This is a genomic window from Algoriphagus aquatilis (genome assembly GCF_042657405.1).
Classification (GTDB): Bacteria; Bacteroidota; Bacteroidia; order Cytophagales; family Cyclobacteriaceae; genus Algoriphagus; species Algoriphagus aquatilis.
Window position 1 is genome coordinate 115,344 of record NZ_JBHSKS010000010.1, and the last position, 57,671, is coordinate 173,014.

Genomic DNA, 57,671 nt, shown 5'->3' on the forward strand with positions numbered 1-57,671 from the left:
AACTTATGGAGAAAAGACTTGAATCCACCGACGCTTTTCCACTCCTCCGGAAAACGAGCCTGAATCCGGTAGTTGAGTAGCGTAGTATAAGCCTCCACATAGGTATCGGTCGGGACAAAAATCTTGATGAACAGTTTTTCCTCTGGATTGATTGCAAGGTAAAACTCATTGAGCTGCTGGATTCCGTCACCATTGTCATCCCGCCAAGTATGCGTTCCATCACCATTTGGGGCAGGTAAAAAGATAAACTCCCGCTGCAGCTCTCGACCATTGCCCAAAGCATAGCTGATCTCATTTCGAAGGAGATTTTTTCCCAAAGAACCCGAATAATCCACTTTGCCCAGCACGGTCAATTCTCGAGGAAGATCTCTTTGGAGATATTCCAGTTCCCGATAGGTAAAAGTGCTACTGAGGTTATGGTTGGACCATTGCTTTCGGAAGGTGAAGTTGGAAGTAAAGGCCTCCGTGTCATCTAGCAGCTTTCCACCTAATGGCAACCGATCTTGCCTCCATGCTGCGTCGGCCGAAAAGGCATAATTCAACGTATCATTACTTTTCAAAAAGACAAGATGCTCTTTGAAATTCATGGCTGTACTAAGCACCGAGTCTTGCGCTGCCAATCGGAGTGCGTTTTGGTCCAAAGAAAACTGGTAACCGGGAACAAGGATTTTGGATCGATAGCTCACATTTCCCAAATACCTAACCCAATCGGATTGGAGGGAATCTTTGTCCGAATTCAGTCTAAAAAATTCCTGTTTGACTCCGATTCTCTTTCCCAACTCGGTATTCCAAGTAGCCGCATGCTGAGATCCATTCAGTTTATCAGCACGATTTCTCAGGTGGATTTTGTAGAGAAAGTTGTTTTTGGCGTCTTTGTCCAAGGCCAACTGAGTCCAAAACAACCGCTCTGCCCCTGCCTGCTGCATGTCAAGAGGATCCAATCCCCAATCCCGGTCAAACTCGATGTATCGGAAACGGTCAATGAACGCGAAATTGGTGGAATTGTACTCAAGTTCAGTTTGCGCTTTGAGCTTATACCCTTTCAATACACCAACCTCCCGGTCAGCCGATTGCAGGCCAAGCTTCCAGGCAATTCCCTGATTATCTTCATTTTTTACTTCAGAGAAAAGATTCTTGTCTTGGGAAGAAAGGGCGAGTTCGGTGTAGACTTTTTCATAGTCTCCCAATTTAACTCTTGTACCAGCTGTGGTCATTCGTTTGGAATCGGGCGCGGGAAGCTGGGTCAAAATGGAATAATCTGCCTGAGGCTGCCCATTGATCCTTGGCACAAATTCAAAAACAGTTCCGTTGGAAAGCTGATTCACTCTTTTATAATCACCTTGTCCCATTCCCACTTGGGAAAAACCGAGTACAAAATGAGCTCGTTGAGGATCTGTAGAATAGCGATAAAAGTTAAATGGCCTTCCGAAGTCATCAACATCTTCCACTTTTTCATACATAATCCGCGTAGGATCAAAAGCGATGGAATCAATTCTAGGGATTACCGCATTTTGCGTAGCGTCACCCACAGCGGCTAAAAGTGCCTGTTCTGCAGAAGAAAACTCCGTGAAAAGTGGCCTGTTCCTATTGTCTTTTTCTTGGTAATGATTGAGGTAGAAATCCACCTTTCCATTGGTCTGTAGGTGATTAACTCCAAGAATTGACCTGGAATAATTTCGCTCTGCGAATTCAAAATCTACCCTGACTCTTGAATATTGGGTAATCAAGATCCTCGGAGTAAATGTGATTTCTGCCTGATTGTAATCGATGACATAATCTGCATTGAATCCTCTTTGTAGTAGTTTACCGTCCAAAAAAACCCGTTCGGAATTGGCCATTATGATCACAAATCGCTCTCCATTGGGCCCGCTTACTCGGTAAGGCCCAAGCACACCTTCCAATATGGGTACCTGAACAGAGGCGAATTTTCCTTTGGCCACCGAGGCAAAACCCTGTGTACTCGCCTCCCACTTATCCCCCTGCTGGTATTGAGTGGTGAGCTGGAGACCTTGGACGTTTTTGTAATACCTCAGAAATTCAGACTGACGCTGCTGCAGGACCACGTCACCCGCTGCCAATCTGAACTTATCATTGTACAATTCAATCAGCACATTGTCGAAATCCTGAATTTGCTGGGTATTGCCTTCGGGTTGAAAAGGAACATTTTGATCCGTGATACTCGCTCGGATTTTGAGATTTTCACCAATATCACCTTCGAGCTGAAGATTGAGTGCGGAGTTGACAAAGACATTTTGGGTATTACCAAATGAAACCCCACGAGTGATGCTACCGGTCTTATACAGCGAGGAACTTGGAAAAAGCTCCTCCTGAATGTTCAACTCGGGTGTTTCTTTGATTCGGTTGTCTTTGAATCTAGCTGTGGAATCATAATCCAAGTCTAGCCGACGATTTGCGACCACACGATCAAGTCTGACGTTTAGGGTTTGGTAGCAAATCAGCAAGGAATCAGGTCTTTCCTCCTGTTCAAATTTCACTTGAAGTGACCTGCTCGAAATCGAATAAGTGAAAGGATAGCTTTTGCCAAGACGGTCGGCCACACGAATACTGGCCTCGATGGCTGTAAGTGAGTCTAGTTCAAAGGGAGCTTCTGCCACTGAAGATTTCACCCACTTACATCTTTCCTGAGCCTTGACACCCATCGCCAAAGTCAATAGAGACAGCAGGAAAAAGATTGACCGGAGCATAAGTCCCTTCAAGGCATTTTCTTTCAAGGTACTAAAAAGCCCAAATTATTGAATAAGTGGAAAAGTGAGGTAAAAGGTGGTGCCTTTTCCAAGTTCGGTTTCAAACCAGATTTTTCCACCTGCAGTCTCCACACCGCTTTTAGCGATGGCTAGTCCTAAGCCAGAACCTTGGCTTTTGGTGCTGAAATTGGGAATGAAAATTTTGTCCTTGAGCTCTGGAGCAATGCCCTTTCCGTTATCATTGATTTCCAAAAACACCGCCTGGTCCGTCATCCATAGCCAAATTTTAATCTGCGGGAGTTTACCTGGCTCAACAGCCTGGATCCCGTTGATAATCAAATTGGAGATCACCCTTCCAAACAGCTTATCGTCCCCCATGATCGGAATATCTTCGGTATAGGAATCATCCTGAAACTCAAGTTTTACCCGCTTGTCATTGGTAAATAGGTCCAGCACCTTATTCAGAACCAACTTAAAGTTCATCGGCTCATTTTTTGGCAGCGGCATTTTAGCAAACGTAGAAAAGGAAGAAGCAATACCACTCAACGCATCCACTTGATGAATGAGTGTCTCCAGAGATTTTTTCAATTTATCTTGATCCTCCAGCTTTCCTTCATGACCCAGCCTCAGCAAATGCTGAAGCGTAAGTTTCATCGGTGTAAGGGGATTTTTGATTTCATGGGCTACCTGTTTTGCCATTTCTTTCCAGGCGGATTCCTTTTCAGTAGAAGCAAGGACCTTCTTACTAGCCTCCAGCTTGTAGAGCATGTTGTTGTATTCATTGACCAAAAGCCCGATTTCATCCTTTGATGCCCAATACATCGGTTCGTTATTTTCGAGATTGGTAGCCTTCAGCTTTTGGGTAAGCAGCTTGAAAGGAAGGGTAAGGTTTTTAGAAACAAAAGAAGAAACAATCAGGAAGAGAATGAATATGACCACAAAGGCATTGAAAATATTGCTCAGCACATCCGAAATCAACGAATTCAATTCTGCTTCTGACTCAAAAAAAGGAACTGCTAAAATCGCAACTACAGATTGATCCAATTGGGAAGGCACAGCAAGGTAAACACTTTGGTATCTCAACTTTCCGAGTTGCTCTTCTACCAAAACCTGAGAAAGGTTTTTCTCCTTGATTCCTGCAAGTGCTTGAGGATTGATCTGAGGAGCCAGTATTTTCTTTTCAAAAATGTTGCTTCTATTCGAAGCTTCCAACAAGCCATCTTTAGAGTATAGGTGAATGTCGCTTGCAATGGTATTGGCCAAGGAATTCACTTCTTCATTGAGCAAATCACGGTCAAGTCCATTGGCTCCCTGAGAGCTGAAAAACGACACCAGATTGCTTTGAATCAAGGAAGCTTTCTGAATGTATTGCCTATTGAGGTCATCCCGATAACTTCCCGCAAGCAATCCAATCGTGATGATGGAAATGATAATGATGGGAAAGAAAAAGGCAAAATTGAGGTACAGTTGAAGCTTAGTCGAGTAGTTAAATTCGAATTTTTCATAGCCTTTGAACAGGGTATTGATCAGAATAGCCATGAAGGTCAGAAATACAAAAGCTACAAAAAACAGAGAGATGTTTCCGAAAAACTGGGAAACTGAGAGCGTAGGAGAAGAGATAATAATGACCTCGCTTCCATTGCGAATGCCAAAATGGTGAAATCCCAAGCTGACAATTCCGGAAGTAAAGAGTTGTTCACGCTCGAGCTGATTTTGAAATTCTTCTTGGAAATAGTTGAAAGTACCCGAACTACGAACCAAATCACCTTCTCTAAACAATGCATAATCAAAGGTGATGGGATCAAGCTTTTCAGCGTACTTCTTATCCAGCAATAATTTGGGATACACACTGCCGGGCTGGATTCTCAACTGAATGAGCTCGAGGTAGATAGTCCCCAATAAATTACTGTCCCGAACCACAGGAATAAATGCCACAAACTTATTACTGAGACTAGACTCTTTTCCACGGATAAAGTACAAGTCTCTAACACCGGTAGCGTAATCGCTTTTTACAAAGGATTGCCGCAAAGCCCGAAGATCAGATCCTTCAGAGGGACCAAGGATTTGGGCTCCATTTGATGAAAAAATCCGGATCACTACTTCAAACTGGTCAAAGTAGTTATCCAAATAGATTTTTCTGATTTTAGTTTCGATAGGTTCCTTTGAAAGTAAAGGATCTACCAGACGATTTTGGATAAAAAGATCCGTTTTAAGCCTTGAAAAAATATCATCCAAGAAGAATTCTGTCATGACATCATTTTCAATGAGGTTCTGGTTGGCGTAATTCACTTTTGACTGAATGAGTCGCTCACGCTCAGTCTGAAAAGTGCTAATACCTGAAATGATCGCAGTAATCAAACAGGCATAGAAAAAAGTCAAGAAAGTATCCAATCCAAGGCGGAAGACATTCTGAAACAATTCAAACCTGATGATGGAAAAAAGGAAAGCAAAATGAATGGATGCTGCGAGTCCTACCCAGAAACCAACCAAAAACAACCCGAAAACAACTGGAACAGCTAGTACCACCAACTGTCGATAGAGAATACTTTTTTCTCTTTTGACATGGAGCAAGAGGCTAAACAGTGTCAAACTCAAAAGCACGTAAGCTGCGCCCCACAAAAACAAAATCAAAAAACTAAAGCCTTTGAACCAATCGAATGATGGGATGGATCGGATATCCAAAATCCATTGGGAATTAAAAATCAGATCTCGTGGCAGAAACCATATCAATCCGAAAAACAAGGTTGAAACCAAGTAAACCAAAATACTAGCCTGAGGAATCCGGAGCTTTTCAGCCCAAGCCTTTGCCTTCTCCATGGAGGGCTTTGAGGCGAGTTGGTATATGACCAAACCCAAGATAAAGACAGCACAAACTGTATTTAATACTAAATCTCCCAAACTGGGATTCATCCATGAACTGGCATAATGCGTGGGATCAAATAAGGAAAACTCGAAAAAATCTCCCGGAAAGCCCAGGAGCAGCATTCCAACGCGGATAAAAACAAGGATTACCATTCCGTAACCGATGGTTTGCCATGGGTAACCTTTATTCCATTTCTTCCTCAGGAAATCAAAGCTAAACAGGAAGTACAGCAAAAAGACCGAACAGATAAAAATCAACAGCGGAGTATTGGAAACCCTGCCCACTGATTCAAATCCCAATTGGAAATTGATACCAAATAGAGCTTGACCTGATTTGGTTTTGATTTGGTAATTTCCTTCGTCGGGATTGGAGAAAATCTGGAAACGGTCATTCCCGAAAATCTCCGGATTTGGGCCGGTTTTGATGTAATCATTCTCAATCACACCAGGCCAAATCAGCCGGTAAGCATGCACAAGGAGATATTCGGATGAGTTGCGTTTGATTTTCCGATTTTTGATCAGTAGGGTACCAAATGGATCTTCGATCAATTGAAACTCCTTGTTCAAGTCAAGATTGGAAAAATCAAAACTCAGGGTGTAATCTGACCAATAGAGTAAGTTTTTTTGATCATCCAGAATAAAAAGTGGGTAAGAATAGACCTTACTGCTGATCCGTGAAAAACTAAGGGAGTCTTCGGGACGGATATCCATCAAAACCTGAATGTAATCCTCATCAAATCTCTTGTCGATTTCTTGAACCCGAGTCTCAATGGCTTCGAGGTATTCCTCTTCCTGACTTTTCTGAAAAACGAAAAAATTTAATATCAGAGCAATAAAGAGAATAATGACACTGGAGAGAATCACCAGCGTGCGTAGAGGAAGCTTCATAGTGCCTAAAAATAAAAAAGCAAAGTCTGGTATCAAACTTTGCTCTGGAATCAATTATCTCACAGACAATTTAGCTTTCTTTTTCTTGGCAGTTCGATACCAGAAAAACCCAATCACCGCCGCCATCAAATACGGCATAACAAAGAGATATAAAATCCCATTGTTAAGTCCTGCACCGATGGTAGTTTCTCCATTGCTCACGTTATTTTCTACAGAAGCTCTGCACATCGCACATTGCGCATAAGAGGAAATCCGGATTGCGAACAAAATCAGCAGGAGAATAAATGATTTTACTTTCATGGTTTACTTTTTAAAAAGGCAAGTAGAAATCAATGTGTATAATAGGGAGATATCATCAGGTAGACTACAACGCCTGTCACGGAAACATAAAGCCAAATTGGATATGCAAACTTGACAATTTTTCGATGCTTTTCTCTTTGATCAGTATAGCCATAGTAATATGCAAAGAGGATAGGAAAAAGCGCAATTGCTGCAAAGAGTATATGGGTAATCAACAGGAAATAGTAGACATAACTGATCAGGCCTTCTCCACCAAAGGAAGTACTTTCAGCAGAAGCATGGTAGATTACATAGGAAACCAAGAAAATTGCGCCTAGTACAAAAGCCACACTCATGGTGGCACCATGAAGCTTGTATTTTTTTTGTTTCACAAAAACAATAGCAAGTATCAGTGCCAATGAAGCAGCAGTGTTAATTACGGCATTCAAGTGAGGAAGAAAAAACACCCAATCACCCAAAGAAGTGATTTTAGCTGGCATAAATAATAGAACTGCCACTGCGAGTGGAATAAGAACAGAAATGAATACGATCCAATTTTGGACCTTTTCTTCTTTTGGAAGTGCATTGGGACTAGTTGCCTTTGCCATACAATAAGACTTTTGTTTCTAACATTAGTAAATCGACATCCTCACGATTTGTTCCGGAATAATACCCTCTAATTCTACCCAATTCATCGACTAGGATAAATTTATCACTGTGGACAAAATCATCTGGAACTCCATTTCCATCCAAAGTTGGTAAAACAAAACCACATCTGGCAAGCTGATAGGTAAGATCTTTTGGGCCAGTGAGAAAATGCCATTTACCTGTAATGGCATTGTGTTCATCTGCATAGGACTTCAAAATCTCTGGAGTATCGTACTCAGGATCAATACTGATAGACATGATTTGCACATTGGGTTCATCTCTAAACATGTCATTCACTCGCTCCATTTCTCTTGACATGACAGGGCAGATGCTGGGACAGGAAGTAAAGAAAAAATCAACAATGGTTACTTTCCCTTCCATTTCTTTCCTTCCAACTGCCTTTCCTTCTTGGTTGGTAAAAGTAAAATCAGGTATAAAGTGTTGGGTGGTATCTCCGATAGGACATTCCAAAAAGGGATTGTCTACACCCTTTTCGAAAAAAACCGGGAGATCGTACTCATTTTTCCCAAATCCCCTCAGAAACATAAATATCAAGACAGGAATCAAAAGGATACAAACCAGTACCATTCCCTGCAATAATCTTAATCCTCGCATAATGCCTATTTAACAAAAAAGTAGGTTGAAGTGATTCACTCCAACCTACTTTTATTATCTGTCAATTTTAAATATTACCATCTCATCAAGAAGATATCAGAACCTTCTTTGATAAGAGCAATTACCAACCATACTAAGAAAATCAACGGAACGATGATGGAATAGAAAAGCGGCTTTACCTCATCACCAAGGTGCATAAATTCCATCATGATGTATTTAGCCTTCCAAATAGTCAGAATGATAAAGAGCGCATAAAGAATGATCCCTCTGTCCATGGTAAAAGCCATGATAAATTCTGCAACTGTGATCGCCAACAGGATACCTGCAGTTTTCCAGATTTTCTTGATTTTTTCCTCGTTTCTAGGCTCTACTTGAAGTGTAGATTTAGTGTCTTGAATTTCCATATTTCAATGAGGTTGAAGGCTTAGATCAAATAGAATAAAGTAAATACGAATACCCAAACAAGGTCAACGAAGTGCCAATAGAGTCCAATTTTCTCTACCATTTCGTAATGTCCTCTTTTGTCATAAACTCCAACAGCAGCCTGATAGAAGCATAGGAACAGCAAAAAGACACCGATAGTAACGTGAAATCCATGGAATCCGGTAATGAAGAAGAATAATTGGGCAAAGGCAGAAGGACCATATTCATTTACCATAAGATTGGCTCCAAAAACGGTTTCCGTCACATTTTGTCCCAAACCGTTAACATAGGTGAGGACAGAACCAGCATCAGTACCATGGATAAAGTGGGACCATTCCCAAGCCTGACAGCTCAAAAAGGTAATACCACCAAGCAGGGTCCAAAGCATCCATTTTACTACGTCACCTCGGTCATTTCTGTGTCCTGCTTCAACTGCAAGTACCATGGTAACGGAGCTTGCAATCAATATGAAGGTCATGATACCCACAAAAACAAGAGGAGCATGAACACCATGAAGGAACGGAACAGCCTCAAAAACCAATTCCGGAATAGGCCAGTACTCATTAGAACCCACAAAACTTTCTGCCGGACCAGCATAAGAAGGATAGCTGACACGAATTGCCAAATAGCTAATCAGAAATGCAGCAAAAGTGAAAATGTCGGAGAGCAGGAAAAACCACATCATGAGTTTTCCATAACTAGCTTTCAGGGGTTCATTACCTCCACCCCAAACGCCTCTTTTCGAGCTTACTCCAATAGCAGTAGAATGCGCAGACATAAGTAATTAATTAGTACCAGGTTTTATTTTAATGATTCAACAGCAAGAACATAAACAGATAAAGCCACAACCCACCAAGGAAATGCCAATAAGTAGTTGCCATTTCCATTGTATTTAATGCTTTGGAATGCACCTTTAGTCTGAAGGTCGAAATTAGCACAATAATCAGAAATATCACACCGCTGATCAGGTGAACAGCATGCAATCCCGTAAAAACATAAAGGAAAGAACCTGCAGGATTTCCCACGAAAAAAACATCTCGATCAACCAAAGCGACCCAACTGTACCACTGTCCTACAAGAAATGCAATTCCAAGAATCACAGTAGTCAACATTCCTACACGAAGAGCAATGAAATTGTCCTTCTTTGCAGAAAAGTAAGACCACTGTAAAGAAATGGAACTCAGGACTACAATTCCTGAAGTAATCCAAAATATTTCAGGAAGTTCATACTCAAGCCAATTGCCTTCGGCTTGCCTTACAATGTAAGCACTTGTCAAAGCGGCAAAGATCATCACCACAGTGACCATGAACAGCCAAAGAGCAAACTTCTTTGGGTGCATGCTGATAGGCTGTTCTACTATATTTATATATTTTAATTCTTTCTCCATGATTTAAGGCATTTTGTCTAATAAATAGGCAATCTGAACTATAGGCAGATAAAGAAAAGAACCAAACATGATTTTTAAAGCTGATTTTCTAGAGCAATCTCTCATCAGAGAAAAGGTCTGCGCCAGAAACAAAACTCCACAAATAGTCGCTACAATCCCGGAGTTTAGTCCGGTCAATCCAAAATAACTTGGAAGTAAGCCCAAGGGAAGGAGAAACAAAGTATAAATCATGATTTGAATAGCTGTATTGAGGTCTTGACCTCCACCACTGGGCAAAAGTTTAAAACCAGCCCGCTTATAATCCTCATCACTCACCCATGCGATCGCCCAAAAATGAGGGAATTGCCAAATGAATTGAATACCAAAAATAATTAAAGCTTCATAAGTGATTTCTCCAGTAGCAGCAGTCCAACCCAATAAAGGAGGCATGGCACCAGGAATAGCACCTACGAATACTGCTATGGGACCGACTCGTTTTAAAGGGGTATAAGCAAAAACATAAAGCACCATGCTGAGAATACCCAACCAAGTGGTAAGAGGATTGGTAAAAAACCAAAGAAGGAAAATACCCAACAGTGCCACCAATGAGGTGAACCAATAGGCTTCTTGGAGAGAAATTATTTGCAAGGGAAGAGGTCGATTTTGGGTACGTTTCATCAACTTATCCAAATCCCTCTCCATGATTTCATTTGCAGCTCCAGAAGCACCAGAAATAAGAAATCCTCCCAAAGCAAGGCCAAGAAACCCAGCCCATCCAAAACTAACACCTCTATCTCCTAAAATAAATCCAAATACCGCAGAAAAAGTGACCAAAGCCGAAAGTCTCAATTTTATGAGATCAGAATAGGCTTTGATCCTTGTAAGGATCAAGGAGGAAAGTGAATGATCAGCTACATTAACCGTAGGCATTTTCAAATGATAGTTAACTTAACTTGGTTGAGATTTTTTAATCTAAGAAGCAGTACTAATTGTATTCCAAGTATCGTGGAACCAAGTACCAAATGAACCGGCTGAAGGAAAGCAGGAATTCCAAAATAGGCCATTGCAATTCCAGAAGCAATTTCAGCCATCAACACAGTCAATAATAGAATACTCCATTGGTTTATTGAAGAATTTCTATTGGTGAATTTAAACGCCCAGAAGAAGTACAACACGTGTATCACAAGAAGTACTAATGAAAAGGAACGATGAATTATAAAGTTGATACCAGCTCTCTGTACCCATTCCTCTCTTAATAGGCCTCCTAATTCGGTAGAAATGAGATCAATTTGCTCTCTAACTTGCGTACCCAGAACGATTTGTACCACCATCAAAAACATCCCTATCAGCAAAACAACTTTGACTTTGGAGGGAATACTTTCAGGGTGATAGTTGGATTTCAAAAGATTAGAAGCTCTGTGATTCACATAAATCAGCAAAGAAACTAAAGCTAATGCGAGCAGCATATGAATTGTGATCATCCACGGTAGCAAGTTTGTAGAAACTACAATGGACCCAATCCAACCTGTGAATAACACAAGAACAAGTGCTATAAATGAATTAAGGGGGATCCATTTATCTACAAATCTCAAATTCCAAGATTTCCACAAAGTGGAAAGAATAAGGAGACCAATTACAACACCTATTAACCTGTTGATGTATTCAATCCAAGTTTTAGTAGGATTAAACTCTTCCTTTACCAGAATAGATTTATCTTCAGCTATTTGCTTGGCTGTTTCTTTAAATCCCAACTTTTCAATTGTTGCTACAAACCTTTGGTTTTTAGCGAGCCTCTTTTGGAGATAAATTTCTTGATAATTTTTTGGGAGTTGATTCACACTTGTCGGTGGAACCACACTCCCAAAACATTTAGGCCAATCAGGGCAGCCCATTCCTGAGCCTGTACTCCTGACTATCCCACCTACTAGTATTAAGAAATAGACAGCTATCACCGTAATCAGGGAAATACGGCGAAAGCTGTCTATAGATTTTTTAGTGCTTAGACTCATTTGCTACCAGAACATCAGCCTCATCCTTAATAATCTCTAGCTCAAGCTTTACCAATTCCTGTTCATGAGGAAGATTGGACTCTGGGGTCTGAGAAAGTGGGACAGTTTGAGGAATGAAATCTTCAGCAGCACCTGGTTTGGAATAATCATAAGGCCAACGATAAACGGTTGGAATTTCTCCAGGCCAGTTACCGTGACCAGGCTCAAGAGGAGTGGTCCACTCCAGCGTAGTTGATCTCCAAGGGTTTTGTGTAGCTTTTCTTCCTCTATACATGCTGTAGAAGAAGTTGAACAAGAAGATAAACTGAGCAGCAAAGGTGATAATAGCTGCAGCCGAAACAAACATGTTCAAGTCTGTGTACATGTTGGAAAACTCAAAGTTTGTCCATGAATAATATCTTCTTGGGAAACCTGCGATACCAATGTAGTGCATAGGGAAGAATACCATGTATACCCCCACAAATGTTAACCAGAAGTGTACATAGCCCAATCTTGCATCCAGCATTCTTCCAAACATCTTAGGGAACCAATGATAAACACCAGCCATAAGTCCAAAGAAAGAGGCTGATCCCATTACTAGGTGGAAGTGAGCTACTACAAAGTAGGTATCGTGCAATTGAATGTCAATTGCAGAGTTACCCAAAAATATACCTGTCAAACCACCTGAAATGAAGAAGGAAACCAGACCAATTGAGAACAACATTGCAGGAGTAAAGATCAAGTTACCTCTCCAAAGCGTAGTAAGATAGTTGAACACTTTTACTGCAGAAGGTACTGCAATAATCAAGGTTAGGAACATGAAGATTGATCCAAGGAATGGATTCATCCCTGACACAAACATGTGGTGTGCCCATACAATGAATGAAAGAATGGTGATTCCTAACATCGAAATAATCATAGCCTTATATCCAAAGATCGGCTTACGAGAATTAGTGGCAATAACTTCTGAAGTTATACCAAGCGCCGGAAGCAATACGATGTATACTTCAGGGTGACCTAGGAACCAGAATAAGTGCTGATATAGAACTGGACTTCCGCCTGTATTCGGCAGTGCCTCTCCAGCTACATAGATATCAGACAAATAGAACGATGTACCAAAGCTTCTGTCAAAAACTAGCAATAGCGCTGCTGCGAACAAAACTGGAAAAGATAATAAACCAATTACAGCGGTCAAAAAGAAAGCCCAAATTGTCAAAGGCAATCTAGAGAATGACATCCCTTTTGTTCTGAGGTTAATTACAGTGGTAATGTAATTGATACCCCCTAACAAAGAAGACGCAATAAAGAATGTCATTGATATCAACCAGAGCGTCATACCCAGACCAGAACCAGGGATAGCTTGCTCAAGCGCAGAAAGAGGAGGATATACAACCCAACCACCACCTGCAGGTCCAGTTTTGATAAACAAGGAAATAAACATGATAACCCCCGATACAAAGAAAAACCAGTATGAAAGCATGTTCATAAATCCTGAAGCCATGTCTCTAGCTCCGATTTGAAGTGGAATCAAGAAATTGGAGAAGGTACCTGAAAGGCCTGCTGTCAAAACAAAGAACACCATGATGGTACCATGCATGGTAACCAATGCAAGGTAAAACGTTGGATCGAGTTTACCAGTCTCATCAATCCACCCCCCTAAAAGAGGTCTAAGGAACTCCAAATTCATATCTGGAAAACCAAGCTGGAGTCTGAATAGGATGGAAAGAAAACCTCCGATAATCGCCCAGAAAATACCGGTAACCAAAAATTGCTTACCGATCATTTTATGGTCAGTACTGAAAATGTACTTCGTTATAAAATTATCATGATGCTCATGATCATGGTGATCGTGAACTGCGGTGTCATGATGTGCAACTGACGCTGTAGCCATAACTTATAATTTTATTTATTGTCGCTTATTTGAATTTCTGCAAGTTCTTTTACGACAGAGTTTAAACCTTCTGCTAATAAAGGATTTTGCTGAATAAAAGATTTCTGTTCCGCCAACCACTTTTGATAGGCCTCAGGCTCTACCACTTCAATCACTTTCTTCATAGAGAAGTGCCCACGCCCACAGATCTCTGTACAAGCGATTTCATATTCAAATTCAGGATCATTAAGCTCAGCTCTCATTTCCTCTGTAGTCTTGGTAGGAACAAACCAAAAACGAGTAGGCATCCCTGGTACTGCATCCATTTTCAATCTCATATGAGGAGCAAACACTGAATGCAGAACATCACGTGCTCTAATTTTGAAAAGAACTGGTTCGCCTTTAGGAATTACAACCTTGGGAGAAGGAAAATCATCTAAAGCATTTTTATCTGTAAAATCTACACCATGAGAATTTGATGCAGTGATCAATCTATAATCATAATCTCCTAACACATTGTCTTTACCAGGATATCTGACTTCCCACGCGAATTGATAACCCATAATTTCAACCACATGTGCCTTTTCAGGAGCAGGAGCTGTGATATCAGACCAAGCCATCCAACCCGAAATAACCAAGCCAGCCAGAACAACACCCGGAACAGCAGTCCAGATAATTTCAAGCTTATTGTTATCAGGATAGAAAGTAGCCTTTCGGTCTTCTTTATACTGGTATTTGTATGGGAAAATAAACAGCAGAACATGCGTAATCAAAAAGACAACACCTGTAACCGCCATAGTAATCCAGAACAATTGATCTGTAATAACTCCATGCTCTGAAGCAACTGGCAATTGATAATTATCGAATTCCTTGATGGAATACCAAAACATCAAAATACCTGATCCCAACAGGAAGACTACAAACAGAATAGCATTAACCTTATTGCTACCTGTAGCGATTTTCTTGTCTGAACCTTTAACAACCGATACCAAGGTCTGAATTCTGTAGACCATCCAAATGATGGAAAACAACAGAAGAACCCCTACTCCAATCAGAAATCCGTACATATCTTAGTTTTTTCGGATAATTAATTAAATGTGATGATTATAGCTTTCTTCAAGCATTGGGTGATTTTTAGCAATCAAGTTTTTCTTAGCCAGACCTCCTAACACCACCAACGCCACCGCTGAACCGTAAACAAGGAACATACCCACTTCCATTAAACCAATTCCACCATTATGTCCAAGAGTACCAGGCTGAACCATCAAGAAGAAATCTATCCAGTGCCCCACCAAAAGAATGGAACATACAAGTTTAAGGAAAACACCATGCCTTTTGGCATCTCTAGTCATAAGAACTAGGAAAGGAAGGAAGAAGTTTAGACCGAGATTAACAAAAAGGAAAGGACTGTAAACATCACTGGTTAATCTTTCTACGAAATACACAGTCTCCTCAGGAATGTTTGCATAATAGATAAGCAGAAATTGAGAAAACCATAGGTAAGTCCAGAAAATTGAAAAACCAAATACAAACTTTCCTAGATCGTGCACATGGTTCTCATTAACCATTTCCAAATATCCTTTACCTCTTAAGAAAAGAACAAGTAGAGTAATTGCAGAAAGGCCAGAAACAAACCAAGAGGCAAATACATACCAGCCAAACAGCGTAGAGAACCAGTGAGTATCGATTGACATAACCCAATCCCAAGCTGAAATAGAAGATGATACAGCAAAGAAAACCAAGAAATATGCAGACCAACTTCTCATTTTAAACCAATGAGACGTACCACCTAGCTGGTCTTCCTGATCAGAAATCTTTTTAAAGTTATTAAAGAAAAAGACCCAGAATAGGAAGAAGATCACCATTCTACCGACATAAAACACCGGGAAGGTCCCCTTCTCCATTGGCCAGTAGAAGAATGCTCCCTTACCATCTATGATTTTATCATACTGAGGATCATTTTTATCAAAAAGATAAGAATGAGTCCAGTGAAATAAATCATGATTAGCAACAAAGAAAGTCACGATCATTAGGACACCGGCAATTGGAAGCCAGTTTCCGAATGAAAGCATCACTCTTAAAATCGGAGCAGACCAACCTGCCTGGGCTGCAAATTGAATCGCAAAAAAGAAGACACCAACTATTGCAATGCCCGTAAAGAAGACGTTGTTAATCCAAAGATTCGCGTATAGCCTTTCATACCAGTGAAATGCATGACCACCTGCTTCACCCGCTTCTTCATGATGTCCTCCAGTCATGGCTAGGACAATACCTATTCCCAATAAAATCGCACCAATGACTAAAACAGTCATGATCGATTTCTTAATAGACGCAGAAAAATCAAATTTCTGGTCTAAGTTATAATGATGTTCGCCGTGATGAGCCATGATTAATTAGCTGGGGTTACTTGTGCTACCGCGGTAGAATCCATGACTGCAGCAGAATCTGCAGCAACTGACTGACCTTGGATAACTTGTTTAACATAGTGAACAATTTTCCATCTGCTTTCAGCAGGAATCTGAGAACCATGAGCACCCATTCTTCCTTTACCTTTCGTGATCACATGGAAAATATGGCCTTCAGGAAGATTCACATAGGCACCACCTTTTAAGTTGGCAACACCACCGATTACTTCACCTGCTTTTCCGTCACCTTCTCCACCTTTGCCGTGGCAAGCATTACAATATTGTAAATACAGTTTCTCTCCATCTTTCAAAACAGCTTCTGAAGAGACAACCGGATTCTTGATTAATGCTGCTTGATCAAGTTCAAACTGCTTTAGGCGGTGAGGCAAATATCCCTGCTTATTTCTAGGAACAGTGTTTTCAACAGGCTCTCTCATATTCATTCCATTAGGATTATGAATATTTGAATTAAAGAATTCACCTTTTCCATCTTCTCTGTTGGAAAGCCATGAGCCTTGAGCTTCATCTTTAATTTGAGTCAACGGTTCATAAGCTACAGAGTGATACATCTGAGGAGCATACTCAAGCCCCGGATTGTCTCCACTAGCCTTGCATCCAGCCAAAAAGGAAACAGCCAGAGCAGAACCTGCGAATAGTAATGCGTTAGCAATTTTCATATATCCGGTTTATCTATTCAAAACTTTTATTATTCACTTCTGTAGCACCTGAAGACTTTAAAATCTCTTTGATTTTATCAACTTCAATAGCACTGTTGTTGGCAATATCAATTGCCACCACATGCTTGTCATCCGTAATTCTTAAATCAAAAATCCTAGGCTGAGCCCATGGTTTAAGATTAGAGCTCACCATAAATACTCCTACCATTCCAAATGCAGCCAGGAGTACTGTCATTTCAAATGAAACTGGGATAAAGTCAGGGAAAGCAGCGTAATCCTTACCACCAATAATCATTGGCCAATCAAATTTCATCATGTAAAACTGCATGGTCAAAGCCAAACTAGTACCCAACATTCCGAAAAGAAATGCAGCTATTGGAAGTTTGCTTCTTTTATATCCAAGTACATGTTCCAATCCATGAACCGGATAAGGAGAATATACTTCGTGAATTTTCACTCCGCTTCCTCTTACTTTTTCGACTGCATGGAGCAATACGTCTTCATCGTCGTACACTCCCAAAATAAAATGAGTATCTCTTTCCATGATTACTTATGTGCTTTATCAGATGAAGACTTCAATACAGATTTAACTTCAGCCATGTTGATTACTGGGAAGAACTTCGCAAAAAGGAAGAACAGGGTAAAGAACAGACCAAAAGTGAATAAATAGACTCCCACATCTGCCCATGTTGGATAGAACATTGCCCAAGATGATGGAAGGAAATCTCTGTGAAGTGAGGTTACAATAATTACAAATCGCTCAAACCACATCCCAATATTTACTACAAGAGAAAGTAAGAATGTAGCCACAATGGATGTTCTGATTTTCTTAAACCAGAAAAGTTGAGGAGAAATCACATTACAAGTCATCATTGACCAATAAGCCCACCAGTAAGGTCCAGTTGCTCTGTTGATAAATGCGTACTGTTCAGCTTCTACACCAGAATACCAAGCAATAAAAAACTCAGTGATGTAAGCAATACCTACAATCGACCCTGTGATGATGATAACTATATTCATCAATTCAATGTGTCCCATTGTGATATAGTCTTCAAGCTTGAATACTTTTCTGGTGATAATCATCAAGGTCAATACCATTGCGAAACCAGAGAAGATCGCACCTGCAACGAAATAAGGAGGGAAAATGGTTGTATGCCAGCCAGGGATAACGGAGGTTGCAAAGTCAAAAGATACAATCGTGTGAACTGAAAGTACCAGTGGAGTTGCAAGACCTGCAAGAATTAGAGAAACAGATTCGTATCTCATCCAAGTTTTTGCAGCACCATCCCAACCAAAGGAAAGAGCACCGTAAATAGTCTTTCTCAAACCTGTAGCGCGGTCTCTAATCGTCGCAAAATCCGGAATCAAACCGATGTACCAGAATACAAGGGATACGGAGAAATAGGTAGAGATTGCAAATACGTCCCAAAGTAGCGGGGAATTGAAGTTAACCCAAAGCGAACCAAATGTATTCGGTAATGGAAGGGCCCAATAAGCACCCAGCCAAGGACGTCCCATGTGTATTACCGGGAACATTGCCGCACAAATAACTGCAAAGATGGTCATCGCTTCAGCAGCACGGTTAATGGATGTTCTCCATTTCTGTCTGAAAAGCAACAAAACTGCGGAAATAAGGGTGCCGGCGTGACCAATACCTACCCACCAAACGAAGTTGGTAATGTCCCAAGCCCAACCGATGGTCTTGTTTAGACCCCACATACCAATACCTTCCCAAAGGGTGGCTAGTAGGGCAATTGATCCTAGAGCCAATACACCGGCGGCAGTTAAGAAAGCTAGAAACCAAAGTTTGGTTGGCTTTCCTTCTACCTGACGAGCCACATCGTATGTCACGTCATGGTAGGTTTTACCTCCGGTAACTAACGGCTGGCGTACGGATGAAGTAACCTGCATAGTTTTATATATTATGATTACGCTTCGTTTTTCTCTTTATTTCTGATCTTGGTAAAATACCAAACGTTTGGACTAACGTTGATCTCCTCCAATACGTGATATGCTCTATCTTCCCCAACTTCTTTGATCGCAGAATCTGTTTCTTCGATTTTCAAAAGCTTGGAAACTTTGCTATTTGGATCGTTCATATCTCCAAATACCAATGCATCAGTAGGACAAGCAACAGCACAAGCCACGTTTACCTCACCATCTTCCAACTTGCGCTTTTCACGCTTAGCCGTCAATTTACCAGCTTGGATACGCTGCACGCACATAGAGCATTTCTCCATTACACCACGTACACGAACTGTCACATCTGGGTTCAATACCATTTTACCCAAATCGTCATTTTGAGCAATGTTTACACCAGCGAAATCTTTGTTGTCGTGGTATTTGAACCAGTTGAATCGGCGTACTTTATACGGACAGTTGTTAGCACAATATCTAGTACCAATACATCTGTTGTAGGTCATTTGATTTAGACCCTCTGATGAGTGAGTTGTTGCAGCAACAGGACATACCGTCTCACAAGGTGCATTGTTACACTGCTGGCACATCATAGGTTGGAAAGTAACTTCCGGATTTTCAGAAGCAACTTCCAATCCGCTCAAGTCATCAGCCGCTGCGTCAGAAGAATAGTATCGATCAATTCTGATCCATGCCATTTCTCTTCTGTTCAACACTTCCTGCTTTCCTACTACAGCGACGTTGTTTTCAACTTGACAGGCAACAGTACAAGCACCACAACCAATACATGAGTTCATGTCGATCGCAAGCCCCCAGTGATGTTGGCTGTACTTATGTCCACTCCAAAGAGAGATCTTAGATGGTTTCACAAATTCACCATCCTTATAAATTTCAGGCTTATAGCGACCTGCAGAAGCATCCGCTTTGTATTCTGCAAGGGTTGCCTCTTGGATCACGTTTTCACGTGCCATGAAGGTCTGGTGAGTTTGAGTACGGGCAATTTTGTAGGAATCAGCTGTAACAGCTACCTCTACTCCTGCGGTGATATCAAAATTCACAAAGCCTTTGGAAGCATCTAAAAGATCGTAAGCATTTACACCTACTCCATCCGCAACCCGACCGGCTTTGGTTCTACCATAACCCAATGCAAGACCAAAAGTACCATAAGCTTGGCCTGGCTGAACCAAAATTGGAACAATTAAACTCTTACCGTTAACGGAAATTTGAGCTTTCTTCGTATTCTCCTCAATCATGGTTACCCCGTTTTCGGAAGCCCATTTTTGAGAAACTGTCAAGTAATTATCCCAAGTCGCTTTGGTAATTGGATCAGGCATTTCCTGAAGCCATGGATTATTCGCAAACGTTCCGTTACCGATACCCACCTTCGAATAGATCACTAATTCTGCCCCAGCATTATCTGCTTTATATGATTTTGCCACTTCGACTGCAGCTGCAGCAGCATCTCCAATAGGAGCTAACGCAACAGGAGTAGATTCTGTAGCTACTACACCATTAAACAAAGTTCGATCCCAAAACTCTTGGAAAGAAACGCCATTACCTAGGGTTGGATAAAGAGTCGCATTCCAATTCGCTTGAAGATAATCGTAATAGTTTGAGGTAGATCCAGCCCAAGTCAGGAAAGAGTCTTGAGCCTGGCGTGTGTCGAACAAAGGAGAAATAGTAGGCTGGGCCAAAGAATAATGTCCAAGCTTAGGCTGATAGTCATTCCAAGACTCTAGGAAATGATGATCAGGAGCAACCACCTGAACCAATGATGAAGTCTCATCCAAGGTTCCGTTGGTAGCAATACTTAGCTTAGCTTTCGAAATTCCTTCAGCAATTTCAGCACCTCTTGCATGATCATAAACTGGGTTACAGTTGTAGAAAATAACAGTACCTACCTGGCCGCCTTTTAATTCACCAATGAATTGATTCATTCGGGCATCGTTTCCTTTTCTGAAGTAAACTGGAGTAGAAAAATCTACGGTAGCACCGTTATTTCCAAGAAGTTCATTAATGGCATTCACTATTACCTGAATGTTTGGATCATTAGACCCTGATACTACAAGGGAAGCTCCTTTAGCGGCCAATAGATCATTAGCGGCCTTATCTAGGTTAGCAATTTCAACCTTAGGTGCAGAAACTACTGGTGCACCTATTTTAGATGCGATAGCATTATAAAGAGCAAGTACAGCCAAACCTGACTGAGAAGCTTTAATTGGAGTTCTGTAATCTGCGTTAGCACCAGTTAGAGAAAGGTTTGATTCAAACTGATAATGACGGGACATATCAGCTTTTTCTTTGCTGATTTTTCTTGTCTTTGCATAAGCAGAAGCAAATTCAATCGGAGAAATCCAAGTCCCCAAGAAGTCTGCTCCAAATGAAACAATCGTCTTCGCTTTATCGAAATGGTAAGAAGGAATGACAGCTTGACCATAGAAAGTTTCTGCTGCCTTTGCTATTCCGTAATTGGAAATCGGATCATACATGATCACTTCAGCACCACCGAAAGCTGCTCCAAATTCTTGGATAGCTTTTTCGGTTGAAGGAGACAAAATGGTGTTTGCAACAATCTTCACAGAACCTGAAGAGGCAAGTTTGGACTGCACTTGCTCATCAACTGATTTCCAATCAGACTTAGCTCCTGCGACCATTGGACCTGTTAATCTCTGCTTATCATAAAGCGAAAGAACTGAAGCCTCTACTATAGCATTTACTTTTCCTTTATTAATTGGAGAAAGCTCATTTCCATCAATTTTAATTGGGCGGCCTTCTCTTGTTTTTACCACTACTGCAGCATAGTCACCGCCTGAGGCAAAAGTCGAAGCATAATAATTAGGTATTGATGGGTTAACATCCACAGGCTTGTTCACATAAGGAATTGCCTTTCTAACAGGAGCCTCACAAGCAGCAAGAGAAGCAGCAGCTAAGCTGAAACCCATTACTTTTAGAAAGTCCCTTCTTGAAGCACTGCCCTCTTCTGAAAGATTCGTAGGAAGCTCTGGAAACTCCCTGTCGGCATGCTTTACAAACTCTGGATCGTTGCTGAGTTGCTCAAGCCCTTTCCAGTAGGTTTTTTTATTTTCCTTCATTTTATTTCTAGGAATGAATTAGCAAAAGGATAAGGAATTAATAATGGCATTTAGCACACTCCAAGCCACCGATGTCTTTCACTTTCAAAGCATCTTTAGAGGTAGAGTGGAGTTGAACCAACTTGTCATAATAAGCATTGCCTTCAGTGGCAATTTCAGTCTGTCTGTGGCAATCAATACACCAGCCCATAGTCAATGAACTATGCTGACCAACTACTTCCATTTCTTGGATTGGACCGTGGCAAGTCTGGCATTCGATACCGCCCACTGCTACGTGCTGCGCATGGTTAAAGTAAGCCAGGTCAGGCAAGTTGTGAACTCTCACCCATTCAATTGGCTGATTGCTTTCTACTGCATTGTAAATTTTTTGAATTTCTGGAGAAACCCCTTCCTTGCCTCCCACATTCTGGATATGAGTGTGACAGTTCATACAAATATTAGCTGAAGGAATGTTGGCTGACTTCCCGATCTCAACTCCTGTGTGGCAATACTGACAAGCTATTTCATATTGACCCGCATGTAGGGCATGGGAAAATGCAATTGGCTGGGCTGGCGCATAACCCTGTTGCACACCTACTGAATATAAGCCATCAATCGCTGTTTTTGCAACCAAAGCAATTACCAATGCGGTTACGACGATGATAAATGCATCACTTTTAAAAACCTTGGTGATGTCGGTTTTTTGGGAAACAAACTCCTTGTCTTCCTCAGATAGATCCTGTTTGTTGATGTATTTGGTCAGGACAGAAATAATCAATCCTAACACAATCAAAATCAAAAGTAGAACGACAACCAATACCCCGATGATTACCGTCAGATATTCAGTTGGAATACCACCCGCGGCGGACGCGCCAGCAGCAGCATCACCTCCGGCAGCGGTTGTTGCAGCTGCTGGATCGGCTTTATCTCCGTACTCAATGTAGGCCAATAAGTTATCCAGATCGCCATCCGCCAAAAATTCATGAGAAGGCATCACTGTGTTATTGTATTCTTTGTAAAGAGCTGCAGCATAAGAATCACCTGAAGCAATTACCGCTTGAGAGTTTTTGATAAAACTCTTAGCCCAAGCAATAGACTGCCTGTCGGAAATACCTCTCAACGCAGGACCCACACTTTTCTGGTCAAGCTTATGGCATTGTTTACAGTTTGCATTGAAGACAGTTTTACCTGCCGCAATTGCTTCGTCACTGCTTGCCACAGCTGGATCGACAGCATACGCCGAAACTCCGATCAGCATGAAAAACAGCACTGCCAGTGTCTGGAAATTCATTCGAATCCCTACTAACGAGCGTTTGGATAACATATTTTAGCTAATTAAATAGTTTATACGGTTCTCATTAACCCCTGCAAAGGTACTATTGGAGGTCAATTTTTCAAACATGAATTCCAAAGAGTCAAAAACAGTGCATTCCCCTTAAAAATTGGCCTATTTTGCTGATTTACAAGCCATTGATAAATAGAATTGAGAGGGTATTTTATTTGGAATAATTATAAATAGTGAAAATTTTCTACTTGATTTCTAGAGTCCTCATTTTCAGTAATACAACTCCAAAAAGTATCTTAAATCCATTCTATTAAGTTTTTTTCTAGACTTTGGCCAGCTAAAAACGAAATCAATTTATTTGCTCAAGTAAAGATAATAACTACATTTGCACTCCGATAAAATGGTCGCGTGGCCGAGTGGCTAGGCAGAGGTCTGCAAAACCTTGTACAGCGGTTCGAATCCGCTCGCGACCTCCACAAAAAGCATCCGAAAAACCGGATGCTTTTTTCTTTTTACTGAGCCTTTACACTAATCGGAAAATAATAAGCAAAAAAAAACGCCGACTATTAGCCGGCGTTTTCTATTTATTTTAGAATTAAGTCTTGATTCTATTTTCTTGAATCTAAAGTCTTATTTCTTTCCTTCCATCTTTTCTTTAAGCTCTGCTAGAGCATCGATGTCTCCGAATGTTGACTTTTCAGCTTGAGCAGGCATTTCCACTGCATCTTCTTTTTTCTTTCCTGCTACAGCTGCTTTTTTCGCTGCTTTAGCTTCTTCTTTAAAAGTTGCCGTGTGAGAGAGTACGATTCTCTTGTCATCTTTAGAGAACTCAGTCACTTTAAAGTCCAAAGATTCACCTACTTCTACTTGAGTACCGTCTTCTTTTTCAAGGTTTTTAACTGTTGCAAAACCTTCTAGTCCATAAGGAAGCTCAAGTACCGCACCTTTGTCATTTTTAGAGTTGACAGTACACTTGTGAACAGAGCCTACAGGGAATACAGTCTCGAACGTATCCCATGGATTCTCTTCCAATTGCTTATGACCCAACGCTAGTCTTCTGTTTTCTACATCAAGTTCAAGAACAGCTACATTAAGCTCATCTCCTACTTTTACGAATTCAGAAGGATGCTTGATTTTCTTAGTCCAAGAAAGATCAGATACGTGAACCAAACCGTCGATACCTTCTTCCAATTCCAGGAAGAGACCAAAGTTGGTCAGGTTTCTTACCACTCCTTTGTGCTTAGAACCTACAGCATACTTGGTAGACATGTCGCCTTTTGTCCAAGGATCTTCTGTAAGCTGCTTGATGCCCAAAGACATTTTTCTATCATCCTTATCCAACGTCAATACTACTGCTTCGATTTCGTCTCCTACTTTCACGAAGTCAGCCGGATTTCTCAAGTGCTGAGACCAGCTCATTTCAGAAACGTGGATCAATCCTTCTACACCTGGAGCCAGTTCCAAGAATGCACCGTAGTCTGCTACGTTTACAATCTTACCTTGTACTCTAGATCCAACCTCCAGGCTAGCAGCCAATGAATCCCAAGGATGAGAAGTCAACTGCTTCATGCCCAATGAAATTCTTCTCTTATCATCATCAAAGTCAAGAACCACAACTTGAACTTTCTGATCAAGCTGCAATAGTTCTTCTGGATGATTGATACGACCCCAAGAGATGTCTGTGATGTGAAGTAGACCATCTACACCACCCAAATCGATGAATACACCGAAGTTGGTCATGTTCTTGATCACACCTTCCAATACCTGGCCTTTCTCTAGGTTGTTGAGGATTTCTGCCTTTTGTTTTTCGAGGTCTTTTTCGATCAGGACCTTGTGAGAAACTACTACGTTATCGTTAGTGTGGTTGATTTTCACCACTTTCACTTCCATCTTCTTACCTACATAGATGTCAAAATCTCTGATAGGTTTTACATCGATTTGTGAGCCTGGCAAGAAGGCTTCTACCCCGTAGATATCTACGATCAAGCCACCTTTGGTTCTTCTCTTTACAAGACCTTCGATCACGCTGTCGTTTTCCAACGCGCTCTCGATGTCCTGCCAAGCACGAACGATTTTTGCTTTCTTACGGGAAAGGATCAACTGACCCAAGGCATTTTCCTGCTCCTCGATGAAAACCTCAACTTCGTCACCAGGCTTAATTCCGGCAACGTCACGAAATTCAGAAAGAGGTACAAGACCGTCAGACTTAAATCCGATGTTGATGATTACATCCTTGTCGTTTACTCCTACTACTACACCTTTGATCACTTCTTTTTCAGTGATCTCATTTAGCGTACCGGCATACATCGCTTCCATCTGAGCTCTTTGCTCTTTGGAGTAGCCATCACCGAAACCCTTGGTGCTGAAATTGTCCCAATTAAATTCTTTTGAACTAGACATAAATAAAACTGACTCTGAAAACCAACAAACCTAGAGTCATGAGTCTGCTGTTTTTTTGGTTAGAAATCAGCGCTTTGCAATCACAAAACACCCCGCTCACCCGAACGGACTGCAAAGGTATTGATTTTCTTCAATTTGGATAAAGTGAAAAGAAAAAAACCTACAGTAAAACAGGAGATGATTTATCCTGATTTATTTTGTGGAGTATGCTCGAAAACTTTGCTAAAAAGAAAAGGCCCCGAATCGCTTCGAGGCCTGCAAGCAAAGAGTTAAAGGATAATTTTCGAACCCAAATCTAACTCAATTTCAATTATGGTCAAGCTCTTCCAGTGGATTTATACAGCCTATTCAGCTCTGATTTTTGCTGCTTTAATGATCATTTTAGGCTTGTTTATAGTAATCCCGCTTTTGATTTCGAATCATGGAGACAAGGTCTCCTTCGTCTTCATCCGTATTTGGGCTAAAACTTGGGCTTTTCTTTCTGGAATACGGTTTGAAGTCCAAGGTCAGGAATGGATCAAAAAAAACACCCCATATATTTTCATATTTAATCATAGGTCTTTCATAGATGCTCCCATTCTACCCATCGCTATTCCTCAGGAATTGAGGGCCTTGGGCAAAAAAGAGATTTCCAAAATCCCGATCTTCAGTTGGGTAGTCGGGCGACTAGCCGTGTGGGTAGATCGATCATCGATCGAATCCAGGAAAGCCAGTTTGGAAAAAATGATCAAGATTGCAAGAGGAGGATTTTCAGTAGTAGTCGCTCCAGAAGGTACCCGAAACGATACCTCTGAAACTTTACTTCCATTTCAAAAAGGCGCCTTTAGGTTATCCGTTGAGACAAAAATCCCCATTTTGCCTATGGCGATCATCGGTGCTGACCAAATCATGAGGCGAGGTTCTATCCTTTTAAGCCCAGGAAAAGTCAGAATATATTTTTCAGAACCTTTGGCTCCCCCTACCCCATCAGACACAGCAGTAGATGAATTTACTACCAAATGCAAAAACCGATTAGAGGCTATGGTTCTAGCTCACGAGTAGTGCTTGGCTCTTCTTCTGAAAAAACCTCCCGAGTTAGGTCTTCAAATATCACGTAAAGCACCAAGAAAGTCATAGGAAACGTGATCAAAAGCCCGACCCCAAATAATAGTAATCCTACAAGGTTGATGGCTATTAAAATGATCATAAGTGCGAAAAACTGCCACCAATTCCGAGTGATCAACTTTCGGCTCCACTCCATAGCAGACCAAACGTCCACTCCTCCAAAAATCCCCATCAACAGCGAAAACAGATAACCTACTGCCAGGTAAATACCGGGTATCACCAGGGCAAATAAGCCCAAAGCCACCAGCACCTGACCTAGCAAGGAAATCACCACCAAGGGCAGCCAAAATCGGAACCCACCGAAAAAGTCAGGATAGATAACTGTCTCCCCTCTGCTTATCTTATTGGCAACCAAAAAGAACCCCGAATACAAAGGCGGAGCCAATAATGCACTGTACAAAATCATGTACTTCTGAAAATAAATCACCGTCAATCCCTGAATTGAAAGGATAAACATCATGTACAACACATGAAGCAAAGCCTGGGATTTAAACAATTCCCAGGCCTTGACAAATGAACCTTTGATATCAAAATCTACCGGAACCGTCATCAAACGGTGTAGCCGCTCTGAATTCATATTTATTTGGTGAATGCTTCCAAAATATCATGCTTGGTGATGATATGGATATTATCCAAAGTATCACGAACAAGCACCGCCTTTTCCTTTTCTACCATAGAAGAAAGCACATCGAGCGTAGAGTCTAAAGCCACGAATTTCATCGAAGGCTCCATCACTTCGGATACCGCTGCATCTTTCAGCTGGGGATTGTCTATAATTTTGGAAAGCAACTTATTGTCTGTCAAACTTCCCACTACCTCATCACCATCCAATACTGGAATTTGGGAAATACTTTTTCCATTCATCACTGCAATAGCTTCCTTGACCGAATCTGACTTTTTCACAGACACTAATTGATAGCTTCCACTTCGTTGGGCAATTATATCACGGGCTGTAGAAAAGGTTTTATCCTCCAGAAAACCATGATTTCTCATCCATTCATCATTGTAGACTTTGCCGAGGTAGCGAGTGCCGTGATCCGGCAGTATAATAACCATCACATCTCCTTCTTTGAGGTGATCCTTGGCCCATTCTAATGCACCGTGAACGGCCGATCCGCAAGACCAGCCTACAAAAAGACCTTCTTCTCGAGCCAACCGACGCGTCATCACTGCCGCGTCTTTATCGGTCACCTTGATAAAGTGATCAATCAAGCTGAAATCGACGTTTTTTGGTAGGATATCCTCTCCGATTCCCTCCGTGAGGTAAGGGTAGATTTCCTTTTCATCGAAGATTCCGGTTTCCTTGTATTTCTTGAAAACTGATCCATACGTATCTATTCCGACGGTGACCAAGTCTGGATTTTGCTCTTTTAAATATTTGGCAGTTCCGCACATGGAACCTCCTGTACCTACACCAGCAGCATAATGGGTGATTCTACCCTCCGTGTCTTTCCAGATTTCTGGACCTGTGGTCTCATAATGTGCCGCAGCATTGGAAAGATTATCATACTGGTTCGGATAAAAAGAATTTGGAATATCGCGGTTCAACTTTCTGGCAACTGAATAATAGGATCTTGGATCTTCTGGAGTCACGTTGGTTGGGCAGACTACCACCTCAGCTCCTACTGCTCTGAGGATGTCAATTTTCTCTTTGGATTGCTTATCGGCCATAGTAAAAATACACTTGTAGCCTTTGGCTACTGCAGCCAATGCCAAGCCCATCCCTGTATTTCCGGAGGTACCTTCGATAATGGTTCCCCCAGGCTTCAAGATTCCTGCTTTTTCGGCATCTTCCACCATTTTGATAGCCATCCGATCTTTCATCGAATTGCCCGGATTGAAGTATTCTACTTTGACCAACACCTCTCCTTTGATTCCCTTGGAAAGTCTGTTGAGGCGGATCATCGGCGTGTTGCCAATGGTATCGATGATGGAGTTATAGATCATGGTTCAGTTATATTTGGTTTTCAAAAATACAGGAAAATTTCAGGCCTTCATGAAGACCTTTGGTGAAAGCCCGCTAATCAAACTGACAATTTTTAGGATGGGAAAAGAAATTAACGCACAATTCATCCAGTTTGAACATGGATTCAAATCTCTTTGAACTCCAATCGCTTCAAAATATCCAAGGTGACGTGAACCAAAATTGAGGCTACCAAACCCAAGCCAATTACCATGGTTAACAGCCCATAGATAAACTGGTCAGTCACTGCCAAAACGATGACTCCCAAAATAAATGAAGGAATCAATCCGAAAATAAATATTCCCCCAATCATCAGGGGCTTGATCAAAATCCGATCCCATCCTTCGTCAAGACCTACCTGAGGAATCAAATTGACCGCCAATCCTACCAGATACGCAAAAATCATCCCTAAGGGAAAAATCACGATCAGCCCTACATGGATCCCTGCCAAAAAAACCGCCGGAATTATCAGCAAAAGGGAGAAAATCACGGTCTGAAGCAAATCCAACTTGATCATATTCCAAAACTTGGATGACCAACTCGCCGGGACCAAGATAAACCAGGGCTTTTTAAGGTCACCTATACTCGCCCGACCAATACCTGCCAGAAAATAAAAGCCGATCATAAAGCACAGATAGAAATACACCACCTTGTGGGAAAACCAGTCAAAATTTGACAATCCGGCAAAAACAATCCCTAACAAAGCCATACCCAACGTGTACACCCCAATCAAGGGGTGAAAGTCCTGTCTGCTGCTATGGACATAATTACGCCAATAAAATGCTTTGGCTCCCATTCCAAATTCGGGAAGTGCCAGCTGCTTTTTGGCATTGAGACTGTACGTGTCTTCAGTTACTTCCCGCTTGCCTAAGGCTTTTTCAAGCTTTTCCTCATTGGACTTAGTGGATTCCAGCACGTCTTCATAATAGTATCCCGCATATCGGATGACCAGCTTGACTACTGAAAAATAGGACAAAGCATAAAGGAAAAGGAAACTGGAAGACAAAATCAAATTCTGATTGACAAAATACCCCATCATGCCCCGACTCCATCCGACAACAGGAAATAGATCAAACCATGGAGAAGCAATCCAGCTGAACATGCCTTGCCAAAACTCCTCCGCCATCAAACCCGGAATCAAAATCATGGCTACCAACAGCACTCCCAGTCCGATTACTCCTCCTCGGATGTATTGGATGATTCCAAACTTCGTATGCAGGGTGTAGATCAAAAACCTAAGTGGAAAGATCATAAAGAAGAACAGCGCAAACCCCAAAACAAGAAACACTATACCTAATGCTCCCAGCTCAAAGTCCCTCGCCATTTGCCCACCGCTGTAGGCCAGAAAAAACAAAGAACCACCCAATGCGGGCAAGATCGATCGGGCCATGTAATAAATCAACAAATTTTCGGGCTTCACAGGGGCAGTAAACAACAAATTCACATCCGCCATTTTAAAGAAGGTGACGTTGTTTTTCGTGGCTCGATAGAGTTGGAAAATCAAAAATGCCAAAGCAAGCAAAGTCGCCCCCCCGATCACATTCTGCAAAGCAAAATCCACCTCACCAGCTGCATCCATATTGAGTTCGTCAGTGGAGACCTTGCTGCCGGAAAATCTACGGGTGTACATAAACAAGAAATACCCGATCATCACTGCGTATGGAATCAGTCTAGCAGGATTTCTGAAAATCAACAGGATGTTATTCTTGAGGATGAGCAGATCTTTCCTCAGAAGTAGGCGAACTTCATTCATCTTTGGTCAATTCTAAGAATAAGTCCTCCAAACTCAATCCGTCCCCACTTGCTGCTTGGATTTTGAGATTTTCTACGGTATCGTTACCGATGATTTTACCGTCTTTCATGATCATAATCCGGTCGGCAATCGACTCCACGCTATCGATCAAATGAGTAGATACCAAAATGGTTTTTCCTTGCTCTTTGAGCTTTTTGAAAAGCAGCTTGGTGTTTTTGATGGCCTTGGGGTCCAGGCCAATCATGGGTTCATCGAAAAACAATAGCTGTGGATCTGGCAAAAGTGCACAGCAGATCGACACCTTTTGCCTCATTCCTTTGGAAAGATCACGCCCAAGCTTCTTTTCCTTATCATCCAATTCATACAGTTCCAAAAGCTCTTTTGCACGAGGTTTCCAATCTTTAACCCCATAAGCCTGAGCGATGAATTGCATGTGCTCCCAAATGGTAAGTAAATCATACACATAGGGGGTCTCCGGGATGTAGCTGAAAAATTTCTTTGCCTCCACACTTAGGTGATCATACCCCCCGATGGTAATTTCTCCAGCGGTTTTGCGAAGCAGTCCGACAATACACTTCATCGTGGTACTTTTGCCGGCCCCGTTTGGACCGAGTAGCCCTACTACTTCTCCTCCATCCAGGTGAAAAGTGATATCATCTATAGCAGCCTGCTTGCCATAGGTTTTTGAGAGATTGGTAACAGTGAGCATAAAACAGATTTGTTGCGATGATGGTCAATTGAAAGAAATAAAACAAACCTAAACCTAACAGCGAAGAGATTCATCCACGGAAGAAGAGAAACCTTGGCTGACTAATTTTGAATTGCCTTGGTCAAAGTAGCTAAACTTGTCTGATAGACTTCTGGTTTCAGGCTTTTTGGAATCTTTTTTGCGAAGCGGCATAGATAAACTTAACATGCTTATGAAAAAGCTTTTCGGATTAATGATTGCCTTCTTGATTGTGCAATCAGCTTTTGCCCAGCGGGCAGGTGGATTTCGGTTTGGGATGGATTTGGGTGCAGCTGTGCCCCAAAACGGAGGGATCGGCGCCCTCTTGAACCTCGAACCTCAGATTCTTCTCAAAGACAACCTAGCCTTTGGGGTAAGGTTTGGTGTAGCCGGCTTGGCCAAAGACGTGACTTACTACAACATCTCGGAGGACTACGAAGGTGAGGTATCAGGAAACGCTTCCATCACGGGTACTTTAAATTACTATTTCAATAAGGGCAATAGCCGTGTCGCTCCCTACCTCGGAGCGGGTTTTGGTTATTATGCTTTGAGCTCAGTCCGGATCGACAGCAATGACATCGACCAAGAAGAAGTGGGAAATCTCGAGGCAAGTTTTGCCTGGGCACCGATGGTGAGAGCAGGTGTTGAATTAGGAAAATTCAGACTAGGCGCCGAATACAACTTAGTACCACCCAGCAACCTGCAGAATCTCAGCGGCCAAGTGATTGGAGAAGCGATCAACCAATACTTTGGCTTTACCCTTGGCCTCACCATCGGTGGCGGCAAATGGGGAAAATAACCATAAAATCGAGAGTTGACACGATTCAGCTACCCAAATCAAATAGAAACTAAAAAGGGCGAGATTTCAGTCTCGCCCTTTTTTAGTTATTAAAAATCTCCATTCTCAGAATCTTATCTCTTTTGTCTATTGTCTAACGTCTTGTGTCTAAAGTCAAATATCTTGTTACTTGATACTTTAAAAACTACCCTTTCACACCAGCGAGCAAATAAAGCACGGCCATTCGCACAGCTACCCCATTTTCTACCTGATCCAGGATGATTGATTGCTCGGAATCTGCTGCATCAGAACTCAATTCAACTCCTCTGTTGATCGGCCCGGGGTGCATGACTACAATTTTCTTATCCAAGGAATCCAACATTCTTTTGTTGATCCCATAGTAAAGTGAATATTCTCTCAAACTTGGGAAGTATTTGATCTGCTGACGCTCCAGCTGGATTCGCAGCACATTGGCTACATCGCACCATTGGAGTGCTTTCATCACATCCAGTTCTACTTTGACCCCAAGGCTGGAAATGTATTTAGGCAAAAGAGTCACAGGTCCGCACACCATCACCTCCGCACCCAATTTTTGCAGACAGAAGATATTGGAAAGAGCTACTCTTGAATGCAGGATATCTCCGATGATGGCAATTTTCTTTCCTGCCAGGTCGCCAAGTTTCTCTTGCATGGAAAAAGCATCCAAGAGCGCCTGAGTGGGATGCTCATGAGTTCCATCTCCTGCATTAACGATATTGGCTTTAACATTTCTAGATAGGAAATGTGGAGCACCGGGACTGGCATGTCGCATCACGACCATGTCCACTTTCATCGCCAGAATGTTGTTGACGGTATCGACTAGGGTCTCCCCTTTTTTGACTGAGCTGTTGGAAGATGAAAAATTCACCACATCGGCACTGAGTCGCTTTTGGGCCAACTCAAAGGAAAGCCGGGTGCGGGTTGAATTTTCGAAGAAAACATTAGCAATGGTAATGTCGCGAAGAGAAGGAACTTTCTTGATCGGTCTGTTGATGACTTCCTTGAAATTGGCTGCTGTCTCTAGAATGAGGCGAATGTCAGCCTCTGTGATTTCTTTGATACCAAGCAGGTGTTTGGTGCTGAGTTGCGACATGATTAACTTTTTGCTTTCTCTGTGATCCAAATTCCATCTTCAGGATTACCCTGTTCTCTCCATTCCACCACCACGTATTGAGAATCTAAGGTATTGACATTGACACCGACATAATCCGGCATGATGGGAAAATCTCTCGTAAGTCTTCGATCCACCAAAACCATCAATTCTACTTTTTGTGGCCGGCCAAATGCAATCATTGCATCCATAGCCGCTCGTACAGAGCGTCCTTTGTAAAGCACGTCGTCAATGAGAATTACTTTTTTGCCTTCGACCAAAAAATCAATCTTGGTTTCATTGGCTTTGAGTGGAAAGTCTCTCCTACGGAAATCGTCCCGGTGAAAGGTGGCATCCAAATAACCCGAAGGAACCTCAATTCCTGAAACTTCCTTGAGCAGAACCACAATCTTATCCAATAAAATGGTGCCCCGAGGCTGAAGCCCTAAAAGTACGGTGTTTTCGAAATCGTCATGATTTTCGATGAGTTGGTAGCAGAATCGCTTTAGGGTGATTTCGATCTGCTGCTGATCGAGGACAAGCCGTTTTTGCATGGGGAGAATTTGCGGGTAAATATAGAAAATTAAACCAAGTCCCGAACCTCTGCCAGCTGGTACAAATCCCAATTACCGAAAATCATACAGGTGAAATACGGGCACTATCCTTTCCTTAACTTCTTCTTCCTTTTTGTCTCCTTCTTTCTCCTTTGCTGCCTCTGGAGTGTACAAATCCCCGTCTACCAAAATTTTACTCATAAAAACCACATCCTTTACCTCTGCTTGACCTTGCCCATTCTGGTACTTCACCGATTGCTTTCCCGTGAGCAAAAAATATCGGTCATACCAATGAACGAGCCGAAGAGATTCAGGATCCGTACTTTGGATTTTTGCAGTTTCATCAGGCAAAGAAATAGGAAAACCAAGGTTCTCAGCTACTTTTTCTCCATTTCTAAAAAAGCTCAGCAAGATCTCCTCATTTGAAGCATATAAGTGAAATAGATCATCCCCGACGATAGATATCTCTCCAAATGGCTCAGGGTAAGCCGTAATCAAGTCTCCATAGGTAGCAGAATTATCCCAAATGACCTGTCCTGTTTTTGCCACTTTCATAAAATGGGAAGACTGATAGCGATATTCAGTGTAGACCGAATAAAGCGGAGTAGAAAGGTTTGGACCAAGCAAAGGATCCATGTAATAAGGAGCATATCCCATCCGACTGACTCGGTCATAGCGGTAAGGAGAATTTTGAAAAGGTGGTGCCACCCTGCCATTTCCTCTAGAGGTAGTTATATTAACCTGATCAAAATAGATGTAAAACGAATCGTCGGTTTCCCTCACGTCACGGATAGAGAAGGTATTTCGAATGATTGGGGTTTTACCCCGCTCGATATCCTTGAGTACTAATTGATCTTGTTTGACTTTTCGCTTTTCAGGAAGGTAATTGTAAAAATTCGGGAAGTCCTCCAAGGTGTAGAATTTGGTCTCGTACTCTCCAAATTCATTGATTTCCAGTATATACATGCCCTGACAGGAATTACGGACAGCTGTCCCAAAACCCCCAATCATTACCTGTTGGTAATTCTTATCTGCCAAGAGAAACCCGTCAAGAATCTCCTCACCTTGGTCTCCAAAGTTATCGATTTTCACCTCCCTGACCAGATTGCCCAACATATCAAAGGTCAATACAGAAGTCTCCCGATTTTTATATTGCCCCCTTCTGCTTACTACTACTTCCAGGGCATCCAGTTCTTTCAATTTTCTGATTTGGAGTACTTGGGTATTGTTACCGTAAATCCCCTGCACAGTATGGAGAGACTTATCCTCAAGATTTAAAATCTGCAAGGCAGGTCTACCTTCGGCATTTCCCATAAAAATCGCTTTTCGATCTACTACCAAAAACTCCACTAATTCCAAAGGAAGCAGATTTAAGGCAGCGTATTCCAAGCCTTGATTGGTTTGTAGATCGATTTCCAAAATATACTTTTCAGCCCCCGTATTAAATCCTCTGGAAAACAATACGTAAAGCATCCACCCGTCGGTATCATAGCCGATCATGTCAAATCCATTTCGGATTTCCAGTTCGATCATTCCTGTAGAACCTAAATTCATGTCAGATCGGAAATACTGAAAGACACGGCTGGCTGTGAGATTTCGGGCTTGATAAGTACGGAAAGAAACCAAGCCATCCGGAATCCGCATGATTTCAAAAATTGGATCAAAAGGGGCTGAAACTTGCTCATAGCGCTCCATGAATTTCAATTGACCAAATACCGGCGAGACTACGAAAAAGAGTAAGATGAAAAACAAGCGGATTTTCATGTGTTTTTTTGGCTTTAAGGGTTCACAGGGAATCTTCTTAGGATTAAAAAATATCCTAATTTTTAAGGCTGAAGCGCAAGCCCGATTTCATGATCCCATTTTTAGTACTAATTCAAACTCTGTTGGAGTCACTGCCATCACAGACAACCTGGATTGTCTGAGCATAAGCATCTCGGAAAGTCGATCTTCAGCCTTGATTTGCTGTAACGTGACTGGGTTGCCAAGAGTAGTTTTTGCCCGAAGAATTACTGCTTCCCAGGCCGGATCTTTGGGATCAGGAAAAGCTTCTTCAGACACTTCAGCTACTCCTACGATGGCTTTGTCTTTTCCCGAATGATAAAACAACACCCCATCCCCTTTCTGCATGGCTTTCAGGAAATTACGAGCTTGGTAATTGCGTACGCCGTCCCACACATCTTCCCCCTTTTTGACCAGATCCTCCCAAGAATAAGAGGTGGGTTCTGTTTTGACCATCCAGTAGTTCATGCTTTGGTTATTGAATTTTGGTTATTCGTTATTCGGTATTGAAAATAGAGATATGCTCATTGATCATTGGTAATTGCTTATTGATCATTGAACATTGACCATTGTCTTTTTCAAGTTACCCCATCAGTCTTAATTTTGAAAACTATATTTGGAGACAATTGTCTCATCCCTGTAACGAAAATTTTGAAACCTTGGACCATAAAACGATTCTGAAACAACTGAAGCTTTGCATTCAGCTCATGGAGCTTCACGAGGAAAATCCATTCAAAATCCGTAGCTACCAAGGTGCGCTCAACTCCCTGGAGCGTGGCGATCAGGATCTTACCGAACTCAGCGACAAAGCCTTGGGCGAAATCCCTGGAGTTGGAAAGAGTATCGTAGAAGCCATCCAAAGCATTAAATCCACCGGGACTTTTCCTACCCTTGACGAACTGATAGCCAAGACTCCTGCGGGCATTTTGGAAATCCTTCAGATCAAAGGACTAGGTCCCAAAAAGGTAAAAACACTTTGGGACGAACTCGGCATCACTTCGACCCATGAACTGATGGAGGCCTGCCAAAGTGGAAAAGTCGCCCAAATCAAAGGGTTCGGTGATAAAACACAGGAATCCATCATGCAAAATCTGATCTTCAAAGCTTCCAATGCCGGTAAATGGCTTTTTGCGGACATTGAAGACGCAGTCATACGCTTGGAATCCACTCTTCAACAGCTGCTTAGCCATGCCCAAGTTGCCACAGTTGGCGATTTTGCGCGAAAAATGGAGATTATCTCTGAAGTTGAATTTTTGATCGGTTCGGATGTCCTACCTGACCTAAAACCTCACCTGAGCACTTTCGAACCTATTGAATGGAATTGGACGCTTTCGGGGCCTATGACTTGGCGAGGAAAATTAAGAGAGCCCGAACTTCAAGTCAAAATCCATTTCTCATCAGGTTCTGATTTCATTTGGAAAAAATTAAGCCTAGAAGCCTCCAAAGCACACCTACTTTCGTTGGCTGACGATAAAGAGACCATTGCTGAAAAAATTCAAAAGAAAGACTTTACCTCTGAAGAGGAGTTTTTTGAGAAAAATCAACTCCAGTTTATCCCTGTGGAGATGAGAGAAGGAGGAGATGAGACCCTATTAGCGAGGGAAAATAAAATTCCTACATTACTCCAAGAGGCAGATCTCAAAGGAATCCTGCACAATCACTCTACCTACAGCGACGGCAAGCACAGCCTTCGCCAAATGGCCGAACACTGCAAGGCTTTGGGCTATGAATACCTTGGCATCTCTGACCATAGCCGCACCGCCAGCTACGCGGGAGGACTGGAAATCGAAAAAGTCATCAAGCAACATCAGGAAATCGATCAGCTCAATCAGGAGTTGGCCCCTTTTCGAATCTTTAAAGGAATCGAATCGGATATTCTAGGAGATGGAAGCTTGGATTATCCAGCCGAGGTGCTGGGTAGTTTCGATTTTATTGTTTCCTCGGTGCATTCCATTCTCAACATGGATCAAAAGCGCGCCACCGAGCGCTTGATCCGAGCAATTTCTAATCCTTACACCACCATTCTTGGACATCCCACAGGCAGACTTCTGCTTCGCAGAGAAGGCTATCCCATCGATCACAAAGCGGTCATCGATGCCTGTGCGGCTCACGGTGTAGTCATTGAGATCAACGCTAACCCTTGGAGACTTGATCTTGATTGGCGATGGGTGCGGTATGCCATGGAACAAGGAGTCAAACTCTCCATCAACCCCGATGCACACGAAATGGAAGGCTACGCAGATATGAAGTATGGCGTGCTGGTAGGAAGAAAAGGTGGCCTTACCAAAGAAATGACCCTCAATGCCCTCCGTGGAGATGAAATTGCTTCGTACTTTGCATCCCGTAAATCAAGAATCTAATAACAGCCCCAATCCCTTGTTCTCTAATTCTCCCAATCTCTTATTTACCTACTCATGAAATGGTCTGACCTCCCCGAACCTATCCTCCTTCAGCGCTCTTTTCTCTTTGGCATCACAGGCATCGTACTCGGGGCGCTATCTTTACTCAATGCTCAGCTACAAGTGCTTCAGGCACCCATGGGACCAATCAACGGAGTGAGTCTATTGCTTCAGTTTTTCGGATTGGGAATGGCTGTAATGGTCTTGAAAAAACGAAAACTGGCACAGGAGCACAAGGAAAAATCACAGATTATGATTCTGATTATGGTGGTTGCCTTGTTGTTTTTTATTTTTTCGCTTTGAGTTCAAGTCTTCAATAAAATTTAACAAACTGATTTTCAGGTAATTTATTTTTAAACCTAAAAAAAATTAACTTTTTTTAATTCTGCCTGCAACCCTTTTTCTCAGGCTTGCATCTACCCATTTGAAAGCCAACCGGAATGTTTAACAGATCCAATTTTTCTACTGAAGAGGGACTTATCAAAGGATGCCTAAATGGGGACAGATCAGCCCAGCGTCACTTGTACGATACCTACTCAGGGAAATTTTTGACGATCTGTCTACGGTACCTCAAAGACCGAGAACATGCCGAGGACGTGATGATCGAGAGCTTCATGAAAATCTTTGACAAGCTTCCCCAATACCAATCCAAGGGGAGTTTTGAAGGATGGATGAAGCGGATCGTAGTCACTCAGGCACTGATGACACTCAGGAGCAACAGGCACCTGATGATGGAGATCAACCAAGTGGATGAAGCAGGTTTATCTCACGCACAGTATGAACTGACGCATATGGAAGCGGCCGAATTGATGGAATTAGTTCAAAACCTGCCGGTAGGTTACCGAACCGTATTTAACCTGTATGCCATCGAAGGTTACTCGCATCAGGAAATCGGGGAGCTTTTGGGAATATCCGAAGGCACTTCCAAATCACAGCTTAACCGTGCCCGTGCGGCACTAAAAGATAAAATTGCCAGTCTGCAACCCAAAATCAAGACGAATCATGGCTAAGACAAACGAAGAATTTGACCGGATTTTCCGGGAAAAACTCGAAAAACATCAAGAAAAACCAAGTGCACTCGCTTGGGAAAGATTGAATAGTCAGCTTCCTGTCTCCAAAGCTTCCCATCGGGGTATTTGGTGGGCAGTGGCTGCTTCGGTCGCCGTAATACTGGTATCTGGTTGGATATTTTGGAAAAATTCCGGAGAGGTCGCACAAGACCAGCTTTTAGCTGAAGAAGCAAATGCTACCGAAGCTTTGACCTCCACTGAGGAAAATCCGGCTGCTTCTTCTGAATCCACAGACATCGTCTCTCAACCCGAAATTATAAAAGACAAAGAATCCCAAAACCAATCCATTATAACTCGTTCAGCTTCGAATCAAAATCAAGTCAACTCCGCTCAAAAAATTGAAAAAGACAAGGTAAATCCAACTTCAGAAATCAAAAAATCACAGGCATTAATTGCAATGGATGAGCAAAGTACTAGAGAATTGCAAGTGACTGTTCCGCCTGTGAGCATAGAAATCAATGAAGCGACTCTTCCGGTGACTCAGCCAGCCACTATGCAGCAGACGGTGGCTGAGGCAACCAACACCGCTACAGAAGATGGTCCTCTTTACCGGATCAACATCTACTCTGATGGTCTCAAAAAAGGCCCTGAGCCTGAAAAAAACCTGATCACTGAAATGGGTAAGACGGTGGGTAAAGTAGAAGGTCTTCTCGGAAAAGTAGATGAAGGATTTGCCGACCTACAAGACAAGAAAAATAACCTGTTTACCACCTTGACCTCCAGAAAATAAGATAGAAAACTAAACCAACTACCACCTTTCAAATTATCAATTCCTATGAAAAAGTACCTGCTTTTGTTTTGCCTCATGGCTGTAGTCCAAGTAGCTTTTGCCGGCAATAGTTCTACAGATTTCTCCCAAATGACTGAAAAAGCCATCCCTAAAGACAGCGTGGTGGTGGAATTTGGCAAGTCAGGAAAAGTAGTCATCATCGTCGACTCCAAGGACGACTTTGACAAACTCAAACTAATGAACATCAATCAGATCATCGCTGAGCTTGATTTGGTTGAAAATAAAGAAACCGGTGAGCTCACTATAGTAGAGCTGAGAAAGAAAGACGGATCAGTCAAAGAAATTGTCAAAGTCAGAGAAGAAGGCCCCGAAACTGAAGTTCGCGTAGGCGGAATGCGGGTTTATGTCGATGAATCCGGTGAAAACACTAAGGTCAAAATCGAAACCGACGGCGGTAAATCCAAACACGAAAAGTCTTTCCGTACCTACTCCAATATCGACCTTGGAATCAATAACCTGGTCGAAAACGGCGGATTCCCAACTTCAGATATGCCCTATGCGGTCAAAGGCTGGGGTAGCTGGAACTTTGGGATTAATTGGATGGCCTCCCAGCGAATCAGCAATGGTTTTAATTGGGATTTTGGATTGGGCTTCCAATGGTACAATTTCAAATTTGAAAACCGAAACATTCAAGCAGTGCAAGGAAATGAGGGCATTGCATTCTTGGAACGGAATGACGTAGACGGAATGAAAAGCAAAATCTCCGCCTCTTACCTTACTGCCATGACCCTTTTCAAACTGGACTTTGGCAAGATGGATGGTGAAGGCAAAAGAGGATTGCAAGTAGCCGCAGGTCCCTATGTCGGCTATCGCCTTGGCGGAAGATCCAAATTTGTGTATGAGGATCTGGGAGGATCCGGACGTCGCAAAGACACCGAGAATACCGGACTCTATCTCCAAAACCTCCGCTATGGTATCCGCGGTGAAGTGGGCGTGGGAAGAGTGAAATTCTATACTACCTATGACCTCAACGAGCTTTTCCAAGAAGGAAAAGGACCTTCAGTGACTCCCATAGCATTCGGCGTGATATTCTAAAAAGTGGGGAGTGAACCTCCCCATTTTCCAATTCTTTAAACCAACTATTTTATGAAAAAAGCTTACTCTTTAGTGCTTGCCCTGGCAATTAGCCTTCCCTTTTATGGTTTCTCGCAGGATAACCGAACCGTAGTAAAATCCAAAACCCTTCATTTTTTTGGAGAAGATTGGACGTATCAAAAGTACAGCGACGGGACCAAGTCCTTCGAAGCAGAAGTAGATGAGAAAAATTGGAACAAGGACACAACCTGGATTAAAAAAAACAGCAAGTATTCAGGTGATATCGTAACAGACCTTGGTATCAACCTCTGGAATCCAAGTGATCAGACTCCTACCGTGAAGCCGTGGGGATCATGGAACGTAGAGGTAAAATATCTCAGTCAATACAAAGCCACCAAAAACTTCCACCTCAATACTTCTTTAGGCGTCAACTGGTTCAATTACAAATTTGAAGATCGTGACCAGATCGCCATCCGCACACCCAACGGCATCGCATGGGAAGAATTTACTGGAGGTGACGGCACCAAATCAAAAATCTCAGCCTCTTATGCCAACATGACCTTTGTACCTACCCTAGTGAGCAACAATGGCAAGCTAAGCTTTGGTCTCGGCGCTTATGGAGGTTTGCGATTGGGTGGCAGAGGCAAATTTGTCTATGAGGATGCTAATGGCAACTCTAAAAAGCAATTCGAAAAAGCCAACATGTTTGCGGAAAACTTCCGCTATGGACTCCGAACCGAAATTGGCGTCGGGGATGTCAACCTTTTCCTTAGCTATGACCTAAATGATTTCTTTATCCCGGGCAAAGGACCTGAGGTACAAGCCATCAGTTTTGGCATTTCGTTCAGATAATTCAATCCCAAAACCATGAAAAAGAACTTAACCCTACTCTTGAGCTTTAGCCTGTTTGTACTTTCTGCAACAGCCGCACTTGCTCAAAATGTCCTGGTGGACACCAAAAAATCATACCCAAACATCAAAACGATCGAAGTCAATGGAGGATGGCTGGACGTTAGCTATCAGGGAGGTTCATCCTCCTCAGTAGACGTGACTGCTTACCTAGCCTCCAATGACAATGATCAGGATATCGTATTCGTAACAGTAGGAGATGTTTTGAAAATCAGTCTCGAGCGGAAAGTAAGCAACTATTCCTGGAATAGCCGAAACAAAGGCTACATCACGATCACCGGACCGGAAAACATGAATGTAAAATTCAAAAACAGCTCAGGTACGCTCAAGGTGGACAAAGTAAAAGCTTCTGAAACTTCTTTGCAGGTGACCTCCGGTAAAATCACTGCAACCAATATCAGTGGGGACCTTTACCTCGGCGCAACATCCGGAAACTTAGAGGTAAATGGGGTGAATGGAAATGTGCAAGCCAGACTCACTTCGGGAAATGCATCGATCAATCAGGTCAATGGCAATGTGGATTATGAATCTACCAGTGGTTCTTTGGAAGCAAACGGAGTAAAAGGCACGCTGGCAGCCTCACTGACCTCAGGAAACGCCAAACTGAACAATATCGGCTCCTTGGGCAAATTGCAATTTACCTCAGGAAATATCCGCGCTACCTTGGCAGGACTTGGCCCACAAACCCAGTTTAGCGGCACTTCCGGCAATTTCAACATCCAGACAGGCAGTGATTTAAAAAGCTTCAATTATTCACTCAAGGCTTCTTCCGGGAATCTAAAAGTAGGAACCATCTCCACTGGAAAGTCACTTGAAATCTCCAATGGTGCAACTACCACCATTCGTGGCAACATTAGTTCAGGAAACATTACCATTGAAAATTGAGAGATTAGAGATTAAGAGATTAGAGATTAAGAAATATAGAGAGCAGGTTTACCAAACTCTATATCTCTTATTCTCCCATTCTTTTATTCTCTTATTCTTCTACCATCAACTAGGCCGGGCAATTTCTCTCAGAAGTTCCCGGTCTTCTTTTTTCAATTTCATCAGTCTGGCCATTCGGTCGGGACTGGGTTTGGCCAAAGAAAAAAACACCAATGCCAAAGCGAAAACAACAATGAAAAACGGATTGCCACTAAAGAGGAGTCCAATCGTACTGGAAATGGACACTAGAAAAAGAAATAAAAACCGCTGTGTGGTAGCCTTTGCATAGATTTTCACTTTTTCCAATAATTCGACTTGTTTAATGGCCTTTTTCATGTTGAGATGAAAAGCCCAATATTGTCCAACCAATAAAGTCACCGAGAAGGTCATCAAAAATCCGTTTGGGAAACCCGACAGCTGAGGGAGATCTTTAGAGATGCTGCCTGAATTATGATACAGGTACACTATACCAAATGCCGGTAGGGCAATCAACAAGATGATCAATGTCAGACGCTCAGTCCGTTGATAGATATTCCTCAGTTCCTGTGTTTCCAATGGAGTTGAATTATTCGATGGTGATTTTGATATCGTCTGTCAAGGGTCTGGACACACAGCACAACACATAGCCAGCTGCCAATTCCTTTTCACTCAATCCTGCATCCTCATCCATCTTCACCTGTCCATTGAGTACCCGTCCTCTACAAGCGGTGCAAAGCCCACTTTGACAGCTGTAAGGCATATTCAATCCTGCTGCTAAGCCTGATTCTAATACCGTTTTACCTGGATTGACTGTTACCACATGCTCTTCTCCTTCCAATACTATGGTGACATCTCGGGTCAAAATCCCGTTGTTTATTCCTTTCATGGCATCTTCTTGTGCCTGATGAGCGGCTGCAGAGAAGAAGCTTTCTCGGTGAATTCGGTCTGTTTCCACCCCCAATTCATCCAACACCTGCTGGGCAGTATCCATGATCCCATCTGGACCACACATAAAATAGATCTCTTCGTAGCGCGGCTCATATTCAGCTTTCGCAAAAAGCTCCTTTAAAACCTCTCCCGAAAGTCTACCCTTCAGTCCAGTCCAGCTTTCAGAAGGCTGGCTCAGGTTATGAATAATTTCAAGACGATCTGGATTGGCTAGTTGGAGTAGTTCCAGTTGTTTTTTGAAGATGATTTGTTCTTCATTCCTACTCGCATAAATCAACGTCACTATAGACTGGGGTTCATTGACCAATACCGACTTCAAAATCCCCATAATCGGCGTAATCCCGCTTCCACCTGCAATGAGAAAGAAATGGCGGCGGTTTTTGGAGTGAAAGTCTGTGGTAAAATTGCCCATGGGCTTCACCACATTCAGCGTCTTACCTGGAAATACTTTTTCATTTAAGAAATTGGAAAAAAGCCCATTGGGTACGCGCTTCACAGAAATTCCAGGGAAAGGATCTACAAACGGTGAGGTGCAAAGTGAATACGATCTTCGTTGCTCCCTGCCTTCAAATTCCATCACCAAGGTCAAAAACTGGCCCGGCTTATAATCCAAATAGGGCTCTGGCTGCTCAAAATAGATGGTAACTGTGTCTGAAGTTTCCTTAACTACTTCTCTGACTTTAAGCGGCAAAAATGGATTTACTTTGACCTCTTTTTCCTTTTTCTTGAAGAAATTGAACATCTGATCTTTTGGTGAATTGGCTGCAAAATTAATCTCCCAAGCGGGATATTGCCCATATGCCTGAGAAATTTCAGTGAATAACCCCAAAAGAGAAAAGTAAGTTTGTACTCTAGGGAGAAATATTAAACCAAAAGCCCGTTTTTGGCCCCAAGCCCTTACCTTTGCGACTTCCGATTTACGGACTGAATCTATCTTTTGCGAAGCAAATCAAACTGATATGGAATTAAATGCCCTGACTGCCGTCTCCTCTGTGGATGGACGCTATGCCGGCAAAACCGCCCCTCTTCGTGCATTTTTCTCTGAATTTGCCCTGATCAAATATCGGGTGCATGTCGAAGTGGAATATTTTATCGCCCTTTGTCAACTCCCTCTTCCTCAACTGGCCGAATTTGATCATGCACTTTTCCCGCAGTTACGGGATTGGGTAAAGCATTTTTCCATGGAAGATGCCACTTGGATCAAAACTACTGAGCGGACCACCAACCACGACGTGAAGGCTGTGGAATATTTCCTGAAGGAAAAATTCGATGAACTCGGTTTGGAACCCTACAAGGAGTTTATCCACTTTGGACTAACTTCTCAAGACATCAACAATACCGCAACGCCTCTGATGCTCAAGCGGGGAATTCAGGAAGTGATCTTGCCGGCTTTGGAAGAAGTGATCGAAAAGCTTGCCGACTTGGCCGATCAATGGTCTGAAATCCCCATGCTGGCCAAAACCCACGGGCAGCCCGCCTCTCCCACCCGACTGGGAAAGGAGATCAATGTCTTTGTGGTGAGATTAAAAAAGCAACTGGAGCTGCTTGAGCAGGTACCTTACTCTGCCAAATTTGGTGGCGCCACAGGCAATATGAATGCACATGTGGTGGCCTATCCTGACTTTGAGTGGAATGAATTTGCCTTCACTTTTGTAGAAAATTACCTCGGGCTGGAGCGCTCGTTCCCCACTACCCAAATCGAGCATTACGATAACCTGGCTGCCGTCTTTGATGGACTGAAGCGTATCAATACCATTTTGCTCGATCTGTCCAAAGACGTGTGGCAGTATGTAGCGATGAACTATTTCAAGCAAAAAATCAAAGCCGGAGAAGTGGGTTCTTCTGCGATGCCTCACAAGGTAAACCCGATTGATTTTGAAAATGCGGAAGGGAACTTGGGCATCGCCAACGCCCTTTTAGAGCATTTGGCAGCCAAACTCCCGATTTCCAGATTGCAGCGTGATTTGACGGACAGCACCGTGTTGCGTGTCATTGGAGTTCCGTTGGCACACATGCTGATTTCCTTGGAGTCCTTGCAAAAAGGCTTGGGGAAATTGGAACTGAATCAGGCAGCAATCGATGCGGATTTGGAAGAAAACTGGGCCGTAGTTGCCGAGGCGATTCAAACCATCCTGCGCAGAGAAGGATTCCCCAAACCTTACGAAGCTTTACGTGATCTGACCCGTACCAACAGCAAAATCACGGAAGAATCCATCGCGGAATTTGTAGAAAACCTACCGATTTCCACCGAGCTGAAAAGCGAACTTCGTGCGATTACACCGTTTAATTACACGGGTATTTAAGGTTGAAGTGAGGCAATCTCAGTGCGAAGGATGCTAACTGAGACAGATGAAAAGCCGTGAGTTTCTGCTCACGACTTTTTAGTTTTTGGGCAAAAAAATCTCCGCCATCATACACCTCACGGAGCCCCCTCCGAGCTTTTCGATGGTGGGAATGGCCGGACTGATGATCGTCGTGTACTTTTCGATTTGCTGGATTTGGCCCACATTGAGGGAATCCAATGCCGCCTGAGACATCACGGTAAACTTCTCACCTCCGTCATTGCTTACTTCCAGCATGTTTCCGGCAAACTGAAATTTCTGCCTTGCTGTAACCGGAATGACTTTTTTACCTGATTTGGTCAGGGAATCGATCACTTTTTGTTTTTCTTCTGTCTTGATGATACTTTCCAGACACACTACAGCAATGTCCGTCCCCACATGCATCATGACATTGGTATGGTAGATCGGGGAAAGCTTTCCCACTATCTCCTGCTTGGCCTCAAAGCTCACCACCTGATAGCCCAATAGCTTCCCCACATACTCCAAGGGAACAGGATGCGTGCGCTCCGAAAAAGCCGCATAAATCACCTTTGCCTGTCGGTCCAGCACCATACTCCCTGTTCCTTCTAGATACTGACCATGATCTTCGAAAAAGCCTAAATCGATAATCTCGGATATCCCAAAACCCAATTGAAGCAACTGCTCCAAGATCTCCTTTCTCCTTTCCAGGCGACGGTTGGGGGACAGCATGGGATACAAAATCAACTTCCCATCCTCATGCGTGCTCAGCCAATTATTGGGGAAAATAGCATCGGTTTTCAATGGACTTTCACTGTCCTCCATCACTAAAACCTCAACGCCCTGATCTCTCAGCAGAGCTACCATCCCATCAAACTCAGCCAAAGCCAGACGCTGAATTTCATCATTGGGGCGAGCATCCTGCTTTTGGTAAAAATTACTTTCCGCCGTTTCGGGATTGAACCCAAAATGGGTAGGTCGAACCATCAAAATGACCGAGCTCGTTTGTTTCATCGTTTCTTCGGATATCGATAAACGGTCGGGTTGACATTAAACCGCTTTTCGCTGATGGTGAAAAATGAATTACCGCTAGGATTGAAGCCAATAGCTTCCCCTTGGGGTTCGGGTACGTAAGGCAGTCGTTTCGGCACCCTTTGAAGGGCCTGAGGAATACTCTCCCCTGTCTTGCGCTCCCAATAGTAAATGGTAAAGTAATTTTTGATCAAGATTTTGCTTCCATCTCTTGCAATATCCCCGGCGACTGAACTGGTGAAATCCAGGTTATGAAGTTTTTCCAGCGTGGATTTCCCTTTGGAAAATGCCGATTGGGGAACTCGATAAAGGGAGTTTTTATCATCACGTTTGGACACGATAAACAAATCACCCGAAATAGGATCCACCATGAGGGTTTCCGCATCTCTGGCACCTCCGGGATAAGTAAGCCTCAAGACTTCTGGTTTAACAGTGGTTTTGGCCGTAAGGGTATTGGGTTCGGGGAAACGGATAATACAGATTTCACCATGAATTGCAGCATTGTCTCCTATTTCGGCTACAAAAACATAGGGCTTTCCCCCAGGACCTGGCCCCACGGCAATATCTTCCCAATCGCGGTTTTTAACTCCTTCCAACTTGATGACCCCCAATTCTTTTCCCATAGAATCCAATAAATACACCGCCGGATCACCTCCACTATCGGTGTGGACATAGATCAAATTGGGGTGCTTATGTGAAAAAGCCAATCCGCTGATTTCTTCCAAAACGGGATTTTTGATCACCCCGAGCGAACTGCCGGCGAGATACACAGAGTCTACTTTTTGCTCTTTTTGGGCAAAAGACGAATTGACGAAAAAGCTAAAAAACAGGGTAAAAACTGATAGGAGTTGGATGTGCTTCATGTCCAAAAATACGAATAGGTTCGCGAAATGCTGCTTTCGGAAAAGCAGCACAACGATAGTTTTCAATAGTAAGAAATTAATAGAATTAAGGCGTTTTATATAACTACTGAGGAATTCAACGAAATGGAAAGCACTTAATTCCCTCAATTCTCTTAACGGTTAAAAAAAGAAATGCTGCCTTCGGAAAAGCAGCATTTCTAATCAACTCAAATTTTAAACGGCAACTCGTAAATCCGATTACCGGTGAGTTTGTACACGGCATTGGCCAAGGCCGGAATATACGGCGGAACGGGAGGTTCACCCACACCGGTCGGCTTTTCGGTACTTGGCACGATATGTACTTCGATCTTTTTCGGAGCCTGAGGCATTCGGATGATTTGATAGGAATCAAAGTTATGTTGCTGGACCTGCCCCTTATCAAAAGTAATCGCTGAAGTCATCGCCAAACTGGTGGCGAATTGAGCTCCTCCTTCAAACTGGGATTTGATTCGATCCGTATTGACTCCTACTCCACAATCCACCGCATAGTGAACCTCCGGTATGCTGAGATTTCCATTGGCATCTTTTTCCACCATCACCACACAGGCAACATAGGTTAGAAAGCTTTTATGCGCTGCAAATCCCATGGCTTTGCCTGCTGCCAAGTTTTGGGACCAGTTTGATTTTTCAGACACGGCTTGGATCACCTTTTTCATCCGACCCGTATTCCAAGGAAAGTCTTCGATCTTCTCCCCATAGTTCTCATACTTCCCGCCCGTTTCTTCTGCAAAATTCAAATCTCGATCTTCTCCCAAAAGCTCAATCGCCTGCTGAATCGGGTCCACTCCTCTTGCTTCGGCGATTTCGTCCATCATGCATTGAGCAGCAAAGGCATGGTTGATATTGCTTACGGAACGAAGCCAACCGATTCGGGTATGGGCCTTGGACTCGTGGGTTTCGATCCGAATGTTGGGCACATCAAATGGGAAATCGGTACAACCCAAGCCCAATTCTCCATCAGAAGGATGTAATTCATCCGGATTGCCTGTGGCACCGATAGCGGGAAAGACTGAATGTTGGTTCCAACCTGTGAGTTTCCCCGCTCCATCCAAAGTCGCTACGATCCGCTGTGCACTGTGGGAATGGTAAAAATCGTGGTGTAGATCATCTTCTCGGGTCCACTGCACGCGAACAGGAGTTTTGGCTGCTTTGGAAAGTAGCGCGGCTTCCACCACTCCATCAGGCTTGGACTTTCGTCCAAATCCACCTCCCAAAAGCGTCACATTCATCTTCACCTTGTCAATCTCAATTCCAAGAGCTCCGGCTACAGCGCCTCTAGCCCACTGCGGATGCTGAGTTGGCGCCCAGATTTCTACACTTCCGTCCCCTTTGTAATCCGCGATCACCGCAATCGGCTCCATGGTGGCATGAGCAAAAAAAGGGATCTTGAATGTCTTGTCCAAGGACTTTGCAGCACCGGATTTGGCGGCATTGAAATTCCCGCGCTCCCTACGAACCTTGCCATTTTGCAAAGTAGACTTCGCCATAGCTTCGAGCTGAGCAGTCGAGTTGTATTCCTGATTTGGACCCAAGTCCCATTCGATTTCCAAAGCTTCTCGACCTTTTTTGGCGGCCCACGTATTGGAGGCTAGGACTGCCAATCCTTCCAGTGGTTTATCCAAGCCAGCTGGAATGCCCGTTCCTTCGATCTTGACGACTTGCGTTACTCCTGGAACAGCCAGTGCTTTGGCGTCATTGTAAGAAATGATTTTAGCTCCAACTACCGGACTGCGAGAGATCATAGCGATCTGCATATTGGGCAAATTCACATCTGCTCCAAAGACAGCCTTCCCGGTAGCGATATCCTTGGCGTCGTAGATTGCTACATCGGTTCCTACCAGTTTGTATTCGCTAAGCTCTTTGGTTTTGATGGTAGCTGGGTCAGGAAGAGGCATTACCAACAAGTCCTGAACGAGATCTCCAAACTTGACTTTTTTACGGCTTTCCTTCAGATGGACCTCAGAGTTTTCGGTGTAGCACTCAGCAGGATCTACGCCCCACTTGGCCGCAGCCGCTTGGATCAGCATGTGACGAGCTGTGGCCCCTGCTTTTCGCATCGGTTCAAAAAACATACGAACGGAGAAGGACCCATCCGTATTCTGATTTCCATATTTATCCTCGTCACCTTCGCCTTGGACGATTTTAATTTTGCTCCAATCAGCTCCGATTTCGTCTGCCATAATCATCGGCAGAGAAGTCCGAATGCCTGTTCCCATTTCCGAGCGGTGAGCAATCAAGGTCACCTGATTATCCGAACCGAAAGAGATGTACACGTTAGGAGCAAAAGTCACTACATCGCCTTTTGGACCGGAGCATTGGAAATTGATTCCCAGCAAAAACCCACCGGTAGCGAGGGAACCGATTTTAAGAAAATCCCTTCTGGAGGCCACAAAAATCTTGGACCGATCTTCTGACACCTTGTTTTTTTCCTTAAAAACTGGAATAAAATTTTTCATAGCTTTTCAGTTTTGGAATTAGCGGGATGCTGCAGTTTGGATAGCTGCCTTGATTCGATTATACGTTCCACATCGGCAGAGATTGCCCTGCATGGCCGCTTCGATCTCAGCCTCTATTGGATTTGGATTTTGTTTCAGTAAGGCTGCCGCAGTCATGATCTGACCTCCCTGGCAGTAGCCGCACTGAGGAACTACATGCTCCACCCATGCTTCTTGAAGCGGATGATCCCCTTTTTCGGAAAGGCCCTCGATGGTTGTGATTTTTCCGTTTTTCACCTCCGAAATCGGCAAGCTGCAAGATCTTACCGCAACCTCATCCAAGTGGACCGTGCAAGCCCCACAGAGCGCTTGACCACATCCAAACTTGGTTCCTTTCATATCCAAAAGATCTCTTAAGACCCAAAGAAGTGGCATATCAGGTGTTGCTGTGACCTCCTGCTTTTTGCCATTGATGGTGAGAGTGTAGTTTTCCATAAAATGGGTATGGGATGATAGATTGATGAATATAAAAGAATAAAAAAGGAGATAGAACCCTTTTTACAGGAAATGAATAAACCGCGAGATTAAGCAATGCATCATCCTTGAAATGGAGGAGGAGCAATTATTCAATTTTGGATTAAAATGGGAAGCTTCCGATTAGCCAAACTCCGGGAAAATCAAATCAAAAAACAAAAGAAATTTCCCAAGCTTACCATTGAACTTTGGCCCAGTCTAGGGGTGGTTGCTTTATACTTATATAGGTTTGACCATCTTGATTCACCACAGGCCGCTACTCATTTCCCAAAAACCTAATTTTGAAAATCAATCAGTATATAGGCTTTTCAAGGATAGCTAAAAAAAAATCAGAAGCTATTCCAGCCTCTGCTCTGTATGCATCCGAACAAGTCTTTATTTTTTAATCTGAAAAAGGCCCATTTTCAAACCCAAATTGAACGTCAGGCTATTTTCAGCATTCGGTACACCAGGGATATTTTCAATTTTTTCACCCATAATTCGGTAACCGACACCTGCGTGTAGTCTTGCAAAACGATGAAGATTGACTTCTATTTGTGCACCGGATTCCACAAAAAGAGTTTTGGCCTCTTCATAGTCAAAATCTCTACCTTCCTCATCGATCTCCAGTTCCATCATTCCTACAGATAGAGGAAAAGTCAAATGGACCAATTTTGAGGCATGCAAGGTGTACTCTAAAAATCCACCAGCTTGATAAGCGTCTAAGTGTGCACGTGCAGGAAGTGTATTGGCAAATGAAACCGGACGAACTTGATTGATCATTTCCCCATAAAATCCTCCAAGAGTAAGTTTGTCATGCAGTATTACTCCTGCACGAAACTGGGCGAATCCCGCCCCTTCACCAGCGATTTGGGTCAATTGAAATCCTGGAGAGACCATGATCCGGATGTTGGAAAGGGAAAACTCGTTTCCAAAGAGTGTTTCTGGTTCATCTTGTGCCATAAGAGTTCCGATACTCAAACATGTGGTAAGTAAAAGAGCTAGTACTTTTTTCATAATAGAAATTGATTTGGTTTGATTTCAATTCCATTACGATCCCATTTAACAATAGCGTTGCCTTCAGAAAAAAATAAAATTCAAGGGCTTTTTCCATTTAGGAAAAGAGTAAAAATGAACTAGAAATAAACATGGCTTATGCTTTTATAAAAACGTTTTCAATAATCATGAAAAGCTGCCAACCCTAAAGTGAGATAACATGCCACTCATTTTAGAGTTCGATAGAAAAAAAATAAAAAAGCGCTCCATGTATAGTATTCATGGAACGCTTTTTTATTTAGTTAAATACTGATTATCTATCTGCCTCTGTCAAAATAGACGTTTTCTTTTTGAGAATTTTCAAGATTAAATAGAGTACACCCGTGATCCCAGTCATAACCAGTAAAAAGGGATTAAATTGATCTCCATTCTTAATAAGTTCACCTGAAACATCGAAGGCACAAAAAATAGTAAACAAAGCAAAAAGTCCATTTTTCTCTTTCCTAAGCACTTTTTTCCAACTGAAGGAATATTCCGGCTTTTTAAAACCAGAGAATTTGGGAACGAAGGCAGGTACTTTTTCAGACCAAGAGAGGTAGGTTTGGCCGAATTTTTTTCTCAAAAATTGCTCCTCTGCAAACATGATCCGCTCGTAATACACCCAATACATAAACGTAAATCCGATCATAAACCAAACATGACCGGTATAAACCGCAGGCCCAAGCCACATTAAAAAGTTACCTAAATAAAGCGGATGCCTCACCAATGAATAGATACCTGTTTGGTTTAACGAATCAGCCACTTGCCCCTCTTTGGTATTGCGCCCTGATGTATTTCTAGGAGTATGGCCTACGGTATAAACTCTGATAAACAAACCCACTAATCCAACTGCCAGTCCAGCAGCCAAGAAATAATTTTCCAACTCAGGACTATATAAGGTGAATTCTTCAGGATGCAATTCTCTCCTTAAATACAACATCCATCCGATCACCAAAATGATCAAAGGAAGAAAACTCCGGTATCTAAACAACCAGTTTCCTTGTGATTCAAACTCTTCTTGTAAGGCCATTTTATATTTTTTTGATGCTATTCAAACTTCAATAGTAGAGATTTTTGAGAACATTATCAGTACAATTGGAACTAAGATCCTTTATAAATCAGGATAAACATCCGCAAGCCCACCTTACATAAATCATAACCTAGGCAAAAAACTGAGCACAGGAATTAAGCTTCTCTCGGACAAATAAAAATCCCGAGGTGAGGAGTTTTTCCAGATTAGCTAAATCCCAAAAAACAACCTTACCTCAGGATCAAAAGCCGTGATTTTCAACCTACGGAGTTATCCAAAAGTATCGCATCCAGATCCTCACCTGGCAGCGAAATGATGCGCTCAGACACAGCATCCCACTCGATTTTTCGACCGGTTTTGTAAGATAATCCGGCCATATGAGCGGTGATTGCCTCATCGAAACCTTCATCTATTCCGCAGCTAGGATTGCCTCCGTTACGGATGCAGCTCAGCCATTCGCGAATATGCAAGAAGGTGGAGTCTACTCGCTTTCCATCTCGGTAGGTCCAGAGTAAGCCTTTGTTGGCGAAGTACTTGGCAGTAGCAGAGGTGACCGCATCCACTCCTTCGGCAGTGGGATCATATTGATAGATCGGAACCTGTGGATCGATTCGGCCTTCCTTGATCAAATCCTTGTATTTGGTGGATCGAGGATCGGCATAGATGGTCAGGATATTTCCCAACTCCATGCTCGCATCGTGTCCCATCAGGACAGTGCCCCGATCAAACTGATTCCCCAGTGTGGCCGAATAGACTAAGGACATTCCTTTTTCTTTGCCCTCCTCCTGGCTCGAACCGGTGCTAAAGTCTGGAAAATCCATATTGACCTGCATCACATCGGGGACATTTCGTCCGTCCCGATGTGTGTAAATTCCTCCGGAAGCAGTGACATACTTCGGAATTCCCATTTTCAGCACACAGTTGATCCGATCGTAATCGTGGGTCAGGAGGTCACCGGAAAGTCCGGAACCGTAAGCCCACCATTTTCTCCATCGGAAGAAATGTTCGGTATTGAAAGGTACCTCAGGCGCATTTCCCAGGAAGGCATTCCAATCGATGGTTTCGGGAGAGGCTTCCGGATGAATTTCATATTGCCAAGCTCCATTGTCATCGTTTCGATTGGTATTGGTGACGACCAGAGAGATGTGACCGAGGGTATTTTTTGCAATGGCATCTTGGGCAGTCAGGAAGCTGAGGGTCTGTCTGTGCTGATGGCCTACAGCCAATATGGCTCCCGGATTTTTTCTAACCGCCTCTCTGAGTTGGTAAGTCTCGGATACGGTATGCGTCATGGGCTTTTCCACATAGGCATGAACCCCCGCCTCAATTGCAGCCTGAGCCATCGGAGCATGCCAATGATCAGGTGTGGCAATGATGATCGCATCGACTTCACCACTGTGAATCAAGTCCAGGTAATTTTCATAGCGCTTACAGGGATTCGATTCCGTATTGAAGGAGCGAAGTGCCTTTTCTGCCCTCACATCGAAAATATCGCAGATGGCAGTCAACTTGACATTCAGATTTTCCTGTGCCAAAAAATCCTCCAACCGCTTGTCGTTGGGATCTTCCTGGGCCGATTTGGCCATGGATTCCATCCACTCTTGAGTCGCAAAACCCAAAGCCCTCATCAATTGCTCTCCCCGAATCCCAAAACCGATCAGTCCAATTCGGAGCGGGTCTCCGCTCATCGGTCCCGAAGCGGGAGGAGCACTGGCCTTGATGTTCAGTTTCTCCAGCCAAAAATCTTTTTCCAGCTTGGATTTTCTGGTCGTATCAATACCAGCTGCCCAAACTGCGCCCAAAATCGGAACACCAGCCAAGCTTTTAAGCAAATCTCTCCTAGAAAATGCCTCAAATAGTTTTTTGTCAGTTGCCATGATGAAGTGGGATTAGTGGGTTTGGGAGGAAAGGGATCTTTTGACAAAAAATCGCTCTAAGCCAAAGGATACGGAAGTAGGGAAAAGGAAAATCACCAGGAGAGCGGCTGCCTCGATCAGATTCTTATTGACGATCCAATAGCTTCCCTCTGCAGGTCCCATGGGATAGCCGGGGAAGGGAGGATGCGCAAAGTAGTACAGGAGCAAAAGCCCAACTCCGATCAGACTGGCCACCTGAGTTTTGAAACCTAGAATCAAGGCAACGCCAACGATCAGCAGGGCAGCGATATTCAACGTGTCGATCGTTGAAATCATGGATTCGCCAGCCAACCAATGGAAAAAAGATTCCATGTAAGTAGCACTGAGCAGGTAGCCTTTGCCCGTCCAGCCGGGACTATAGAGCTTGATGACACCTTCGTAAAGAAAATGCCATCCAATCAACAATCGGAGCAAAACCAGCACTCCGGTCTGCGCTGAGGAAAGGGGGGAAGATTGAGTCATATCGTGGGCTGTTTTGGTTTAACGTCCACGATATTAGGCACCAAGCCTGTAGTATTACCTGATGTTTATCAGGTAAAAAGGTGATTTAGAACGAGGTAATCCGATTGGATTAGAAGTGAATAGTTATCTGAAATTTCCTTTCAACGGATTTGATTTTGCCAAATTGAATTCATTTTTAATGAATATCCGCAATCTTACCACTTGGTAGGTCATCGGCTCTAAAGATCGCGGACATTCGTCGACTGACCACAGACGACAGTCCACAGCACCTCTAAACGAACTTCAAACCTTATCTTATTTGGTTACTGGTAGAAAAGTGGATAATCATATCATTTTTTATTCATAGGTCAACTCGGTGGACACATGTCCAGATCCCAACGCAAAAAATCGAACCCACTTGCCTGTGATCGACTCTGGAAAAGCATGATCAAAAGCCTTCCCCGGCAATACTTCTATGGTCTGGTAACCAAACCAATCACCTGAGCCAGTAGGATCGATTTCCACACGGATGGCCAACTTTTCTGTTCCATGATTAACCAAAGTCAATCTGCGTTGATCATATCCTCCAAAGAGATACGGGTCAGAAATATCCCCTTCTGCAACTTGGGATTGGGTCCAAGGACCTCCCTTTCCTTTGGGTTTCCCAAGTTTCCAAAGGTCATCCACCATACCTGCCCATAGGGAGATCTTTCCATCCTCACTTTTTAAAATATGCGCATGATCCCCCGAATAGCTCGGATCAGCTCCTGAAATCAACAGCATCCCCCGATAGGAAGCCACATCCTGCATCAGCAGGGAATGCGTAGAGATAGGTTTTATTTTGGCATAGCCACCGGCATTTTCAGCAGGCAATTCAAAGAACGTCCCCCCCAAATGCAGTAAATCCCGCTCCGTGACCACTTCTCGAACGAGACGGATTTGTTGCTTTTCCATCAAGTCTGTGTAAATCGACTCTCCCAATGGCAGCCTCCACGTGCCACCGTTGGCATCTGTCACCAAGTAGGAATTGCCTTCTACCCGAATCAAGGGCTTGGGAATAGAAAGCGTCTGTGACATCCACTGACGAAGAGAATCGTTGGCGACGGACTTGATCTGCAGCAGGCTGTCCATTTCGTAATAGTTGCCACTTTCGGAGAGTATTCCGAGTCGACGATGCTTGCCTAGTGCATACATCACACTGCCTTCTGGTCTGTCTTCGGTTGCAGACCTGAATCCATCAAAAAGACTCGGATTTTCTTGGTTCTTGTTTTTCGGATCAGAGTAGGATAGTGAAAAAGACAGAACCGCATTAGTAGTCGTTTTGACACGAATCCATTCTCCGCGTTCAGTAGGAGAAAAAACAAGTGAACTCCCGGATGCAGGAGCTAATTCTACAGTCTTTAGGACTTTCCACTTGCCGTCTCCTTGCTCATCGACTTCGATGATTAGTGAAACGGGCTGATTGCTATGATTTTTGATCCAAGCGGTGCGGTTTTTCCAGCCTGCAAAAAGAAATGGTTCGGAAGGAATAGCAGCACTTACCGAGTCTCGCAGGTAAATCGACCCTGTCGCATCGATCGGTCCGATACGGTCGGGCATGCTCAGGTCGGTAAACCAAAGGTTAGACTGCGACTGACCTGCACCGGGAATACCCGCCTTGTCGGGTCGATTGCTCAAAAACTCGCTTTTGGTGGCATCATCCGTTCCAAAAACCAATTGATCGCCCCATCGCTCAAAGTCTCCGATGATTTTGAGGTAAGAGGATCTTGGTCTCAGGCCTGCTGATGTTTGGGGTGAAAAACCCTCCGGAAACCGCCAAAACATCCCATGGAGGGTCATCAGGTAGTCTTTTTCGCGAATCGAGCCCACGTTCCGAATTCTGGGCCATTCCGTATTCCAACCGTGAGCTCCATCGTAGGAGTTGGACGCCTTGGGCACTCGATAAAATGACCAAGTCCCATTTGCTCTCACCCCAACCATGGCCGAGCGATTGTCCCAACCCGTTGCCCAGATGGGATCGGAATCCGGGTTTTGATTTCCGTAGATTCCTCCTGGACCTGTCACCTCCACAAATTGCATCCTGCGGATCAGCTTCCATTCCTTTCCATTCCATTCGGAAAGAGACCCGGCCTCAATTGTAGGGTCCACCAGCGCTTTGGCACCTGACTCCCCATTATTGGAGTAGACGTAGACGCCCTGTCCGGAATAAAATCCCTTGCCATGTACCCCCGGTAAAAGAGTACTTTCATGGGTACCTCCGCCAGCTTCTTTACGGATTTGATTTCCGTCCTTGAACAGCATCGTGACTTCCAGTGTATGTACATCCACCTCGTAGAAACCCTCTTCCATGGCGGCATACAGGATTTTATTGGCTGGGTCGGTCAGGCTTCTTGCCATGCCCGTTAATCTTCCCGGCATCTGGAGCGGATTGATGGTTCGGACATTCCCTTTGGAGTCGATCACGTGATTGCCGATGAAGAGTTGATTGGATTCGCGGTGAATCATGCGGTTGGCATGCGTGCCACCGACAGATTCGGGACGGACGGTCCGACTCAGGTCAGGATTGATCTCGTAGAGTCGATCGGAAGAGCCAAATGGCAGATGCGGACCGTAGCTGATGGTCCAAAGCTTTCCCGCCCAAAAAACCACTGCCCCTGTCCCGCATTCTCCCTCTTGATTAAACTGCGCCAAATGAGGATAAACTCCACTTACCTGAGGAAATTGAGCAAAGGAATTTGGAAGGTAGAAAATAGTCGAAAGGACTAGGAAAAGGAATTTTCTCATTGGGAAACGAGGGGAAGGTGACAAAGGGAAAACTGACGA

The 57,671-nt window shown here is 43.2% G+C and carries 48 protein-coding genes and 1 tRNA gene (1 of these 49 only partly in view); 11 read left to right on the top strand and 38 right to left on the bottom strand.

The annotated features are described in order from the left end of the window. From ACFPIK_RS13230 to ACFPIK_RS13315, 18 genes are all read right to left on the bottom strand, one after another. Positions 1-2,705: the 5' portion of a hypothetical protein gene (locus tag ACFPIK_RS13230; RefSeq protein ID WP_377916037.1), read on the bottom strand. 760 nt of this gene lie to the left of the window's left edge; 2,705 of the gene's 3,465 nt are visible here — the first part of the coding sequence; it begins with the start codon at positions 2,703-2,705; its stop codon lies beyond the left edge, outside the window. A gap of 45 nt (positions 2,706-2,750) precedes the next feature. Continuing rightward, positions 2,751-6,455, bottom strand: a complete 3,705-nt coding sequence (locus tag ACFPIK_RS13235) for an ATP-binding protein (protein ID WP_377916039.1) — start codon at positions 6,453-6,455, stop codon at positions 2,751-2,753. A 54-nt stretch (positions 6,456-6,509) separates the two neighbouring features. Next, positions 6,510-6,755 (bottom strand): hypothetical protein, encoded by a 246-nt coding sequence (locus tag ACFPIK_RS13240; protein ID WP_377916041.1) that lies wholly within the window; start codon positions 6,753-6,755, stop codon positions 6,510-6,512. Positions 6,756-6,784: 29 nt separating this feature from the next. Next, positions 6,785-7,342: a DUF420 domain-containing protein gene (locus tag ACFPIK_RS13245; RefSeq protein ID WP_377916043.1), complete on the bottom strand. Its 558-nt coding sequence runs from the start codon at positions 7,340-7,342 to the stop codon at positions 6,785-6,787. Then, positions 7,326-7,997, bottom strand: coding sequence for an SCO family protein (locus ACFPIK_RS13250; protein ID WP_377916045.1), 672 nt, complete (start codon positions 7,995-7,997; stop codon positions 7,326-7,328). Before ACFPIK_RS13250 ends, ACFPIK_RS13245 begins: the two co-directional genes overlap by 17 nt. Positions 7,998-8,071: 74 nt before the next feature. Beyond that, the gene (locus tag ACFPIK_RS13255; RefSeq protein WP_377916047.1) at positions 8,072-8,401 is read right to left on the bottom strand and encodes a cytochrome C oxidase subunit IV family protein; all 330 of its coding nucleotides are present in this window, start codon (positions 8,399-8,401) and stop codon (positions 8,072-8,074) included. A gap of 20 nt (positions 8,402-8,421) precedes the next feature. Continuing rightward, on the bottom strand, positions 8,422-9,198 hold the full coding sequence (locus ACFPIK_RS13260) for a cytochrome c oxidase subunit 3 (protein WP_377916049.1): 777 nt from the start codon (positions 9,196-9,198) through the stop codon (positions 8,422-8,424). A gap of 28 nt (positions 9,199-9,226) precedes the next feature. Further along, the gene (locus tag ACFPIK_RS13265; protein WP_377916051.1) at positions 9,227-9,808 is read right to left on the bottom strand and encodes a cytochrome c oxidase subunit 3; all 582 of its coding nucleotides are present in this window, start codon (positions 9,806-9,808) and stop codon (positions 9,227-9,229) included. Positions 9,809-9,811: 3 nt separating this feature from the next. Further along, complete coding sequence (gene cyoE, locus ACFPIK_RS13270) at positions 9,812-10,717, bottom strand: heme o synthase (RefSeq protein WP_377916053.1); 906 nt, start codon at positions 10,715-10,717, stop codon at positions 9,812-9,814. A 2-nt stretch (positions 10,718-10,719) separates the two neighbouring features. Next, positions 10,720-11,796, bottom strand: a complete 1,077-nt coding sequence (locus ACFPIK_RS13275) for a COX15/CtaA family protein (RefSeq protein WP_377916055.1) — start codon at positions 11,794-11,796, stop codon at positions 10,720-10,722. Continuing rightward, the gene (locus ACFPIK_RS13280; RefSeq protein ID WP_377916057.1) at positions 11,780-13,666 is read right to left on the bottom strand and encodes a cytochrome c oxidase subunit I; all 1,887 of its coding nucleotides are present in this window, start codon (positions 13,664-13,666) and stop codon (positions 11,780-11,782) included. Before ACFPIK_RS13280 ends, ACFPIK_RS13275 begins: the two co-directional genes overlap by 17 nt. An 11-nt stretch (positions 13,667-13,677) precedes the next feature. Further along, complete coding sequence (locus ACFPIK_RS13285) at positions 13,678-14,712, bottom strand: cytochrome c oxidase subunit II (protein WP_377916059.1); 1,035 nt, start codon at positions 14,710-14,712, stop codon at positions 13,678-13,680. Between the two features lie 24 nt (positions 14,713-14,736). Then, on the bottom strand, positions 14,737-16,032 hold the full coding sequence (locus ACFPIK_RS13290; protein WP_377916061.1) for a quinol:cytochrome C oxidoreductase: 1,296 nt from the start codon (positions 16,030-16,032) through the stop codon (positions 14,737-14,739). A 2-nt stretch (positions 16,033-16,034) separates the two neighbouring features. Next, the gene (locus tag ACFPIK_RS13295) at positions 16,035-16,727 is read right to left on the bottom strand and encodes a c-type cytochrome (RefSeq protein ID WP_377916063.1); all 693 of its coding nucleotides are present in this window, start codon (positions 16,725-16,727) and stop codon (positions 16,035-16,037) included. 13 nt (positions 16,728-16,740) lie between these two features. Continuing rightward, a complete protein-coding gene (locus tag ACFPIK_RS13300) occupies positions 16,741-17,271 on the bottom strand; it encodes a DUF3341 domain-containing protein (RefSeq protein WP_377916065.1) in 531 nt (176 codons plus the stop codon). Positions 17,272-17,273: 2 nt separating this feature from the next. Then, positions 17,274-18,638 (bottom strand): NrfD/PsrC family molybdoenzyme membrane anchor subunit, encoded by a 1,365-nt coding sequence (gene nrfD, locus ACFPIK_RS13305; protein WP_377916067.1) that lies wholly within the window; start codon positions 18,636-18,638, stop codon positions 17,274-17,276. A 17-nt stretch (positions 18,639-18,655) separates the two neighbouring features. After that, complete coding sequence (locus tag ACFPIK_RS13310; RefSeq protein WP_377916069.1) at positions 18,656-21,736, bottom strand: TAT-variant-translocated molybdopterin oxidoreductase; 3,081 nt, start codon at positions 21,734-21,736, stop codon at positions 18,656-18,658. A gap of 37 nt (positions 21,737-21,773) precedes the next feature. Next, positions 21,774-23,039 carry a c-type cytochrome gene (locus ACFPIK_RS13315; RefSeq protein ID WP_377916071.1) on the bottom strand — a complete coding sequence of 422 codons (1,266 nt, stop codon included), beginning with the start codon at positions 23,037-23,039 and terminating at the stop codon, positions 21,774-21,776. A gap of 363 nt (positions 23,040-23,402) precedes the next feature. On the opposite strand from ACFPIK_RS13315, the gene ACFPIK_RS13320 reads away from it, so the two are divergent. Next, positions 23,403-23,476 (top strand) — tRNA-Cys (locus ACFPIK_RS13320). 154 nt (positions 23,477-23,630) lie between these two features. On the opposite strand, the gene rpsA is transcribed toward ACFPIK_RS13320, so the two are convergent. Then, positions 23,631-25,400 carry a 30S ribosomal protein S1 gene (rpsA, locus tag ACFPIK_RS13325; RefSeq protein ID WP_377916073.1) on the bottom strand — a complete coding sequence of 590 codons (1,770 nt, stop codon included), beginning with the start codon at positions 25,398-25,400 and terminating at the stop codon, positions 23,631-23,633. 312 nt (positions 25,401-25,712) lie between these two features. Here rpsA and ACFPIK_RS13330 point away from each other — a divergent pair, with 312 nt between their 5' ends. Next, positions 25,713-26,441 carry a lysophospholipid acyltransferase family protein gene (locus tag ACFPIK_RS13330; RefSeq protein ID WP_377916075.1) on the top strand — a complete coding sequence of 243 codons (729 nt, stop codon included), beginning with the start codon at positions 25,713-25,715 and terminating at the stop codon, positions 26,439-26,441. On the opposite strand, the gene ACFPIK_RS13335 is transcribed toward ACFPIK_RS13330, so the two are convergent. The 4 genes from ACFPIK_RS13335 to ACFPIK_RS13350 form a co-directional block, all read right to left on the bottom strand. Further along, positions 26,419-27,081, bottom strand: a complete 663-nt coding sequence (locus tag ACFPIK_RS13335) for a hypothetical protein (RefSeq protein ID WP_377916077.1) — start codon at positions 27,079-27,081, stop codon at positions 26,419-26,421. The two genes, ACFPIK_RS13330 and ACFPIK_RS13335, sit on opposite strands and share 23 nt — an antisense overlap. A gap of 2 nt (positions 27,082-27,083) precedes the next feature. After that, a complete protein-coding gene (locus ACFPIK_RS13340) occupies positions 27,084-28,451 on the bottom strand; it encodes a cystathionine beta-synthase (protein ID WP_377916079.1) in 1,368 nt (455 codons plus the stop codon). A 143-nt stretch (positions 28,452-28,594) separates the two neighbouring features. Beyond that, positions 28,595-30,220, bottom strand: a complete 1,626-nt coding sequence (locus tag ACFPIK_RS13345) for a putative ABC exporter domain-containing protein (protein WP_377916081.1) — start codon at positions 30,218-30,220, stop codon at positions 28,595-28,597. After that, complete coding sequence (locus ACFPIK_RS13350) at positions 30,213-30,929, bottom strand: ABC transporter ATP-binding protein (RefSeq protein WP_377916083.1); 717 nt, start codon at positions 30,927-30,929, stop codon at positions 30,213-30,215. Before ACFPIK_RS13350 ends, ACFPIK_RS13345 begins: the two co-directional genes overlap by 8 nt. A gap of 211 nt (positions 30,930-31,140) precedes the next feature. On the opposite strand from ACFPIK_RS13350, the gene ACFPIK_RS13355 reads away from it, so the two are divergent. Beyond that, positions 31,141-31,746: a hypothetical protein gene (locus tag ACFPIK_RS13355; protein ID WP_377916085.1), complete on the top strand. Its 606-nt coding sequence runs from the start codon at positions 31,141-31,143 to the stop codon at positions 31,744-31,746. A 184-nt stretch (positions 31,747-31,930) separates the two neighbouring features. On the opposite strand, the gene ACFPIK_RS13360 is transcribed toward ACFPIK_RS13355, so the two are convergent. The 4 genes from ACFPIK_RS13360 to ACFPIK_RS13375 form a co-directional block, all read right to left on the bottom strand. Then, positions 31,931-32,857: an aspartate carbamoyltransferase catalytic subunit gene (locus ACFPIK_RS13360; RefSeq protein WP_377916087.1), complete on the bottom strand. Its 927-nt coding sequence runs from the start codon at positions 32,855-32,857 to the stop codon at positions 31,931-31,933. A gap of 2 nt (positions 32,858-32,859) precedes the next feature. After that, positions 32,860-33,408, bottom strand: a complete 549-nt coding sequence (gene pyrR, locus ACFPIK_RS13365) for a bifunctional pyr operon transcriptional regulator/uracil phosphoribosyltransferase PyrR (protein ID WP_377916089.1) — start codon at positions 33,406-33,408, stop codon at positions 32,860-32,862. Positions 33,409-33,480: 72 nt separating this feature from the next. Then, positions 33,481-35,172: a transcriptional regulator gene (locus ACFPIK_RS13370; RefSeq protein ID WP_377916091.1), complete on the bottom strand. Its 1,692-nt coding sequence runs from the start codon at positions 35,170-35,172 to the stop codon at positions 33,481-33,483. 87 nt (positions 35,173-35,259) lie between these two features. Further along, a complete protein-coding gene (locus ACFPIK_RS13375) occupies positions 35,260-35,658 on the bottom strand; it encodes an EVE domain-containing protein (protein WP_377916093.1) in 399 nt (132 codons plus the stop codon). Between the two features lie 191 nt (positions 35,659-35,849). Here ACFPIK_RS13375 and polX point away from each other — a divergent pair, with 191 nt between their 5' ends. From polX to ACFPIK_RS13410, 7 genes are all read left to right on the top strand, one after another. Next, complete coding sequence (polX, locus tag ACFPIK_RS13380) at positions 35,850-37,550, top strand: DNA polymerase/3'-5' exonuclease PolX (protein WP_377916095.1); 1,701 nt, start codon at positions 35,850-35,852, stop codon at positions 37,548-37,550. Positions 37,551-37,604: 54 nt separating this feature from the next. Further along, positions 37,605-37,892, top strand: coding sequence for a hypothetical protein (locus ACFPIK_RS13385; RefSeq protein ID WP_377916097.1), 288 nt, complete (start codon positions 37,605-37,607; stop codon positions 37,890-37,892). A 137-nt stretch (positions 37,893-38,029) separates the two neighbouring features. Then, positions 38,030-38,599 (top strand): RNA polymerase sigma factor, encoded by a 570-nt coding sequence (locus tag ACFPIK_RS13390; RefSeq protein ID WP_377916099.1) that lies wholly within the window; start codon positions 38,030-38,032, stop codon positions 38,597-38,599. Then, positions 38,592-39,389, top strand: coding sequence for a hypothetical protein (locus ACFPIK_RS13395; protein ID WP_377916101.1), 798 nt, complete (start codon positions 38,592-38,594; stop codon positions 39,387-39,389). The genes ACFPIK_RS13390 and ACFPIK_RS13395 overlap by 8 nt, the downstream gene beginning before the upstream one ends. Positions 39,390-39,434: 45 nt before the next feature. After that, the gene (locus ACFPIK_RS13400) at positions 39,435-40,484 is read left to right on the top strand and encodes a hypothetical protein (RefSeq protein ID WP_377916103.1); all 1,050 of its coding nucleotides are present in this window, start codon (positions 39,435-39,437) and stop codon (positions 40,482-40,484) included. Positions 40,485-40,535: 51 nt separating this feature from the next. After that, positions 40,536-41,336 carry a hypothetical protein gene (locus ACFPIK_RS13405; RefSeq protein ID WP_377916105.1) on the top strand — a complete coding sequence of 267 codons (801 nt, stop codon included), beginning with the start codon at positions 40,536-40,538 and terminating at the stop codon, positions 41,334-41,336. A 15-nt stretch (positions 41,337-41,351) separates the two neighbouring features. Continuing rightward, on the top strand, positions 41,352-42,278 hold the full coding sequence (locus tag ACFPIK_RS13410) for a DUF4097 family beta strand repeat-containing protein (protein ID WP_377916107.1): 927 nt from the start codon (positions 41,352-41,354) through the stop codon (positions 42,276-42,278). 105 nt (positions 42,279-42,383) lie between these two features. Here ACFPIK_RS13410 and ACFPIK_RS13415 read toward each other — a convergent pair whose 3' ends face one another. Further along, positions 42,384-42,872: a hypothetical protein gene (locus tag ACFPIK_RS13415; RefSeq protein ID WP_377916109.1), complete on the bottom strand. Its 489-nt coding sequence runs from the start codon at positions 42,870-42,872 to the stop codon at positions 42,384-42,386. A 10-nt stretch (positions 42,873-42,882) separates the two neighbouring features. Further along, complete coding sequence (locus ACFPIK_RS13420) at positions 42,883-43,986, bottom strand: 2Fe-2S iron-sulfur cluster-binding protein (RefSeq protein WP_377916111.1); 1,104 nt, start codon at positions 43,984-43,986, stop codon at positions 42,883-42,885. A 217-nt stretch (positions 43,987-44,203) separates the two neighbouring features. On the opposite strand from ACFPIK_RS13420, the gene purB reads away from it, so the two are divergent. Then, positions 44,204-45,547, top strand: coding sequence for an adenylosuccinate lyase (purB, locus tag ACFPIK_RS13425; protein WP_377916113.1), 1,344 nt, complete (start codon positions 44,204-44,206; stop codon positions 45,545-45,547). Positions 45,548-45,625: 78 nt separating this feature from the next. Here purB and ctlX read toward each other — a convergent pair whose 3' ends face one another. The 9 genes from ctlX to ACFPIK_RS13470 form a co-directional block, all read right to left on the bottom strand. Beyond that, positions 45,626-46,558, bottom strand: a complete 933-nt coding sequence (gene ctlX, locus ACFPIK_RS13430; protein WP_377916115.1) for a citrulline utilization hydrolase CtlX — start codon at positions 46,556-46,558, stop codon at positions 45,626-45,628. After that, positions 46,555-47,505, bottom strand: a complete 951-nt coding sequence (locus ACFPIK_RS13435; RefSeq protein ID WP_377916117.1) for a hypothetical protein — start codon at positions 47,503-47,505, stop codon at positions 46,555-46,557. The genes ctlX and ACFPIK_RS13435 overlap by 4 nt, the downstream gene beginning before the upstream one ends. 140 nt (positions 47,506-47,645) lie before the next feature. Beyond that, positions 47,646-49,934, bottom strand: a complete 2,289-nt coding sequence (locus ACFPIK_RS13440) for a xanthine dehydrogenase family protein molybdopterin-binding subunit (RefSeq protein ID WP_377916119.1) — start codon at positions 49,932-49,934, stop codon at positions 47,646-47,648. Positions 49,935-49,952: 18 nt separating this feature from the next. Further along, positions 49,953-50,408, bottom strand: a complete 456-nt coding sequence (locus ACFPIK_RS13445; RefSeq protein ID WP_377916121.1) for a (2Fe-2S)-binding protein — start codon at positions 50,406-50,408, stop codon at positions 49,953-49,955. Between the two features lie 414 nt (positions 50,409-50,822). Then, entirely contained in the window at positions 50,823-51,443 is a 621-nt protein-coding gene (locus ACFPIK_RS13450) for a hypothetical protein (RefSeq protein ID WP_377916123.1), read from the bottom strand. A gap of 292 nt (positions 51,444-51,735) precedes the next feature. Further along, entirely contained in the window at positions 51,736-52,491 is a 756-nt protein-coding gene (locus tag ACFPIK_RS13455; protein ID WP_377916125.1) for a methyltransferase family protein, read from the bottom strand. Positions 52,492-52,748: 257 nt separating this feature from the next. After that, a complete protein-coding gene (locus ACFPIK_RS13460) occupies positions 52,749-54,368 on the bottom strand; it encodes a Gfo/Idh/MocA family protein (protein ID WP_377916127.1) in 1,620 nt (539 codons plus the stop codon). Positions 54,369-54,380: 12 nt separating this feature from the next. Next, on the bottom strand, positions 54,381-54,869 hold the full coding sequence (locus ACFPIK_RS13465) for a DoxX family protein (RefSeq protein WP_377916129.1): 489 nt from the start codon (positions 54,867-54,869) through the stop codon (positions 54,381-54,383). 336 nt (positions 54,870-55,205) lie between these two features. Continuing rightward, positions 55,206-57,632: a hypothetical protein gene (locus ACFPIK_RS13470; RefSeq protein ID WP_377916131.1), complete on the bottom strand. Its 2,427-nt coding sequence runs from the start codon at positions 57,630-57,632 to the stop codon at positions 55,206-55,208. Positions 57,633-57,671: the final 39 nt, after the last annotated feature.

Excerpts from the sequence above, each read along its gene's own strand:
- ACFPIK_RS13235 (WP_377916039.1), bottom strand. The coding sequence starts at position 6,455 with ATGAAGCTTCCTCTACGCACGCTGGTGATTCTCTCCAGTGTCATTATT.
- ACFPIK_RS13240 (WP_377916041.1), bottom strand. The coding sequence starts at position 6,755 with ATGAAAGTAAAATCATTTATTCTCCTGCTGATTTTGTTCGCAATCCGG.
- ACFPIK_RS13245 (WP_377916043.1), bottom strand. The coding sequence starts at position 7,342 with ATGGCAAAGGCAACTAGTCCCAATGCACTTCCAAAAGAAGAAAAGGTC.
- ACFPIK_RS13250 (WP_377916045.1), bottom strand. The coding sequence starts at position 7,997 with ATGCGAGGATTAAGATTATTGCAGGGAATGGTACTGGTTTGTATCCTT.
- ACFPIK_RS13255 (WP_377916047.1), bottom strand. The coding sequence starts at position 8,401 with ATGGAAATTCAAGACACTAAATCTACACTTCAAGTAGAGCCTAGAAAC.
- ACFPIK_RS13260 (WP_377916049.1), bottom strand. The coding sequence starts at position 9,198 with ATGTCTGCGCATTCTACTGCTATTGGAGTAAGCTCGAAAAGAGGCGTT.
- ACFPIK_RS13265 (WP_377916051.1), bottom strand. The coding sequence starts at position 9,808 with ATGGAGAAAGAATTAAAATATATAAATATAGTAGAACAGCCTATCAGC.
- cyoE (WP_377916053.1), bottom strand. The coding sequence starts at position 10,717 with ATGCCTACGGTTAATGTAGCTGATCATTCACTTTCCTCCTTGATCCTT.
- ACFPIK_RS13275 (WP_377916055.1), bottom strand. The coding sequence starts at position 11,796 with ATGAGTCTAAGCACTAAAAAATCTATAGACAGCTTTCGCCGTATTTCC.
- ACFPIK_RS13280 (WP_377916057.1), bottom strand. The coding sequence starts at position 13,666 with ATGGCTACAGCGTCAGTTGCACATCATGACACCGCAGTTCACGATCAC.
- ACFPIK_RS13285 (WP_377916059.1), bottom strand. The coding sequence starts at position 14,712 with ATGTACGGATTTCTGATTGGAGTAGGGGTTCTTCTGTTGTTTTCCATC.
- ACFPIK_RS13290 (WP_377916061.1), bottom strand. The coding sequence starts at position 16,032 with ATGGCTCATCACGGCGAACATCATTATAACTTAGACCAGAAATTTGAT.
- ACFPIK_RS13295 (WP_377916063.1), bottom strand. The coding sequence starts at position 16,727 with ATGAAAATTGCTAACGCATTACTATTCGCAGGTTCTGCTCTGGCTGTT.
- ACFPIK_RS13300 (WP_377916065.1), bottom strand. The coding sequence starts at position 17,271 with ATGGAAAGAGATACTCATTTTATTTTGGGAGTGTACGACGATGAAGAC.
- nrfD (WP_377916067.1), bottom strand. The coding sequence starts at position 18,638 with ATGCAGGTTACTTCATCCGTACGCCAGCCGTTAGTTACCGGAGGTAAA.
- ACFPIK_RS13310 (WP_377916069.1), bottom strand. The coding sequence starts at position 21,736 with ATGAAGGAAAATAAAAAAACCTACTGGAAAGGGCTTGAGCAACTCAGC.
- ACFPIK_RS13315 (WP_377916071.1), bottom strand. The coding sequence starts at position 23,039 with ATGTTATCCAAACGCTCGTTAGTAGGGATTCGAATGAATTTCCAGACA.
- rpsA (WP_377916073.1), bottom strand. The coding sequence starts at position 25,400 with ATGTCTAGTTCAAAAGAATTTAATTGGGACAATTTCAGCACCAAGGGT.
- ACFPIK_RS13330 (WP_377916075.1), top strand. The coding sequence starts at position 25,713 with ATGGTCAAGCTCTTCCAGTGGATTTATACAGCCTATTCAGCTCTGATT.
- ACFPIK_RS13335 (WP_377916077.1), bottom strand. The coding sequence starts at position 27,081 with ATGAATTCAGAGCGGCTACACCGTTTGATGACGGTTCCGGTAGATTTT.
- ACFPIK_RS13340 (WP_377916079.1), bottom strand. The coding sequence starts at position 28,451 with ATGATCTATAACTCCATCATCGATACCATTGGCAACACGCCGATGATC.
- ACFPIK_RS13345 (WP_377916081.1), bottom strand. The coding sequence starts at position 30,220 with ATGAATGAAGTTCGCCTACTTCTGAGGAAAGATCTGCTCATCCTCAAG.
- ACFPIK_RS13350 (WP_377916083.1), bottom strand. The coding sequence starts at position 30,929 with ATGCTCACTGTTACCAATCTCTCAAAAACCTATGGCAAGCAGGCTGCT.
- ACFPIK_RS13355 (WP_377916085.1), top strand. The coding sequence starts at position 31,141 with ATGAAAAAGCTTTTCGGATTAATGATTGCCTTCTTGATTGTGCAATCA.
- ACFPIK_RS13360 (WP_377916087.1), bottom strand. The coding sequence starts at position 32,857 with ATGTCGCAACTCAGCACCAAACACCTGCTTGGTATCAAAGAAATCACA.
- pyrR (WP_377916089.1), bottom strand. The coding sequence starts at position 33,408 with ATGCAAAAACGGCTTGTCCTCGATCAGCAGCAGATCGAAATCACCCTA.
- ACFPIK_RS13370 (WP_377916091.1), bottom strand. The coding sequence starts at position 35,172 with ATGAAAATCCGCTTGTTTTTCATCTTACTCTTTTTCGTAGTCTCGCCG.
- ACFPIK_RS13375 (WP_377916093.1), bottom strand. The coding sequence starts at position 35,658 with ATGAACTACTGGATGGTCAAAACAGAACCCACCTCTTATTCTTGGGAG.
- ACFPIK_RS13385 (WP_377916097.1), top strand. The coding sequence starts at position 37,605 with ATGAAATGGTCTGACCTCCCCGAACCTATCCTCCTTCAGCGCTCTTTT.
- ACFPIK_RS13390 (WP_377916099.1), top strand. The coding sequence starts at position 38,030 with ATGTTTAACAGATCCAATTTTTCTACTGAAGAGGGACTTATCAAAGGA.
- ACFPIK_RS13395 (WP_377916101.1), top strand. The coding sequence starts at position 38,592 with ATGGCTAAGACAAACGAAGAATTTGACCGGATTTTCCGGGAAAAACTC.
- ACFPIK_RS13400 (WP_377916103.1), top strand. The coding sequence starts at position 39,435 with ATGAAAAAGTACCTGCTTTTGTTTTGCCTCATGGCTGTAGTCCAAGTA.
- ACFPIK_RS13405 (WP_377916105.1), top strand. The coding sequence starts at position 40,536 with ATGAAAAAAGCTTACTCTTTAGTGCTTGCCCTGGCAATTAGCCTTCCC.
- ACFPIK_RS13410 (WP_377916107.1), top strand. The coding sequence starts at position 41,352 with ATGAAAAAGAACTTAACCCTACTCTTGAGCTTTAGCCTGTTTGTACTT.
- ACFPIK_RS13420 (WP_377916111.1), bottom strand. The coding sequence starts at position 43,986 with ATGTTCAATTTCTTCAAGAAAAAGGAAAAAGAGGTCAAAGTAAATCCA.
- purB (WP_377916113.1), top strand. The coding sequence starts at position 44,204 with ATGGAATTAAATGCCCTGACTGCCGTCTCCTCTGTGGATGGACGCTAT.
- ctlX (WP_377916115.1), bottom strand. The coding sequence starts at position 46,558 with ATGAAACAAACGAGCTCGGTCATTTTGATGGTTCGACCTACCCATTTT.
- ACFPIK_RS13440 (WP_377916119.1), bottom strand. The coding sequence starts at position 49,934 with ATGAAAAATTTTATTCCAGTTTTTAAGGAAAAAAACAAGGTGTCAGAA.
- ACFPIK_RS13445 (WP_377916121.1), bottom strand. The coding sequence starts at position 50,408 with ATGGAAAACTACACTCTCACCATCAATGGCAAAAAGCAGGAGGTCACA.
- ACFPIK_RS13450 (WP_377916123.1), bottom strand. The coding sequence starts at position 51,443 with ATGAAAAAAGTACTAGCTCTTTTACTTACCACATGTTTGAGTATCGGA.
- ACFPIK_RS13455 (WP_377916125.1), bottom strand. The coding sequence starts at position 52,491 with ATGGCCTTACAAGAAGAGTTTGAATCACAAGGAAACTGGTTGTTTAGA.
- ACFPIK_RS13460 (WP_377916127.1), bottom strand. The coding sequence starts at position 54,368 with ATGGCAACTGACAAAAAACTATTTGAGGCATTTTCTAGGAGAGATTTG.
- ACFPIK_RS13465 (WP_377916129.1), bottom strand. The coding sequence starts at position 54,869 with ATGACTCAATCTTCCCCCCTTTCCTCAGCGCAGACCGGAGTGCTGGTT.
- ACFPIK_RS13470 (WP_377916131.1), bottom strand. The coding sequence starts at position 57,632 with ATGAGAAAATTCCTTTTCCTAGTCCTTTCGACTATTTTCTACCTTCCA.